Raw genomic sequence first — 43,313 nt, 5'->3', positions numbered from 1 at the left:
GCGGCTACGACGACCCGTACCCGCACGGCGTTTACATCGACAACCTGCAGAACGTGAAGTGCGACCAGACGTTCGAGGGGGGAGAGGGCACCCTGATCGGCACCGGTGGTGGAGACCTCATCGGCGACACGGAGGTGGCGCAGGGCAACTTCTGCACGGTGATCGGCGACTGATTCAGGATGCCGTGAAGAGCTGGGTCTCGTACCTCCAGTGCGAGACCCGCTCCCCGGTCCTCGCCGTGCCTTACACCCTGATCGATCTGTCTGTTCGGGGTCACGGGGCAGAGAACCAACGACTCGCGCTAGGGGAGGTCGGGATAGGAATAGCTCGACCTCCCCTTTCTGCGTAGTTGAGGCCATGACGTTTCGTAATGGCCGTGAGTCAAACATCTGGAGACATGTATGCGCAGGTTCAAGAAGGTCGTGCTGGTCACTGCCGTCGTCGGCAGCATCGGCCTGACGGGCGCCGGGACCGCACAGGCCGGCGATTCTGGCGACCAGCCCGACGTGACCGCCCAGGACGCGCAGCTTGTGGAATGTGAGCAGGCATTCCGCTCTTCCGTGGTCACAATCGCCCCGTCGGTCAGTGTCCTCGGAGACAGCATTACGAACGTCGGCAACTTCTGTACGGTGGCCGCTCCGCGCCGCTGATTGAGGCGATTCCGTACCGGATCTCCCCTCCGTGCGCGCGCGGAGTCAACCCCCCCATACAGGCAGTCAGCGGCCATCTCTCCAGGTGGCCGCTGACTCTTTTCTGTGATCGGCGGTTCAGTGAACCACCGTTCGACCCGAATATCTTCCGATCGGCGTAATTCGTATCAGTCGCCATACGGGGCCGTTCGGATGAAAATGGATGGATGCTAGTCCGTAAGGATGTCACCTGCTTGGCGGAGGAATTACCGCCGATGCAGTATCGACCCGTCATTCTCTGCACGTCGAATGCGAGTCGGATCCCGTTTCGGAGAGAATATGAGTGATACGATCATCTTGCCGCGTTGTCCGGAGAGCGGGAAAGCATCGTTCCGCACTGAATCCGAGGCGAGGGTCTGGCTGGTCAAGCAGCCGTTGCTGGAGAAAATCCCCGACCGTATCTACCGATGCTCGGACTGTCGGTACTGGCACTTCACCGGGTCCCATCGCTGGACCAGCCAGAAGATCAAGCTGAGGCGAAATTACGGGAGGCGGGAAGCCGTCTCGGGACACAGTCGAAAGAAGAGGAGGAAGCGCTGACGCGGGAGATCCAGTCCTCCCGCCACTCGTGCAGGACACGGATACATCCTGCAGGGATCGTTCTGACTGGCTTCGATGCCGCGTTGCGACTTGTCGCGCGCTCCCGCTCGATTCCGGCCTGTGGCGCGGGCCGGCCTGAGGACTGTCTCCTCGGGCCCGGGACCGGATTTTCCCCATTTCTTCGCACAGGAAGACAACGAGATTGCGAAAGAAGCTGAGCAGGGCAATGTTCGTGGCGGCTGCCGCGACAAGCATTCTGCCCATGTACGGGATCACGGCATTCGCCGATTCGCACTCCGAGGTGTCCGCCAGCGCCAGCGTCAGCGGCCAGAACGCGGGCGGATCGTCCAGCGCCCCTCAGGTTTCCGAGCCCGGCGAGGACCAGGAGACCGGCGGTTACGGCGACGACAGCGGTTACGGCGAGGAGGCCGATACCGAGGGCGACGCCAGCCATGGCGAGGAGGCTGATGCCAAGGGCGACGCCGGCCATGGTGAGCATGCCGATGCCGAGGGCGAGAACGGTTACGGCGACGACACCGGTTACGGCGAGGAGGCCGCTCCCGAGGGTGACGCCGTCCACCACGGTGAGGAGGCCGCACCCGAGGGTGACGCCGACCATGGCGAGGAGGACCATCCCGAGGGTGACGCCGACCATGGCGAGGAGGACCATCCCGAAGGTGACGCCGTCCACGGCGAGGAGCACCATCCCGAGGGCGACAGCGGCCATGGCGAGGAGGACGATGCCAAGGCTGACGCCGGCCATGGTGAGCATGCCGATGCCGAGAGCGGTTACGGCGATGACACCGGCTACGGCGAGGAGGCTGCTCCGGAGGGCGACGCCGTCCATGGTGAGGAGGCTGCTCCCGAGGGTGACGCCGACCATGGCGAGGAGGGCCATCCCGAGGGTGACACCGTCCATGGCGAGGAGGGCCATCCCGAGGGTGACACCGTCCATGGCGAGGAGGCCGATGCCGAGGACGACGCCAGCCATGGCGAGGACGCCAGCGCCGAGGGCGACAACGGCCATGGAGACGACACCGGTTACGGCGAGGACGCCCATGCCAAGCACGACGCCAGCCATGGCGAGGACGCCAGTGCCAAGGACGATGTCGACCATGGCGAAGACGCTGATGCCAAGCACGACAGCGACCATGGCGAGGATGCCAATGCCGAGGGCGAGAGCGGCTACGGCGAGGATGCCGGTGCCAAGCACGACGCTGACCATGAGGAGGAGGTCGATGCCAAGGACGATGCCGGCCGTGGCGAGGATGCCAGTGCTGAGCACGACGCCCACCGTGGTGAGCATGCCGATGCCGAGGGCGACAACGGCCATGGCGACGACACCGGTTACGGCGAGGATGCCGATGCCAAGGACGACGCCGACCATGGCAAGGATGCCAGTGACGGAGGCGACAGCGGCTACGGCGAGGATGACAGCGCCAAGGACGACGCCGGCCATGGCGACGACGCCGGCCACGGCGACGATTCGGACTCGCCGGAAGGTCATGGCGACGACAACGGCCACGACCACGAAGGTGGTTACGACGACGAGGGCGGCTACGGCGACGACTCGGACAAGCCGTCGGTGAAGCCGTCGCACGACCGGCCGTCGGAGAAGCCGTCCCTCGCCGACACGGGCGTCGGCGCGGAGGTGATCGCGGCCTCGGGTGCCGTGCTGCTGCTTGCGGGTGGCGTCATCGTGTACCGACGAGCCCGGGCCGCGTCCCGTCGGTAGTTGCAGTGCTCTGCTCCGGGTGCCGGACGTGTTACGTCCGGCACCCGAGTGCGTTTTCGGCCTCCCTATTCCGTGGTGGAACGGAGGGGGCACGGCGCATTCGCTTGATTTTCCTCGGCCATGTCTCACTCGTGCGGGTGGTCAGGGTGGGCAAAGGCGGAGAAGTGGGTTGATAGTGCGGGCATACATATGACTGATCACCGGAGTGTATTCGGATAAACGGGTGGCAGTGCGCGCGATACGGCTGCTGCCGATCAGCGGAGAAAGGGGCAGTCATGGCCACTCAGCAACGCCGCCGGAAAAGATGGCCCGTATACCTCGCGGCCGGTTTTCTCGCTTCGGCCGCCTTGGTACCGGGGCTGGGACACACCGCGGGCGCCACCGAGACCGAAGAGGTCGCCCGGCCACCTGCGCCGACGGTACCCGTGCCGACGACGCCTGCACCGTCAGCATCCTCACAGTCGGCGCCCGTCCCGCTGGCGCCCGTACCGGCAGTGCCTTCCGCGACGGCCTCCATCGCACCCCTCGCACCCCTCGCACCCCTCGCACCGCTCGTACAGCCCGCCCCCCGACCCGCCTTCGGCGCCTACCTCCACTACGGCCCCCGGGGCGTGGCCCGTATGGCCCGCTTCAGCCAGTGGCTGAACGGGGCTCAAGTGCGCGTGGGGCACACGTATTTGCCGGGCGACCGCTGGAGCAACATCGAGGGCGACCCCTCCTTCCTCGACGCCTGGGCGGCCTGGCGCCGGGGCAGTCAGGACCGGATGCTCGTGCTCAACGTGCCCATGCTGGAGCGCAACGAGGAGGGCGTGCCCGATGCCGAGGTCCGTGCTCTCCTGCAGCGGGGCGCGGCCGGTGAGTTCGACGCGCACTACCGCCGTCTGGCCGAGCGGCTGGTCGAGTTGAAGGTGCCCGACACCATTGTCGTGCTCGGCTGGGAGATGAACGGCTCGACGTACACCCATCGGTGCGGGCCGGACCCGGAGGCCTGGAAGACGTACTGGAACAGGATCGTCACGGTCATGCGGTCGGTGACGGGGCAGCAGTTCCGGTTCGACTTCACGCCTAGTCGCGGGCTCGACGCCATTCCGTGGACGGAGTGCTATCCCGGGGACAGTACGGTCGACATCATCGGTATGGACACGTACGACCAGCCGCGAGGGATGTCCTTCGACGGGCAGGTGACTGAGCCGTACGGGCTGCAGCATCACGTGGACTTCGCGAAGGCGCACGGCAAGCCCATCTCGTATCCGGAGTGGGGGCTGTTCCGCAACGGCGACAACGCGGAGTACATGCGGCGCATGCTCGCCTGGATCGACGCGCAGCAGCCGGTGTACCACACGATCACCGACTACTGCCCGCACGGTATGTGGCAGTGCCGGCGGAACCCGCGGGCCGCCCAGGTGTACCGGGCCGCGCTGTCCAACCCCGTCTGGCCCGTGCCACTGCCGACGTCCGAGCCCCCGGCGGTGCCTCTGCCCGGCCGTGAGTGTGAGTGGATGGACCTGGGTGACTGGGTGGAGTACTGGACCGGCAGAAGGCTCTGTGTCCGCTTCGACTGGTGGTCGCGTCTGTGGTGACCTGACCGGCCCGGAGGGGCAGCGGGAGGTTCACCTCCTGCCGCCCCTCCGTTCTTTCCGCTCCTTCCAGTCGCGCAGGAGGTCCCTGGCCCGGCTGCGTGCGGCGACCTCGCCGATGACCGCCGACATCAGGAGGGCGGTGCTCCGCCGGGCCAGCAGCAGCCGCTGGTTGACGACGGGCTCGGGGTGCCAGCGATGCTTGTACGGTTCGTCACCGCGCAGCAGGTTGAGGGTCCTTCGGCCACCGGCGGCGTACCCGGTACAGGCGTCCAGCAGCATCACGGCGATGTCCGCCTTCCGCTCGCGCAGCCGCGGATGGGCGCCGTACAGATAGCAGCCCGCCATACGCGGTGACAGGAGGGTCAGGTCGACGGCCACCACCTCGCCGTCCAGCAGGAACTCGGTGACTACGGCGTCGCCGGAACGCACCAACGGGCCGACCGAGCGCACGAGGTGGTCGGCGAACCGCTCGTGGAGGTGCTCCGGCGTCACCCCGCGGCCCTGCCACTGCAGCCGGTGCAGCGCGATGAGCCGCCGCATCGCCGCGTCCACCTCCTCGGAGGGCGTGACCAGGGGCTTCACACCCAGCTTGGCCAGCCTGCGGCGCTTGGCGCGCACCTGCCGGACCTTCTCCGCGGACAGCCGGCCCGTGAGCTCATCCATCGATACGCCGGGCAGTTCCAGGCAGAGCGAGTCCGGCACCCGGCGGCGCGGTCCACGCCAGTGCTCGTACACGCGCTCGGCCGCGCCGCCAGGCCGTACCTCTCTGAAGTCGATCAGCGCGGTGCGGGCGGCCCCGGACAGCGCCTCGGCGAGCGTGGCCGCCGCCCGGTCGGCATGCTCGTCGTCGAGCAGCACGTCCCCGAAGTCGGAGATCGCCCCGCCCAGCGGGACGAGCCGGGGCAGCGGACCCCCGGCCCTCATCAGCGGTGCGACCGCGCGGAGTTCGCCGTGTTCATCGCCGTCGCGCACCAGCACCAACCGCAGTCGGCCCGGTGTGCCGTACGAGGTCCACCACGAGTGCAGCCAGGCGTGGCTCTGGAACGGGGTCGCCGCACCACACCTGCGGTACAGCCGTCCCCAGGCCGGGCCGAGGGCGGTGAACTCCCGCTCCTCGGTGCCCAGTTCGACTCGCAGGGCGCCGACTCCGGCGCGTCGTACCCCGCTCACAGCTGTCCCTGTGCGTCGACGGCCGTGGCGGGGCCGGGCACGCTGGCCGTACGGGGCCCCTGGGCCGCGGGCCGTGGGCGGGCCAGCAGCGCGAGACCGCCCAGCAGGCCGCCGGCGCTCGCGCCCACCAGGCCGGTCAGTGTCGTGGACGCCGAGGACGGCTCGGTGGGCTTCACGGCCCGGGAGAACCGCAGGAGCTCGACGTTCGTGGCCTTCTTGGTGGTGTTGGCGTGCCGGGTCATCGAGCGGGAGACCGCGTTGGCCATGTCGGCGGCGAGATCGGGGCGCGCGGACGTGGCCGTCACGGCGACCATCGGTGCGTCCGGCGAGGTCGCCGACCGCACGCTCTCGCGCAGCGTCCGTACCGGCACGCCCGCCCACACCTGGGCGTCCCCGAGCACCGCGAGCTGGGTGGCGACCCGGCCGTACGCCTGGGCGAAGCCGAGCGCGGCCTGCGGGTCCGACTTCGCGGTGGGTACGGCGACGACGTAGGCCGTGGCCGAGTAGGTGGGCGGCGTGAGGACGCCGTACGCGCCGCCGGCCAGGGCGCCGGTGAGGACGCCGGCCGCGAGCAGGGACCACGGCGGCAGCGCCCGCCGACGGCGGTGCGGGGTCGCCGGGGTCGCCGAGGTGGTCGGGGATTCGGTCTTGGAGGTCATCAGGGGGTCACTCCTAGGGGTGACGGGCGTGACGGGGACGAGCAGGTGACGGTGGCCGTGTACACGTCCATGAGCCGTGCGGCAGTGCGCGTGATGCAGTAGTGGCGAGCGGCGGCGGGGGGCCGGCGGTCCGTCGGGCGCGACCGTCCGGCCCCGGTCGGGGCGCGGGTCTCGGCCAGGGCGCGGGCGAAAGCGTCCGCGCCGCCCCGCACCCGGTGCGCCCCGGCGGCGAGACGCGACGGGAGGTCCTCGACGGCCGGGCAGGAGGCGTACAGCACCGGCAGCCCCGCCGCCAGGCCCTCCACGACGGCCAGACCGAAGGACTCCTCCGAGCTCGGCGAGGCGAGCACATCCATCGCCGAGGTCAGCGAGGGCAGATCCAGGTCGCGGGGGTCGTCGGGCTCGTAGGGCCGTTCACCCGTGAACAGCACCCGGCCGGACACCCCGGCCCGCTGCGCGGCGTGCCGCAGCGCGCTCTCCTCGGGGCCACTGCCGACGAGCAACAGCCAGTAGTCGCGGGGGAGTTGGGCGAGGGCGTCGATCAGGAGGCCGAACCGCTTGCCCGCGGTCAGCCGGCCGATGCCGCCGACGACGTACGCGCCCTCCGGCAGCCCGAGCCGGCGGCGGGTGTGTTCGCGGACGGCCGGGTCGAAGCGGAATCGGGCCACGTCGATGCCGTTGGGTACGACCTCGATGCGGGGCTCGGGCACGCCCCAGCCCTTGAGCCGGGCGGCCACCGTGGGCGAGACCGCGACCGTGGCCCGGCCCAGCTGCTCGCTGGCCAGGTACAGCGCGCGCACACCGGCGGTCAGGGCGCGGCCCTCCAACTGGGTGCCGCCGAGGGAGTGTTCGGTGGCCACCACGGCCCGGACACCCGCGAGGCGTGCGGCGATCCTGCCGTACACGCAGGCCCGGTAGAGGTGGGTGTGTACGAGGTCGTAGCCGCCGTTGCGGATCAGGCGGACCAGGCGGGGGAGGGCGGACAGGTCCCGGTTGCCGGACATGCCGAGGTGGACGACGCGGACGCCGTCCGCCGTCAGCCCTTCGGCCACCGGGCCGGGGTTGGTGAGCGTCACGACGTCGCAGTCGACGGGCAGATGGCGCAGCAGCAGCCGGAGTTGCTGCTCCGCGCCGCCGACGCCGAGGCCGGTGATGATGTGCAGGGCCTTCAACCCGGGCATCGCGGTGCTCACACTCCTTCGACGGGGCGGCGCCGCAGCCGGAGCTTGAGGCGCAGCCGCCAGGCTCTGTCCTGTTCGCCGACGTGGACGCGGGGGAGGGCGTGCGAGGAGGCCAGGTCGTCGGGGTCGGTGGCGCAGGCGTAGCTGTAGCCCGCTTCGCGTACGGCGTCCACGACGCGGCGGTCGGCCTTCCCGTACGGGTAGCAGAAGCCGTGGACGTGAGCACCGGTCAGGTCGTGGAGCAGTGCTCTGCTGTCCCTCACCTCGGCCCGGAGCAGCGCGTCGTCGGCCCGGGTCAGGTCCAGGTGCGTGAGGCCGTGCGAGCCGATCTCGACGCCCTCGGCGGCGGCCTGCCGGATGCCCTCCGCCGACAGCAGCGGTTTGCGCGGGCCGCTCGGGTCCCAGGCGTTGTCGCCGCCCAGCCTGCCCGGCAGCACGAACACGGTGGCGCCGCAGCCATGGCGGAGCAGCAGCGGCAGGGCGTGCGTGACGAAGTCGGCGTACCCGTCGTCGAAGGTCAGCCCCACTAGGTCCATTCCCTCCCCCCGGGCGCGGGCGGCGAGGAGCTCACGCACACCGACGCCGCGCAGGCCCCGGCGGCGGAGCCAGCCGAGCTGCCGGTCCAGGCGGCGGGGCGAGACGGTGACGCGGTACGGGTCGTGGGAGCAGTCGTCCACGGAGTGGTACATCGCCACCCACGGGGGCGGACCGGGTCTGTGCCCGGGCATGTCGGGTCGGGGCGCGGCGGAAGGGCCGCGGTCAGCGGAAACGGGCATGCGGAAGCCTCCGGGTGACGGTGCGGAGTGCGGGTGTGAGGCCCTGCCCGCCCGGCGTCCCGGCGAGCAGGAGGAAGAGGACGGTCACGGCCGTGCCGCCGACCGTGAGCCCGAGGGCGGGGGAGTCGACGAGGCTCGCGAGGAACGCGCCGACCGCGCAGGCGGCCACCGCGGCGCGCAGTGGCCTGCCCATCGCGGCCAGCAGCGACCGGGTGCGGATCGGCACGCCGCGTGTTCCCATGCCGTGCAGCAGGATCAGGGCGGTGAGGGTGATGCCGGCCGCGTTGGCCGCGGCGATGCCGAGCACGCCCCACGAGCCGACCGTCCACGCGCCGAGGCAGGCGGTGGCGACGATACCGGCGGTCATCGCGGCCACCGGGTACCAGGTGGGCCGCCCCGCCGAGAAGTACGACCGGACGAGCGCGCCCACCAGTGCGTGGCCGAGCAGGCCAAGGGCGTACACGCGCATCACAGCAGCTGTGGCCGCGGTGTCCTGCGCGGTGAACGCGCCCCGCTGGAACAGGACGTGGACGAGTTGCGGGGCACATGCGACGACGGCGGCGGTGCCGAGCAGTACGACGCACGACACCGCCCTCAGATCGCGCTCGACACGGTCGCGGGCCCGCTCGGTGTCGCCCTCGGCCAGCGCCTGCGAGACGACGGGGAAGGTGACCGTGCACAGCATCAGGGCGAGCACCATCGGCATCTGGGCCACCTTCTGGGCGTAGTTGAGATGCGAGATGGCGCCGGCGGGGAGCGTGGAGGCGAGGCAGCGCTCGATGAGGACCTGGGACTGGCGGCACAGGGCGAAGAGCAGGACTGTGAGGAGGAGGGCGAGGTTCATCGCGCGCCGGCTGGCCGCCGGATCGCCTGGGTCCAGCGCGTCCGTCGTGTCCGTCGCGGCTTCCTCGGGGGCCGTCGTTGCCTTTCGGCGTCTCAACTCACGTACCACGGAAGGAAGTTGGGCGACAACCATGAGCGCCCCGCCCACCGCGACGCCGATCGCTGCCGCGCGTACGCCCCAGCGTCCGCCGAAGACGAACATCGCCGTGATGACAGCGGTGTTGTAGGCGACGTAGATGGCGGCGGGCGCCACGAACCGGCGGTGCGCGCGCAGGACCGCGCTGCAGTAGCCGGCGAGGCCGAAGGTCAGGACGCAGGTGCCGGTCAGCCGTGTGCAGTCGATCGCCAGCCGGGGATCCGGGAGTCCCGGCGCCAGCACCTGGACCAGGTACGGCGCCCCCCAGACGAGCAGCACCGACGCCACGGAGAACGCCAGCACCAGCTGGGGCAGCGTGCCGCGGACCAGGGCGCGCACCGGGTCGTCCGGGTCGCCCGTGTCGCCGTGGGCGCGGCGGGCCACGACCGCGCTGAACGCCGGTACCAGCGCGAAGGCCAGCCCGTCCTCGATCAGCAGCGTCGCCGCGAACTCCGGCAAGGTCCAGGCGACCAGGAAGGCGTCCGTCTCGCGTCCGGCCCCGAAGAGGTGCGCCAGCGCCTGGTCCCGGCCGAGGCCCAGCACGGCACCGGCCAGGGAGAGCACGACGGTGACGAACGCGGCCCTGGCGAGGAAGCCGCGCGAGACGAACGTGGTCTTGCCGCCGGGGTCCGGGGGGTCCGTGGGGGAGCCTGCTGGGGCATCCGCGCGGGGACCTGCCGGGATGGCCGGGGCGTGTTCGGCCCGCGGAGGGGTGATGGTCATCGTGGAGCAGCCTCCTCGGAGGACTTGGAGACGGCCGGTCCGTGCCCGGCCAGCGCCCACCACGCCGTCAACCCGAGGCAGACGGAGGTGAGGACGGACGAGGGCCCGCCGATGTCGGCGTACGCGAAGTCGACCAGGTGCCAGACCAGCAGCCCGCAGGCGACGAGCCCGCAGTCGAGGCCGGGGTCCCGCGCTCCGCGGGCGCGGACCAGCTTCCGCAGCCCCAGCACCAGCAGCGCGAGCCAGCTTCCCGCCAGCGCCAGCAACCCGGTCAGTCCCTGCTCGCTGAGCACCAGCAGGTACATGTTGTGCGGCGACAGCAGCGGCTGCTTTCGGTACTCGGCGCCCGCGCCCTCGATGTCGCTGCCCGAGGACAGCGCCAGCGAGGCATGGCTGTCGCGGTGCTCGGGGAAGCCCTTGAGACCGACGCCCGTGAGGGGCCGCTCACGCCACATGCCGGCCGCCGCCGCCCACATCGTGTACCGGTCGGTGACCGACTGGTCCGGCGCGTCGCCGACCTGGCCGATGCTGCTGACCCGCTCCTGCAACAGCGTGGAGCCGACGCCGAACCCGCCCACGAGGACCACGGTGACGGCGGCCACGACCGCGCCCGCCGTCACCGCCCGCCGCAGGCCCGCCAGCACGAGCTGAGCCCCACAGGCGACGGCCGTCGCGATCCACGCGCCCCGGCTGAAGGACAGGGCCAGCGGTACGAGGAGCAGCAGCGCGCACACCACGGCCCATACCTGCTGTCTTCCTGCGGACCGGGGCGCGAGCGCCAGGCCCACCGCGCACACCAGTCCGAACGACACCACGGTCGCCATTCCCATGACGTCCCCGGCCCCGAAGGTGCCGACCGCCCGGATCTCCTGGCCCTGGTACGAGGCGCCGGTCCCGGTCGCGTACTGGTGCACGCCGACGGCCCCCTGCCACACCGCGAGTGCCACCATCGACCAGGCCAGCAGCCGTACGTCGCGCCGGTCGCGGACGAGCAGCAGGACGGCGGCCGGGACGAGCACGAAGAGCTGCAGACCGCGCCCGAAGCCGGTGAGCGCCGTGCCCGGTTCGGAGGCTCCCACCGCCGCGACCGCGAACCCGGCCACGGGCAGGCCCAGCACCACCGCGGCGGTACGGGACAGGGGGCGCCGTCGCTGCCGCAGCAGACGGATCGCGCAGGCCAGGACGACCACACCGGAGGCGGCGTCGACGGGTGTGGCGCCGCCCTCGACGCCCGACGCGACGGGCAGCGTCAGCAGGGCGATCACCGCGACCACGGGCAGGACGGGAGTCAGCCCGCGCGCGGCGGGCGGGGCGCATGCGTGGCTCACCGCGTTCAGCTCCCCGTCGGGCGCACCAGCGCGGCGGCCGTGCGCAGGAGGATGCAGACGTCCTGCCACAGCGACCAGTCGTCGATGTACGCGTTGTCGAAGCGGGCGCGGTCCTCGATGGAGGTGTCGCCGCGCAACCCCTGGATCTGGGCGAGCCCGGTGATGCCGGTCGGCATACGGTGGCGGGCGGCGTAACCGGGGTGGGCCTGGCTGAACGTGGCGACGAAGTAGGGGCGTTCCGGACGTGGCCCGACCAGGCTCATGTCGCCCCGGAAGACGTTCCACAGCTGGGGGAGTTCGTCGAGCGAGGACCGGCGCAGGAAGCGGCAGAACCGGCTCATGTCCCGCTCGCCCGACACACTCCAGCGGGTCGCGGCCTCGTGCGCGTCGGCCGGGCGATGGCTGCGGAACTTCAGCAGCGTGAAGGGCAGGCCGTCCTTGCCGACGCGCTCCTGGCGGAAGACGACCCCGGGCCCCTCGCTGACCCGCAGCACGACCGCGCAGGCCAGCAGCACCGGGGCAGCGAGCAGAAGCAGCACCCCGGAGACCAGTACGTCGAGGATGCGCTTGGCGGGCCCCACGGCAGGGCGGCCGGTATCCAGGCGGTGGCAGGAGAAGCCGGCGATCCGCTCGCTCGCGGCACAGGGCCAGGCCGCGGGGCAGGTTGACAGGTCGTCAGCCGAGCGGTCGGCCTCCTCGTACGCGGGGCTCCCGGCCCGGTCGTACGAGGGTACGTGCGTGTCGACCTCCCACAGCGCGCAGCCCGCCTCGGCCAACTCCCGTACCAGCGGGCCGTGTTCACCTGCGGGTCCGACGAGGAGCACGGCCCGCACACCGTTCTGGACGACGGCGCGCCGCACCTCCTCGTCGGTGCTGAGCACGGGCAGCCCGGCACCGCCGGTCATGTCGTCGGCGAGGACGCCCACCGGTCTGAGGCCGCACTCCGGGCGGCGCAGGAAGGCGGCGGCCACGCGCTGGGCGGTGGCTGCCGGGCCCACGACGAGAGCCGCCGCGGGGCTGCGGACCAGGTCCCGGCGGCGGCGCCAGTGCACCACGCCGCGGCCGGCGCAGCTCGCCGCCGCCTGCAGGACGCAGCCGGCCAGCAGCGTAAGGACGGACAGGGCGTGGGCCGGGGAGAGCGCCGCGACAAGTGCCGCGACGGCGCACCAGCTCACCGCGATCCGGGCGCAGACGGCGGGGAGTTCGTCCAGGACGGCGGGCACGGCGGCAGGGCGGTACAGCGCCGCCCGCGCGTTCAGCCAGAGGACGGCGAGCAGCAGCGGTGCGGCCAGCAGGGGGTGGGGGAGGGTCGGAACGGCGGTGAGCGCGGCCGTCACGTCCATGACGAGCAGAGACAGCCCCGGGGTGCGCCGCGCCCGCTGCCTCGCGGGGAACCCGAAGCCGTCGCGAACCTCGCGCGGGGGGAGGACCGGGACGGGCAGGAATCCCTGTTCCGGCTGCTGGGCCGCGGGGGCGGAGACGGTGCGTTTGACGGTCACGAGCGGATGGACTCCCTGCACTCGATGTGTTCCTGGGTCACCGTGCGCCCGGAGTCGAGGAGTTCGCGGTAGAGGGCCGCGACCGCCTCGGCGGAATGCCGCACGTCGTGCGTGGTCAGTACATGGCGGCGCCCCTGGTCGCCGAGAGACTCGCGCAGCGGCGGATCGAGCAGCGCCCCGGTGAGCGCGTCGGCCAGCGGGCCCGGCCGGCCGGGGGGTACCAGACAGTGCGTCCGGTGACCGGGCGGCAGACTCTCGCGTGCCCCGGCCACGTCCGTGACCACCACGGGCCGCCCGCACGCCATCGCCTCCAGCGGTGCCAGCGCCATGCCCTCCCAGCGGGACGGCAGCACCACCAGGTCGGCGGCCTGGTACCAGGGCACGGTGTCGGTGACGGCACCGGCGAACAGCACGCCCTCGGGCGCGCGGTGCCGCAGCGACTCCTCCTCCGGCCCGTCCCCGACGAGCATCAGCCGGGCGCCGGGCACCCGCCGCAGCACCGAGGGCCACGCCTGGAGCAGCACGTCCTGCCCCTTCTGCCGACACAGCCGTCCTACGCAGACCACCAGCAGGGCGGCCGGGTCGAGGTCGGCGAGCGGGGCGAGGGCAGTTCGGACGGTGGCGGTGCCGGTTTGGCTGGAGGTGTCGGCTTGTGGGGCGGTGTCGGTTTGGCCGGGGATATCGGCTTGTGCGGCCGTGTCAGCTTGTGCGGCGGTATCGGCTTGCACGGCGGCGGGGCGGAAACGCTCCGGGTCGACACCGTTGGGGATCACTCGCCAGTGGGCGTGCACTCCGGCGCGTACGCCCCTCGCGCGTTCCGCTTCGCTGACGCACACCACGCGGGCGGCCCATCGCGCCGCCCACCGCTCCCACGCCGTGGCGGCCACCGCCGTGACTCCGCCGACCGCCTCGAACGACCAGGCGTGCGGCTGGAACACCGTCGGGATCCGCCCCCTGACCGCCAGCCTGGCGGCGAGCCCGGCCTTGGCGCTGTGCGCGTGCAGCACCTCGGGCCGGACCTCGTCGACGACGCGTGCGAGCCGGCGCACCTCATCGGGCAGCGACCGCCCCGGCGCGCGGGTGGCGTGCCAGGGCCGTACGTCCGCGCCGAGTTCGCGCAGCGTCCGGGTGAAGTCGCTGTCGGGACACGCGACCGTGACGTCGAAACCGTCCGCGCGCTGCGCACGCACCAGCTCGGTGACGACGCGGGTGACGCCGCCGTCCACCGGCTGGGTGACGTGGAGGACGCGCGGTGAACTACCCCGCCGCGTCGCGCTGCGCGACGATCCGATGGACCGGTTGACCATCACCGTGCGAGTCGACCCGAAGGGCGGGCGTCCAGGCCTGACGGGCCGTCGGGCAAGCCGTCGGACAGGCCGTCGGACGGGCGGAGCCCCGTGCGTGTCGCAGTGGAAAGACCCCGGGCGTGACGCATGACTGGCGTTGCCCTTTCGAGAGGAACGTCAAGTGTTCGGCTGACTTACGACGCGTCACCCTATCCCGAAATACCTCTTATTTCGGGCAAGCGTGATGAAGCGTTCAAATCCCCACCTCGTGTCGACGGTCTCGCCCGGTCGCCGTAATGTCCGGGCCGGCTCGTCTCCGCGCTCCCGCCCGGGCGCTGCGCTCCCGCTTGGGTGCTGCGCCGAACGGGGCGGAGCGGTCGGAGCGTCCGACAGGGTCGCTGACCAGCGGCGACGCCGTACCGAAAGAGGTCGGATAGTCACACTGTGCGCTCGTCCGGTTGCGGCGTGTGGTCGTCGATTCGAGGGTGGCTACAGGACCCCACGCACTCTTGCGAAAGGAACTTCCATGCGTACTTTCACGGCGCGGCGCATCGCGACCTCAGCCCTGTGCGCCACGTTTCTGATCGGTGTCACGGCACCCACCGCCCTTGCGGCCGACACGGCGCGGGACCGCACCCATGAATCGGCTCCCGTCGCCGAGGCGGAAACCCTCCAGGGCCAGGTCAATCACCTGGGCTCCATCGGCACCGTGGTCACCCCGGTCACCACTCTGATGGACAGAGTGCTCAAGGCCGAGAACCACCGGCTGTCCGAAGCGGAGGCGAAGGAACTCGGCGACGCCGTCAAGGCCGCCATCGCCAAGGTTGCGGCGACCCCCGCGAACCCGGCGACGCCCGCGAACCCGGCGACCCCGGGTGTGACGACTCCCGCCGTGCCGACCGCTCCGAATGTGTCGGCGAACCCTGCGTTCGTACCGCAGTTGGCGGAGAGCGCGGCACGTGACGAGGTAGCGGCGCCCACCGACGATCTGACGGATGTGCTCACCGAGCTGCAGAAGGCCGTGGACGAGCTGATCGCCGCCGCCACGGCCGGTGACGTGACCGGCGCCCTCGCCGCGGTCACGGGCGTCTCGACGAAGCTCGCGAACGTCGTCGTCACCCTCCTGCTCGGTGCCGTGGGCACCCTGCCCACCCTGCCCGCTCTGCCCGTGCCCCAGCCTTCCTGAGAACGGGAGTTCGCTCGCTGCCCGATGAGGTGCGCCGGCGCGCGCGTCATCGGGCAGCGCCCGCGTTCATAGGAGGATGAGAAACGCGGATAAGAAACGCTCCTCATTCATTCGGGTGACCTTCCTGCGGTGGGTAGGAATTTTCTGTGTTCGGGGTTTCCTCGACGTCGGGGGCTCGTTGGTGTCGATGAAGTAATTCCCGCTGGCGACTTTCGGGTTGCCGAAGAAAGGAAATACGATGAAGTCTCTGAAGGCTGCCGCCATCGTTGCTGGGTCCCTGGTCGTGGCCGGTTTCGCCACTCCCGCTCTCGCCCTGGACGCCCCGGCGGGCCAGTCCGGCGGCCTCGGCCGGACGGTCACCGGCATCACTGACGGTCTCCAGCTGAACGGGAAGAAGGTGCTCGACCCGAAGCAGGGTTTGACGGGTGCCCTCGGCAACGGCAATGTGGTGGGCTGAGAACTTTCGCAGAACTGAGCGGTTCGGACGCTTGTGACGTCCCTGGGCCGATTCCGCCGAATGCGGGATCGGCCCTTTGAGTATGTTGCGCACAGGGATTCTGCGTGAAGGCTCTTTGTGAGGATTCCAGATAAAGGCTCCTTGTAAGGATTCCGTGTAAGAGCGGGTCCGTTTCCACGACGAGGAGGAGACAGTACGTTGGCGACCAGCAGACCCCTTCGGTATGGGGAGACCACGGGACGACGGCGAGTGTTGCGGGGAGCGTTCGTGGCGGCGCTCGGGATGACGCCCGCGCCCTTCCTGGTGGCGTCGAGATCGGCCGGGGCGGAGGAGACGCGGTTCGACGAGACGTATCGTGGCCGCCGAATCGTCGGCGTCAGGCACGACGACGGGCCGTCCGGAGGTGGCGCCTTCGGCACGTGGCACGTCGCGGTGGACGGCCGGCCGCTGCATCTGATGCGCCGGGCGGACGGTAGCTGGATGAGCATGGTCGACCACTACCAGTCATACGAGACTCCGCTCGCCGCCGCCCGCGCGGCGGTCGACGAGCTCGGCCCCACCGCACAGCTGGGCGCGCCGGGTGACAGGAGCAGTCGTACGGAGGACAGCCGCACGCCGAGCGGGTGCGAGGGAGCCGAAAGGGATCACCGCCGTGGTGTACACGCGTAAGGACGTCAGTACGCTCACCCGGTCCGAGCGGCACCGGTTCGTCAACGCGCTGCTGGAGGTGAAACGCCGTGGCGAGTACGACGAGTTCGTGCGCACACACATCGAGTACTACCGCTCCGACGGCGAGATCGGGCTGCGTGTCGCCCACATGGCACCCACCTTCCTGCCCTGGCACCGCAAGTTCCTGCTGGACCTGGAGGAGGCGCTGCGTCGCGTGGACGACTCGGTGACCGTGCCGTACTGGGACTGGACGCGCAACCGCGGCACGACGGCCGTACCGTGGACCGCGGACCTGCTCGGCGGCACCGGGCGGCGGTCCGACCGGCAGGTGATGACCGGCCCGTTCGCCTTCCGCAACGGTCAGTGGCCCATCGAGGTGGGGATCACCGACACGGAGTTCCTCACGCGCGACCTGGGACGCTCCCGGGACCCGATCGCCCTGCCCAGGGCCGGGGATCTGGAACGGGCCCTCGACGATCCCGTTTACGACGCGGCCCCCTGGAACTCCACGTCCGCCAAGGGGTTCCGCAACAAGCTGGAAGGGTGGGGGCCGGGGCGGGGCGCCGTCTCGTGGCTCACCCACAACCGGGTCCACCGTTGGGTCGGCGGCCACATGGTCGGCGGCGCCTCCGTCAACGACCCCGTCTTCTGGATGCACCACGCCTTCGTCGACCTCCTCTGGTCCCGCTGGCAGCGACGGCACCCCAACGCCCGCTATCTCCCCGTCAAGCCACCGGCCCTGGGCAACCCGCAGCGCGGCCGGGTCGTCGCGCGGCACGAGCCGATGCCGCCGTGGGACGTGACGCCGGACTCCCTGGAGGACCTCAGCGGGATCTACCGGTACGCGTAGCCCGCAGGGGCAGGGTGCGGGGGACGGGCGAACTTATTCGCGGACGGTGACGACGAGGTCGTGAAAAGTACGCGGTCGTGAAAAGTACGAGGTCGTGAAAAGGCCCTCCACGAAGGGAGGGCTTTCCGTGGCGCCCCCGGCAGGACTCGAACCTGCGGCCAAGCGCTTAGAAGGCGCCTGCTCTATCCACTGAGCTACGGGGGCCGGGTGTGGTGGCCTCTGTCTTGGTGCCCGGGTGTGGGCTGATCCGTGACGTTGCCGGGGACAAGGATAGGGCTCCCGAGTCCTTGTCCCTGTTGCTTCGCCTCCGTGGCTCAATGTGGAGGTTCGGTGAAGCGGTCCTGATAATCGCAGGCAGGTACGAATCGTGCACCTCTTTTGGCGTCTCGAGCCTCGGGTGTTGTGCACTCGTTATGCCTGCGCCCCTCTCGTCCCCTCCGTCTCGTGTGTCCTGTCGGCGCGCAGACGTACTTATATGCTTCAGAAAGTCCACAAAATTGGGCATTCTTCGCATGTGGTGACCTTGGACGTACGGCCTCAGCTGCTCGACGCGCTCTCTGCCCTGCGCGACCGTGTCGCCGCCGCGCGCTTTCCGCTCCCCCTGGCGGGGGCCCCGCGCGCGCGTGCCAATCGCGACGAACTGCTCGCGCAACTCGACGACTATTTGGTGCCCCGGCTGTGCCAACCCGAAGCGCCCTTGCTCGTTGTTGTGGGGGGATCGACCGGAGCCGGGAAGTCCACCCTGGTCAACTCCCTGGTGGGGCGGAAGGTCAGCGAGGCCGGTGTGCTGCGGCCGACCACCCGGACCCCCGTACTCGTGTGCCACCCCGAGGACCAACACTGGTTCAGCGGCATGCGCGTACTGCCCAATCTCAGGCGCGCGTGGGTGCCTCAACAAGAGCCGGGCCAGACCGCGAATCAGCTGGGCGGGTCACTTCCGCCGGGCACGGCAGGCCGCGGGGGCAAGGACGGCGAGCGGGTACTGCGGATCGAGACCGTCGACAGCCTCCCGCCCGGTCTGTCCCTCCTCGACGCGCCCGACGTCGACTCCCTGGTCGCCGAGAACCGTGTCCTCGCCGCCGAGCTCATCTGCGCCGCCGACATCTGGGTCATGGTCACCACCGCCGCCCGGTACGCCGACGCCGTGCCCTGGCATCTGCTGCGCACCGCCAAGGAGAACCGAGTGACCCTGGTCACCGTGCTCGACCGGGTGCCCCATCAGGTGGTGTCCGAGGTCTCCCGGCAGTACGGGGCGCTGCTGACCAAGGCCGGGCTCGGCGACGTACCCCGGTTCACCGTGCCCGAGCTGCCCGAGTCGGCGTGGGGCGGGGGGCTGCTTCCGGCCACCGCCGTCGCGCCGCTTCGGACCTGGCTCACCCAGCAAGTGACCGATCCGGCGGCACGGCATCAGGCCATGGCCCGCACCGCCCACGGCCTTCTCGACTCGCTGCGGTCCCGGATGCCCGAGCTGGCCAGCGCGGCGGCCCAGCAGTACTCCGCCGCGCTCCGGCTCACCGCCGCCGTCGACACGGCGTACGACAACGAGCACGCGCGCGTGAAGGGGCGATTGCAGTCGGGTGCCGTGCTCGCGGGCGATGCCCTCAAGCGGTGGCGCAGCTATCCGCTCGACTGCACCGCCCGTGAACTGCTCGACGCCCTGGTGGAGAGCCTCGGCACGCTCCTGCTGTGCGCCGTCACCGCTGCCGACGAGCGGATCGCCGAGGCCTGGCGGCGCGAACCGGCCGCGGTGGCCGCCGGGCTGACGGAACGTGACGCGACGCGCGAGAGCGCCGAACACCGCATCGGGATGACCGTACGACGCTGGCGGCGCGTCCTGGAGGAGTACGCCGAGGAAGAGGTCCGCGGCCTCGACCGGGGTGTCGCGCCGGACGCCGAGGTCGTGGCCGCCCTGGTCGCCACGGCCCTGCTCGGTGGTCGCCGGGCCCGGTCGGCGGGGGAGGGGCTCGCCGAACGCATCGGGGCGCATGGAGCGCTCCGGCTGCGCGACCGTGGCGGGCGGCTGCTCACCGAGTACCTCGACCGGGCCCTCGACACCGAACGCGACCGCCGCCTCGCCCCCCTCGACGCACTCGACGTACACCCCGAGCCGCAGGCCGAACTCATCGCCGCGCTGTCCGTACTGCAGAAGGAGAGGTGACCGCCGTGACCGCCGTCGCTGACCACGCGGATCAGACGGAGGACGGCGTCCCCGAAGGGGACGACGATCGCGAAAACAGCCTTCCTGTAGCGGACGATTCCGCAAAGGGTGCTCCCGAGGGGGGCCACGCGCGCGTGACCGACGTCGACGGGGCCGGTGACAAGTCTCGTACGGAAGGTCCTATGGAAACCGACGACTCCTGGGACGACGGACTCATCGCTCGGCGGGTGTCCGAGACCACCGGCGACGAGCAGGCTCCGGTGCCGGTCGTGGAGACCAAGGCTTCCAGTGCACGGCCGGTCGTCCCGCTCGCGTACGACGGTGCCCTGCGGTCGCGGCTGGAGGCGTTGCGGGAGCTGGTGGGACTGTCCCGGACGCGGCTGGACAGCGGGACGCTCGCCGAGGCGGGGCGGGTGCTGGACGAGGCGGCGGCGCGCCGCAGGCTCTCGGGGCAGCACACCGTCGTCGCCATCGCGGGTGCCACCGGCAGTGGCAAGTCGATGCTGTTCAACGCGCTCGCCGGCGTGGCGATCTCGGAGACGGGCGTACGCCGCCCCACCACGGCGGCCCCCATCGCGTGCAGCTGGAGTGATGGCGCGGCGACCCTGATCGATCGGCTCGGCATTCCGGGCCGGCTGCGGAGGCGGCCGTTGCAGAGTCCGGAGGCGGAGGCGCAGTTGCGCGGGCTCGTGCTGGTGGACCTGCCCGACCACGACTCGGCGGCGGTGCAGCACCGGCAGCACGTCGACCGGATTCTGGCGCTGGTGGACGCGGTGATCTGGGTCGTCGATCCGGAGAAGTACGCCGATGCCATGCTCCACGAGCGGTATCTGCGGCCCCTGGCCGGTCACGCGGAGGTCATGTTCGTCGTCCTCAACCAGGTGGACCGGCTGCCGGGGGAGGCCGCCCACCAGGTCCTCGACGACCTGCGGCGGCTGCTCGACGAGGACGGGATCGCGCTGGGGGAGTACGGCGAACCGGGGGCCACCGTGCTCGGACTCTCCGCGCTGACCGGGGACGGCGTGGGGGAACTGCGGGACGCGCTCGGGCAGTTCGTGGCGGAGCGGGGCGCTCCGGGCCGCCGGGTCCGCGCCGATCTGGACGCGGCCGCCGCGCGGTTGTGGCCGGTGTACGCGACCAGGCGGGGCACCGGGCTCAGCGAACGGGCCCGGGAGGAGTTCGCGGCACGGCTCGCGGACGCCGTCGGCGCCACCGCGGCGGGCGAGGCCGCCGAGCGCGCCTGGCTGCGCAACGCGAACCGAGCCTGCGGTACGCCCTGGCTGCGGCTGTGGCGGTGGTTCCAGGACCGCAACGAACTCCCGACCGGGCGGCTCGCCCTGACGGCGCCCGTGGACGAGGAGGCCACCGCCCGTCAGCGCGTCGAGCACGCCGTACGCACGCTGTCGGACCGCGCCTCGGCCGGGCTGCCCGCGCCCTGGGCACAGGCGGTGCGTGAGGCCGCCGTGCGGGGGGCGCAGGGGCTGCCCGAGGCGCTGGACGAGTTGGCGGCGCGGGCCGGGGCGCCCACAGGGCGGCCGCCGCGGCCGGGCTGGTGGCCCGCCGCGGTGCTCGCACAGGCGTCCATGACCCTGCTGCAAGTCATCGGCGGGCTGTGGCTGTTGGGGCAGATCATCGGCTTCATGGCGCCGAACCTCGGGGTGCCGGTGCTGCTGATGGTGCTCGGCATCGTCGGCGGTCCGGCCGTCGAGTGGGGTTGCCGGCTGGCGGCGCGGGGGCCGGCACGGCGCTACGGGCTCGAAGCGGAGCGCCGGTTGTGGGAGGCGGCCGCCGGGTGCGGCCGGGCACGGGTGTTGGACCCGGTGGCGGCCGAACTGCTGCGCTATCGGGAGGTGCGGGAGCAGTACGGGCGGGTGCTGGGGGCGGCGCGGGTGGGGTGAGGCGTGATCGTCGTAGGAACGGTTCACCCCGACGGGTGACGGAGTTTTCCACAACCGGCGGGTAGCACACAGGGCTCAGCGGGCTCGGCTCGACGGCGGCAGTCTGAACGGACGGAGCAGCCGTACGGGACGGGCCCGTACCTGTGTGAGGCCGGTGCCCGGCGTGGCGCCGGCGCGAAGGAGGGGTTGGCGGCATGAACGAGACGTTGGTGTGTGTGGTGGGGAACGTGGCGACCCAACCGGTCTGCCGGGAGTTGTCGACGGGTTCCTCGGCCCGGTTCCGGCTCGCGGTCACCTCGCGGTACTGGGACCGGGAGAAGAGCGAGTGGACCGACGGCCACACCAACTTCTTCACGGTGTGGGCGAGGCGCACACTCGCGGCGAACGTGGCGTCGTCCGTGTCGCTGGGTGATCCGGTCGTGGTGCAGGGGCGGTTGAAGGTGCGCAGCGAACAGCGGGACGGGCAGAGCTGGGTGTCGGCGGACGTCGACGCGGTGGCGATCGGCCACGACCTTTCGCGGGGGACGTCGGCGTTCCGGCGGACGCCCAGGGGAGAAGCGGCGGTGACGGCCCCGTCCCAGCCCGAGCCGAACTGGGAGACGCCGCCCGGAAGCCGACCCGTCACAGAGGCCGAACCCCGGCTGGAGCCAGCGGGAGTGACGTGACGTCAGAGAGCGGCCAAGTCGGCGTCAATCTCGTTGATTTGTCGATAAGCCCTGTCCATGAGCTGTGCAAGCGATAACGATTCCGATTCGGATCGGTTGTCCGACGATACGACTGGGAAGAGTGGTGCGCCTCATCCCTAGGATGCCGGACATGGCCCATGGGGCTTCTGATTCTGCTGGTGGGACCACAACCCCCCACGTCAACGGGTCCTGCTCGAAGGGAAATTCAGTGCTTTCTTCGTTCTCGGGGTCGCTCTCCGGGTGGTCCGGGTGGGCCGCGCGCAGGCGAGTGTCGGCCCGTCTCGCCGTGGTGTCGCTGGCGTCCGGACTCGTCGTCGCGGGTGCGATCGTCACCGCGGGCGCGGCCGCTGCCGATGAGACGGCACAGAGCCCGGGTGGGGCGACGGCCACCATAGGCGGCCTGAAGACGTACGGGACGGCGGTGATCCGTACCGACGGCAAGGAACAGCAGCTGCCCGCAGGCCTGTTCGAGATGTTCGTCGACGGCGGCGGCACCCTGCAGACCTACTGCGTCGACGTCCAGAACCCGACGCAGAAGGACGCCAAGTACCAGGAGACGTCCTGGAGCGGCACCTCGCTGGGAGCCAACAAGGACGCGGGCAAGATCCGTTGGATCCTGCAGAACTCCTATCCGCAGGTGAACGACCTCGCGGCGCTCGCCGCCAAGGCCGGCGCCAAGGGGCTCACCGAACAGGACGCGGCGGCCGGTACACAGGTGGCGATCTGGCGGTACTCGGACGGGGCCGATGTGACGGCCCTGGACGCGGAGGCGGAGAAGCTCGCGGACTACCTGGAGAAGAGCGCGCGGAACCTGACGGAGCCGGCGGCCTCGCTGACCCTGGACCCACCGGCGGTCTCCGGCCGCGCGGGCGAGCGGCTCGGACCGGTCACGGTGCACACCAACGCGGACGGCGTGACCGTGACCCCGCCCTCGGACGCGGCTGCGGCCGGGGTCAAGGTCGTCGACGCGGACGGCGAGGCCGTGACCTCGGCCGGCGATGGCAGTGAGCTGTACTTCGAGGTGCCCGAGGACGCGGAGGACGGCTCGGCCGAGCTGACCGTGCAGGCCTCGACCACCGTGCCGGTCGGCCGCGCCTTCGCCTCCGAGACCCGCAGCCAGACCCAGATCCTCGCCGGTTCCAGCGAGTCCACGGTTTCCGCCACGGCGACCGCGAACTGGGCGGAGAAGGGCGCGATACCCGCACTGTCCGCCGAGGAGAACTGCGCCGATGGCGGCCTGGACCTCACGGCCGCCAACCCCGGGGACGAGGCCTTTACCTTCGAGCTGATGGGGATCGAGTACACCATCGAGGCGGGCGAGACCCGCACAGTGACGATCCCGCTGCAGGAGGACCAGGCCTACGACTTCACGATCAAGGGGCCGAACGGCTTCGCGAAGCAGTTCCGAGGCGTCTTCGACTGCCGGACGGAGACCGAGGCCAGTGCCGCGGGCGACTCGGTGCAGACACTGAGCGAGCCGAGCCCGGCGACGGTGGGCGGGAGCACCGTCTCCGACTCCACCACCGACCTCGCCGAGACCGGCAGCTCCGGCGCGACCCCGGTGATCGGCGGCATCGCGATCTCTCTGGTCGTGATCGGCGGTGCGGTCATGATCATCCTGTGCAAGCGGGAGCAGCGGTAGACGGAAAGAGTTCCTTGACAGCTCAACAGTGAGTGACCGCGCGGTGACCACTGCGTGCGACGTGGCCCCGGTACGTCCCCAAGGCGCCGGGGCCGTGTCGCTCGTCCGGGGGGTTCACTATCCGGTTTCCGTCGAGGGCTGGCCGTACGGCAAGATGGGTGGTACTGCCCACTGCCAGATTTCAAGCTGCCGGACGGTTTCTCTTGGCTGAGTACATTTACACCATGCGCAAGACGCGCAAGGCGCACGGCGACAAGGTCATCCTTGACGACGTGACGCTGAGCTTCCTCCCCGGCGCGAAGATCGGTGTGGTCGGTCCGAACGGTGCCGGTAAGTCCACCGTCCTCAAGATCATGGCGGGCCTTGAGCAGCCCTCCAACGGTGACGCGTTCCTGTCCCCCGGCTACTCCGTCGGCATGCTCCTGCAGGAGCCGCCGCTGGACGAGTCCAAGACGGTCCTGCAGAACGTGCAGGACGGCGCCGCCGAGATCATGGGCAAGCTCAAGCGCTTCAACGAGGTCGCGGAGCTCATGGCGACCGACTACTCGGACGCGCTCCTGGACGAGATGGGCAAGCTCCAGGAGGACCTGGACCACGCGAACGCGTGGGACCTGGACACCCAGCTGGAGCAGGCCATGGACGCACTGGGCTGCCCGCCCGGCGACTGGCCCGTCACCAACCTGTCCGGTGGTGAGCGCCGCCGTGTCGCGCTGTGCAAGCTGCTGCTCGAAGCCCCCGACCTGCTGCTGCTCGACGAGCCCACCAACCACCTGGACGCCGAGTCCGTGCAGTGGCTGGAGCAGCACCTCGCGAAGTACCCCGGCACCGTCGTCGCCGTCACCCACGACCGGTACTTCCTCGACAACGTCGCGGGCTGGATCCTGGAGCTCGACCGCGGTCGCGCGATCGGCTACGAGGGCAACTACTCCACGTACCTGGAGACCAAGCAGACCCGTCTCAAGGTCGAGGGCCAGAAGGACGCCAAGCGCGCCAAGCGGCTCAAGGAAGAGCTGGAGTGGGTCCGGTCCAACGCCAAGGGCCGCCAGGCCAAGTCCAAGGCCCGTCTCGCCCGCTACGAGGAGATGGCCGCCGAGGCCGACAAGATGCGGAAGCTGGACTTCGAGGAGATCCAGATCCCGCCGGGCCCCCGTCTGGGCAACGTGGTCGTCGAGGTCAACAACCTCAGCAAGGCCTTCGGTGAGAAGGTCCTGATCGACGACCTCTCCTTCACGCTGCCGCGCAACGGCATCGTGGGCATCATCGGCCCGAACGGCGCCGGCAAGACGACCCTCTTCAAGATGATCCAGGGTCTGGAGGAGCCCGACTCCGGTTCGATCAAGGTCGGCGAGACCGTCAAGATCTCCTACGTCGACCAGAGCCGCGAGAACATCGACCCCAAGAAGACGCTGTGGGCCGTCGTCTCCGACGAACTGGACTACATCAACGTCGGCCAGGTAGAGATGCCCTCCCGCGCCTACGTCTCCGCGTTCGGTTTCAAGGGCCCGGACCAGCAGAAGCCGGCCGGGGTGCTCTCCGGCGGTGAGCGCAACCGGCTGAACCTGGCGCTCACCCTCAAGCTGGGCGGCAACCTGCTGCTCCTCGACGAGCCGACCAACGACCTCGACGTCGAGACCCTGTCGTCGCTGGAGAACGCGCTCCTGGAGTTCCCCGGCTGCGCCGTGGTCGTCTCCCACGACCGGTGGTTCCTGGACCGTGTGGCGACGCACATCCTCGCGTACGAGGGCGAGTCGAAGTGGTTCTGGTTCGAGGGCAACTTCGAGTCGTACGAGAAGAACAAGATCGAGCGACTCGGTGCGGACGCGGCCCGTCCGCACCGCGCCACCTACAAGAAGCTGACCCGGGGCTGATCTTGCGGCACATCTACCGCTGCCCACTGCGCTGGGCGGACATGGACGCGTACGGCCACGTCAACAACGTGGTCTTCCTCCGGTACCTGGAGGAAGCCCGTATCGACTTCCTGTTCCGCCCGGAGAAGGACTTCAAGCAGGGGTCCGTGGTGGCACGCCATGAGATCGACTACAAGAGGCAGTTGGTGCACCGGCACAAGCCGGTGGACATCGAGCTGTGGGTCACCGAGATAAGAGCGGCGTCGTTCACGATCCGCTACGAGGTCAAGGACCCGGCTCAGGTCTATGTCACGGCTTCGACGGTGATAGTGCCGTTCGACTTCGCCGCACAGCGGCCCCGCCGGATCACCTCCGAGGAACGGGAGTTCCTGGAGGAGTACAGGGATGACGAGGAGGAGGCCGTCGCCGCATGACGGTGCTCCACCTCGCCGACGAGGGGGAGGCGGCGGATCTCGCGGCCTTCCTCTCCCGGCTGCTCCACTACGACCGTGGAGCCGCGGTGCGCCTCCAGGCGGCCGGCACCGCACTGGCCGTCTTTGGTCGGCCACCGTCCTTCGAGGTGCTGGCGATCCGCGCGGTGCGGCTCGCCAAGCCGTACGAGAAGGGGCTCGACGTCAGGCTCGACGTGACCGTGTCGGCGGGTGAACTCCTGGAATCCATCGACGAGTCGGCGGGTACGGCGATCGTGCCCGCAGCCGTCACCGGGCCGCCGTGGGCCGGCGTGCTGCCCCCGCGCGGCGGCTGGCGTCCCGAGCCGGGGCTGCCCGCACCGGACGCGGTGCGGACGATGGTCGCCGGGGCGGTGGCCGAATTCCGGTCCCGTACACAGGAGTTGACTCCCGAGCGACGCACCAGGGCCGAACTTGACAGGATCGGGCGGGAGATCTGGTCCCGTCCCATCGGCGACACCGCCCTGCCGGTGCGGGCCGCGCACGCGGCACAGTCGCTCGGCTTCCTCGGGCCCTCGGGCGGTCCCGCAGAGGGGCAGGTCGCCCTGTTCTCGTCGGGTGCGTGGCTCAGGCTGCGGACGGCGTACGGGTCGATCGCCGTGCGCAGGGCGGGGCTGGGGGCGTTGGACGTCAGCGTCCGCTGAGCCGCGGTGGCGGTCAGCCCGGGGTGTTCACCATCGAGGCCGCCGCGTACGTCAGGTAGTTCCACAGGGTGTGTTCGTGTTCCTCGGAGAGGCCGAGTTCGTCGACGGCGTCGCGCATGTGCTTCAGCCAGGCGTCGTGGGCGGCACGGTCGACGACGAACGGGGCGTGGCGCATACGGAGGCGGGGGTGGCCTCGGTTCTCGCTGTACGTGGTGGGGCCGCCCCAGTACTGGATCAGGAACAGGACGAAGCGCTCCTCGGCCGGGCCCAAGTCCTCCTCCGGATACATGGGCCGCAATATCGGGTCCTCGGCGACACCCTCGTAGAAACGGCGCACGAGGCGCCGGAAGGTCTCCTCGCCACCGACCTGCTCGTAGAAGGTCTGCTCCTGAAGCGTGCCCCGCCGAATCTCATTCACGTACCCCATGGTCTCAGACGCGGGGACGGAGGACTCAAGGCTTAGGACCACGCTGCTGGAGAGCGCGAACAGGGAGGGACGGATTCCGCTGGGTGCGCCGTGACGCTCGCCTCTTGGGACGTACCGCAGCACAGTGGAGACATGGGCACACATGCTGTGGACCACGATCTGGAGCGCATCGCCGCCGAGGCCCGCTCGGCGCTGGTGCGTGAGATCGAGGCGAGCGGGGCGTGGGACGCCGATCCGGTGTGGCGGGAGGCGTTCGAGGCGGTGCCGCGTCATCTCTTCGTCCCGTACTACTACGTGGGGGCCGTGGGCGGCTTCGAGCGGCTGTGGGGCGAGGAGCGCGACCCCGGGCGGCGTGCGCGCTGGGTGCGGGGAGCGTACGCCGACGCGCCGCTGGCGACCCGGGTGCGGGACGGGGCGTTGATCTCCTCCAGCAGTCAGCCCTCTCTGATGGCGAAGATGCTGGCCGAGTTGGAGGTGGAGGACGGCGACCGGGTGCTGGAGATCGGCGCCGGGACCGGTTACAACGCGGCGCTGCTCGCGCACCGGCTGGGCGACGACCTGGTCACGACGGTCGACCTGGACGTGGACATCACGGAGGCGGCGCGCAGGCATCTGGACGCCGCCGGGTACCACCCGACCGTCGTCACCGGGGACGGGGCGCGAGGGGTGCCGGAACGCGCCCCCTACGACCGGATCATCGCGACCTGCACGCTGCATTCGATCCCGCGCCCCTGGCTCGAGCAGTGCGCCCCCGGTGGTCGCATCCTGACGCCGATGGCCACGGGGCTGGTCCGGCTGCGGGTCGAGGACGCCGAGCATGCCGAGGGGCGCTTCCTGCACACGTCCGCGTACTTCGTTCCGTTGCGCGGCGGCAGTGAGCCGGAGGCGGTGCATCCGCACCTGGGCGGGCTGCCGCGCCGGGCCAGGGAGCACGAGCTGTTCCGGTTCCTGCTGGCCCTGACGGCGGGCAGCCTGGACCCGCACGAGGCGCTCGCGCTCTGGCAGCGGGAGGGCATGCCGTCGCGCGAGCGCTACGGGATCACGGTCAGCGGCGACCGTGCCTGGGCGTGGCTGGACGACCCGGAAGGGGCGTACTCCTGGCCCCTTCCGTGATCGTCCGCCGCGTGCGGGTTCCCGCGGGTGCCTCGGTCAGCCTCGGCGGATCGTGATCGTCGTCCACGCGCCCACGTGCACCCGGTCCCCGTCCTGGAGCGGGACCGGAACGAAGGGCTGGATGGGCTCCTCGGAGCCGTTGACCGTGGTTCCGTTCGTGGAGTTCTGGTCGACGACCGCCCAGCTGCCGTCGGGCTGCTGTACCAGTACCGCGTGCTGGTGCGAGACACCCGGGTCCTCCGGCGGTACCGAGAGATCGATGTCGGGGGTGTCGCCGGTGGAGTGCCGGCGGCGGCCGATGGTGATCTGGTTGCCGGTGAGGGTGCGCTGCTGCTCGGGGGAGTACGCGGGCAGGTTCAGGCCCGCGGCCTCGGGGCCCGAGCGCTGCATCATCGCCATGAAGTAGTCGCGGTCAGGGCCGATGGTCGCGCTCCAGGTCGCCGGTGCCTGCGGGTAGCCAGGACCGGGCGGGGCCTGGGTTGCGCCGGGCTGCGGATAGCCGTAACCGCCGGGGCGTGCCGCCGCACCGCTGGGACCGCCCGGGCCACCGGGCCCACCAGGGCCACCGGGACCGGTCGACGACGGCGGTGAGATCACCCAGTCGTCGTCGCCCCCGAAGGAGGGGCCACCCGACTGCGGACCACCGGGACCACCGGGGCCGCCACGACCACCGGGTCCTCCGGGTCCGCCAGGGCCGCCGGGCTGGGGTCGCCCGGTCTCCTGCGGGAAGGCAGGCGGCGCCGGGGGGCCGGCCTGGTGGAATGCCTGGGGCGCCCCACCAGGACCAGGACCGCCGGGGCCACCCGGCGTCGGGCCGGGCGGTGGCGGAACCGGCCGTGACGGATCGCCGCCGAAGCCCGGGGGGCCGGGCCGCGACGGGTCGCCACCGAAGGCGGACGGACCGGGCTGGCCGGGCTGGCCGGACGGACCACCCGGGCCCGAGGGCCCGCCACCGAAGACGGACGGACCGCCGGGACCGCCGGGACCACCTGGTCCCGAAGAACCGCCAGGACCGGACGGGCCGCCGGGGCGACCAGGACCACCAGGACCGCCGGGGCCACCCGGCCCCGGGAAACCGTCACGTCCACCGGGCCCACCGGGACCCGGGAAGCCGTCGCGGCCACCCGGTCCACCGGGGCCGCCCGGACCCGACGGCTCGCCGCCGAACGGCGGGCCGGGCGGGATCGGCTCGGCGGGGCGGTTCATCTGCGAGGGCCGCGAGCTCTGGTAGTCGTATCCGTCACCGCCGCCGAAGGACGGCGGGGGCGGCTGCTGGAAGCGCAGCGCGGGGTTCCCGCCAGGACCAGAACCAGGGCCGGGACCGGGGCCCGGGCCGGGACCCTGACCGCCCGGGCCGGGGCCGGGGCCGGGGGCCGGTGCCACAGGCCGGGGCGCGGCCGGCGTGTACGTCGTCGCCGTGTTGGTCAGGAAGTTCCACCGGCACTCCTCGCAGAAGGGCGCGCCGCCCTCGCGGGGCGTGCGGCACTGCGGGCAGAGCTCGGCGGCGTGGTGCGGGCGTCCGGCGGGGCCGCCCGCGCCCGGAGGCGGCGGAGGCGAGCCGGGCGGCGGGTATCCGTAACCGGCGCCGGGGGGCGGCGGCGGTGGAGGCGGCGGGGGTACGGCACCGGCCATACGGTGACCGCAGACCTCGCACCAGTCGTCGGAACCCGACTGGTGTCCGTTCGGGCAGGTCGGCATGTCGGCGCTTCCCCCTCTCCTTTCCGGCCCTTCGGCCGGGTTCTGTGGCCGCGACGGGCACTGAGTACTACTGACTACTGCTCGTTACTTCTTTACACGAACAGTCTTTGTCGACCGAGTCTCGAGAGTCATCTCGTCGGCCTCCGTGACCTTCGCCTTCAGTCGCACAGTACCTGTCGCCGCGTCGACCACGTCCACCACCTTCGCAAGCAGTTTCGCAGTATCCGCGTTCCCGGACGCGCCGGCGAGCTGAACGGCCCGTCCCAGCTTGGCCGTTGCTCCGTCGATATCGCCCGCTTTGCGGGCGTCCAGCCCCTGTTGGATGACTTGTGCTAGTTCGGCCTGGCCTGTGTAGTGCGCGACCTGGGGGTTGATCGACGTGGAGGCGGCCATGTCGTCGGTCCAGACGGCCTTCACCAGGCCCTGCGCGCGGCCCTGCGCGCCGAGGTTCTGCGCGGTGCCGTCGGGCTGCGGGATGACCAGGGAGACACGGGCGGCGAGCATCTCCTGGCCGAGGGTCGCGGGCGGGACCTCGACGCACACGTGGTAGTCACGGGACTCGTCTCCCCACGAACCGGTCGGGTAGTCCCCGGCGCGCGGGCCGGCCTCGGTGCGGCGGTCGGTCAACTCCTCGACCGTGGGGGCCACTTGCTTCACGAACTTGATTTGCGTGCCGACCGGCGTCCACAGCCGCAGGGCGACATCCGCGACCTCCTTGCCCATGGTCGCCTCCATCATCTGCGTGAAGTCGGCGGACAGGGCGGCCGGGTCGGCGATGATGTCGGCGGTGCCGAGCAGCGCGGAGGCGATCCCGGTGACCTCCTTGACCTCCCAGTCGGTGCCGACCCCACGCGCGTCACAGGTGAACCGCCCGGCACAGGCGTCCAGCGCGGCCTTCAGGTCCTCCGGGGACTCGTGTTCGTTGCGGCCGTCGGTGAGCAGGATCCCGTGCCGTATCGCGACGTCGGCCGAGGCGAGCAGGCGGTCGGCGAGCTTCAGCCAGGTGCCGATCGCGGTGCCGCCGCCCGCGCTGAGCTTGCGCAGCGCCTGCTTGGCCTGGTCCCGGGTGGTGGAGTCGGCGACCGCGAGCCGGCCGCCGCCGGGGTAGACCTCCCGGGCCACATGGGTGCCGTCGATCACCGCGAAGTGAACCCCGTCCCGCAGGGTGTCGATCGCGGCGGCCGTGGCGTCCCGGGCGTTGCGCATCTTGGTCGGCGGGTAGTCCATCGACCCCGAGCAGTCGACCATGATCGCCACGGCGGCGGACGGGCCCTGGCCGGGCGAGTAGAGGTGCGGCGCGGTGACGGCGCTGCCCACGGTGCCCCCGCCCGTCGCGCTCACCGTCACGATCGCGTTGACCTCGCGGCCGCCCTCGGGCAGGTACTCGTTCTGGTAGACGTCCACCGAGAACTGCGGCACGTTCGACTTCGAGAAATTGGCCATGCCTACTCTGATCCCCCTAGCAGCCCCACAGAACGTGGGGTCATGACTGTGCGTGGCTGTGCCCGGACCGGTCCCCTCCGGTCCGTCGGCCGTTCCCGTCCTCGGCCGCCGGGGCACCCGAAAGCGCCCTCAGGCCGATCCTGCCCCCTGAGGCGGGGCGGGGAACGGCAGGACGGCCACTGTTACGTTGTCGTGGCCACCGCCGTCGAGCGCGTGGCCGACCAGAACCTGGGCGCAGTGCAGTGGGCGCTCGGCCGCGTCGAGGGGCACGGCCTCGGCCATCTCCTCGGCGGCCTCCGCGTAGTTCCACAGTCCGTCGGTGCACACCACCACTACACCCGGCCGGTCCGGTTTGAAGGAAGCGGTGTGCGGCTCCAGTTCGTACGCGTCCGCACCGAGCCAGCCGGTGATCGCGTGGGCGCGTTCGTCGGCGTACGCCTCGGCCTCGCTCATCAGTCCCGCGGACACCATCTGTGCCGCCCACGAGTCGTCCTCGGTGAGCCGGGCCGGGGGAGCGCTGCGGTCCACGGGGACCCAGTAGGCGCGGCTGTCGCCGACCCAGCCGACGACGAGCAGGCTGGGGGTGACGACGGAGCCGACGATGGTGCACGCCGGCGCGTTCTGGTGCGGGGCGTGCTCCTGGCCCGTCTCCGGTTCCTCCGCGAGGGCGTTGACGGCGGCCGAGGCGGCGACGATCGCGTCGTGCATCGCCTGCTGCGGGTGCGTGCCGCGCGGCAGGGAATCGAGCAGCGTCTCGTTGGCCGCCCGGGCGGCGGCGAGCGAGGCGTCGTCGGGCCGGGTCGCGGACGACACACCGTCGCAGACGATCGCGACGACCGAGGGGGAGCCGTCGGGCAGCGCGGTCGAGGAGACGGCGAACGCGTCCTCGTTGCGGTGATGGCGCAGCCCCCGGTCGCTGACCGCGGCGACCGCGCCCAACTCCTGCTCCACGTGGTCGCGTTCACGCGGCTGGGCGTGCCCGCAGTTCTCGCAGTAGCCGTCCCGGTCGACATACCCCGCGCGGCAGGCCACGCACAGCTTCATGCCGGCCGGCGGGGTGGCCGGTTCGGCGGTGCGTGGGTCCGGCGGCAGGGGCGCCGCCAGCGGGTACTCGTCGGGCTCGCGGGGCCGGTCGAACCGTACGCCCCGCCCGGGGCCGGGCAGTTCACCGCCGCCCGACTCGGTGCCCTGGAGGTCGGTGGGCAGGACGACCGGCGCGGACGGGCCCGCACCGGCCGACGGGGGCGCGACGGGCCAGGCCACGGACGCCGCCTCGTCGGGCGTGTCACCCGCTGTCCCGTTCATGGTGAGGGTCGGGTGGTCCGCCGGCGGCGCGGGCACCGCCGAGAGATCATGGCCGCACGCGCCACAGAAGCGGTCGTCCGAGGCGAGCGGCCACTCGCAGATCGGGCACTTCGTCAGCGCGGTCGGCTGGGGCATCTGCGACATCAACTACACCCACGTCCGGGGGCGGTAACGGTTGGCACGTTCCACCAGGTCGATCCTCTCCTCGCCGCCTTGCGCGAGCCGGGCCAGCGTGCGGTACGCGCGCTCCAGTCCGAGGCGGAGGCCGCGCTCGTCCAGCGCGCTGCCGAGCAGCGTCCGCCCACCGCCGGCCGGGGGCGCGGCGCCCTGGCCTCCGGAGAGTACCCAGTCCAGGGCGCAGCCAAGGACCTCTGTGGACAACTGCTCACGGCGCACCGCGTCCAGACCGTACCCGCCGAGCGCCTCGACCTGGCCCGCGGCGGCGGTCAGATCGTCCAGGAACGGCGTGTCCGGCGCGGCTGCGGACGCGAGCGTGGCCTCCGTACGGTGTCTCAACCGCGCCCGTACGGCGGCGACCCGGGCGGCGGTGTAGTGGATGGACGCCTCCGGTACGGACTCCAGGGTGTGTACGGCGTTCTGCCGGTCCCCGGCGGTCAGCCGCACCCGGGCGAGCCCGAACGCGGCGCTGACGAAGCTGGGGTCGGTCGTCCACACCAGGCGGTAGTACTCGGCGGCGTTGTCCAACTGCCCGAGGACCTCGGCGCACAGACCGAGGGCCAGCTTGGGGGCCGGCTCGCCCGGGAAGGCGTCGTAGATCGCGTCGAAGGACAGCGCGGCGTTCTCGTGGTCGCCGGTCGCGAGCGCGGTCACGCCCCGGTACCAGACGACCCGCCAGTCGTCGGGGTGGTCCCGGTCCAGGGCGTCCAGGGTGCTCTGCGCGATGGGGAACTCGCCCATCTCCAGGCGGGCCCGCAGCTCCCGCAGCCGCAGCTCCAGCGAGCCGGTGGGCGCCGCGTGCAGCGCGGTGATCAGTTCGGCGGGCGCGGAGGCGATGAGACCTGCCAGGAACCCGGCGTTCGGGTCCCCCGGGTCCACGCGCGGGACGGGCAACGCGAGCGCCGCGGCGGCGGTGTCGAGCTGCTTGGTGAGTCGCGCGGGGGAGGGCAGGGCCGCGCTGCCGGTCAACAGGGCGGGCGTACCGGAAGGAGGAGCACCGTTCTTGGATTTCGTCTTCTCGCGGCGCATTCCCAGCCGGGACACATCCCCGGCCGGCTCGCCGAACAACTCCGTGTCCGTGACCTTCAGTTCAGGGCCGAAGATCGTCGAAAGGGAGGGGCGGGCCCGGCCCGTCTGGAGGGAGACGACCTCCCGCAGGACACCCGTCAGCTGCTCCGACATCTCCTGCGCGGAGGCGAACCGGCGGGCCGGGTCGGGGTCGGTGGCACGTACCAGCAGGCGGTAGAAGGACTCGTACTGGCGGAAGACCTCGATGTTGTCGGGGTCGGGCAGGGAGTCGACGAAGACGCTCGTGTAGCCCTGGAAGTCGAAGGTCAGGACCGCGAGGGTACGGGCGACCGTGTACAGGTCGGACGCCACCGACGGGCCCGCGTCCGCGACTTCGGGCGCCTGGTAGCCGACCGTGCCGTAGATGGCCGACTCGTCGTCGTCCATCCTGCGCACCGCGCCCATGTCGATCAGCTTGAGCTGGTCCTCGGTCTGGATCGCGTTGTCGACCTTGAAGTCGCAGTACAGCAGGTTGCGGCTGTGGAGGTGGCCGAGCGCTTCGAGCGCCTCGATGCCGTACGCGCACGCCTGCTCGACCGGCAGCGGATCGCGGCGCCCGTCCGGTGTACGGCGGCCGTTGGCGATCTCCTTGAGGGACTTGCCGCCGACGTACTCCATGACGATGTACCCGTCCAGCGAGCCGGTGCGCTGGTCGAGGTGCTCGACGAAGTTGTAGATACGGACGATGTTGTTGTGCTCGATCTCGGCGAGGAAGCGGCGCTCGGAGATCGCGGCGGCCATCGCGTCCTGGTCACCGGTGTCGAGAAGGCCCTTCAGCACCACCCAGCGGTCGGACACGGCCCGGTCTATGGCGAGGTAGATCCAGCCCAGACCGCCGTGCGCGAGGCAGCCCACGACCTCGTACTGCCCGCGCACGATGTCGCCCGAGTGCAGCTTCGGCACGAACGAGTACGGGTGGCCGCACTTGGTGCAGAAGCCCTCCGTGCGCCCCGGCCGGTCGCCGCGCGCCCGCCCGACCGGCGCCCCGCAGTCGGAGCGCGAGCAGAACCGCTTCCGCTCGGGCACCTCGGCGGTCTCCAGGACCATCGAACGCGGGTCCGGGCGCGGCACGTCCGGCACCTGGACCAGACCGACGCCGAGCCGGGCCCGGCCGGAGGAGGCCGCGGTCTTGCCGGAGCTGCGGACCGACACCGAGCGGCCCGTCGACTTGCCCGACAGGGCGCGCGAGAGGCGGCCGGAGACCGAGCGCCGGGACTGCGAGGAGCGCGCGGACGCCCGCGAGGAGCGCGAGCTGCTGGAACCGGAGCCGCGCGAGCCCTTGCCGCCGCCGGTGATGCCGGTGGGCGGGGAGGCGACCATGCCGTCGGGCGAGACGACCGGTGCCAGACCGCAGGTGTCGCAGTACAGCTCGCCGCCGCCCACGTCCTCGTACGAGCCCTCGCAACCGGGTCGCTGACAGGATTGCTGCTGACCCTGCTCGCTCGTCTGTTCCCCTGCCCGGCCTTCGCCTGTCTGACTCACGATTCCTCCCCTCTCCGGTCCTGGGGCTCACGCGGGGCCGGCACGGACTGGCCCAGCATTTCGGCCGCCGCCTGCTGGTAGCGCAGCACGGCCTGCTCGGCGACGCGCAGGTCGCAGGGGGCGCTCCACAGCATGCGGCGCGCCGCGTCGTACCGCTCGATGAGCAGCGAGTCCTCCGCGAAGCCGTGCCGCGCGACCTTCGCCTTGTAGGCGTCGAGGCGGCCGCGCAGCTCGGCGCGGACCGCCAGGGGGGCGGTGACCGCCGTCAACGACTCGCGGGCGCGCAGCAGTTCGTCGTCCGCCTTCTGCTCCAGGGACTCAAGAAGCGGGGACAGCCGGTGCCACTGCGCGTGTCTGCGGTACTCGGCGGCCATCGCCAACTGCTCCTGCAACACCGTCGGCGGACCGGAGACCACGGGCACCTCGGTCGCGGCGATCTTCGCCAGCACCTCGCCGCGGGCACTGCGCGCCTCCGCGAGCGTACGGTCCGCGCGGCTGAGTACGTCCCGCAGCTTCACCAGCCGCGCCTCCGCGTCCTGCCGGACCGTCAACACGGCCTCGATCTCCCGGCGTACGTCCTCCAGGGCACGCGCCTCACGGTCGTACGCCGAGGTGTCCGGGCGGCCGCCGCCGGGCGCCGAACTGCCCTGTGTGGGCGTCCAGAAGGCCAGGGGGTCGGAGACGACCTGCTCGCGGAGTCTGGTCAGGGTGCGGGTGATCCGCTCCAGGTCGTCGCCCGCCGGGTGCTCGCCGGGGCGTACGCCGACGGAGTGCGCGAGCTGGCGCGTGCGCTGGAGCTCGGCGGCCAGTAGATCGATCCGGGCGGGCAGCGCGGACCACACCGCGTCGGCGGCCACGACCATGTCCAGCGAGGACGCGTACAGGTCGTTCATCCGGTCCACCAGTGTGGACAGCGAGAACTGCTCGCTGAGGCGGCTCGCGCCCTGCAGCGTCGGCGCGTTCGCCATGGCTGTGGCGGAGCCGGCGACCGTGACGGCCTCGCCGCGCAGCAGCTCGGTCAGCTCCACCAGGTCCTCACGGCTGGACCAGCGGCGGCGCGAACGGATCTCCCGGGCGCTGTGCAGCGCGTCCGTGTACGCGTCGAAGTACGCCCACAGCAGCGTGATCGACGCCTCCGCGGAGGCCCAGCGCTCTTGGGTGACGCCGGTCAGCGCGGCGCCTTCGAGGAGTCTGCGGCCCGCGTGGTCCTGCAGGGCGAGGAGCGAGGTCTCGATGGCCTCGTGCTCCGCGCCGAGCCGCGCAAGCGCACGGTCCACCTCGTCCCGGTCCATCACCGGCCCGGTGGATCCCGCGACGCCCATCGATCACCTCTCGCTGCTGTCGGGGTCGGTCTGTCGGTCTGTGCGTGGTCGTTCTGTGCCTGGTCGGTCCCTGTACTTCAGGCCCTGTACTTCAGTCCCGGTACTTCAGTCCCGGTACTGCTGGCCCGCCGGCGGGCGGGAGTTGGCCGAATCCGGGCCGAGGGTCGCGGACAGCCAGTTGGTGTACGAGTCCTGCCAGCCGTCCTTCAGGTAGTCCACCAGCACCTGATTGACCCGGCGTACCAGATCCTCGGCCTTCAGATTCATCGCCACGCCGTAGTACTCGGTGGTGAAGGGCGCGCCCTTCAACTCGACCGTCGGGTCCTGCGCCGCCTGGCTCGCGGCGAGCGCGCCGTCGGTGATCACGGCGTCGGCCTCGCCGAGTTGGAGCCTTACCAGGCAGTCGAGCTGGTTGGGCACCTTGATGATCTCGGCGTCGGCGGCCGGCCTGCCCGGTTTCTGGTCCGCCTCAAGGGCGGACAGAGCGGTGGAACCGGTGGCCGCGCAGACCTTCATGCCCGCCAGCGATTCGTCGTAGCCCTTGATCGTCGAGGAATTGGGGACCAGTACCTGCTGACCGGTCTTGAAGTAGGGCTGGGAGAAGGCGACTTCCTGCATCCGCTTGCAGCTGATCGTCATGGTGCGGACCACCATGTCGACCTGCCCCTTTTCGATCGCGGGGATGCGCTGGTTCGTGGGAATCGCCTTGAAACGCACCTTGTCGCGGTCGCCGAGGACCTCCTCGGCTATGCGGTGCGCCAGGTCGATGTCGAAACCCTCCAACTCCGCGCCCGTCTCCGTGTTGTTCGGGTCGCGGTAGCCCCAGCGGTAGCTGTTCTGGTCGACGCCGACCGTGATGAAGTCGTTCTCCTTGATCCTCGCGATCGTGGCGCCGGAATCGTCGGAGGAGGGCCTGAGGCTCTGGTTCTCCGGATCTTTCATGGTGTCGCACTCGTCCGCCCGCACCTGTGTGCCCCGGGTGACGCCCGGGCCGCCGGTGCCCGTGGAGCCGTCGCCGCGTGTCCCGCTCAGCGGCAGTACCAGAGCGAAGACCACGGTCAGGGCGCAGAGGACGGCCATCGCGCCCACGCCGCCCCAGCCCCTGAGGCCTGCCTTCAGACGTCGTACCGCACTCATCGTTCCTCCTCCTTCCACCGTGTCTCCTCCGGTCGTCCTCATCGGTACTCCGAGAGCCTGCGCCCGATGCCGAGCACCGAGCCCGCCGCGCCCAGCACGGCCAGGACGGCGGCGCCCACCGGGAGTCCGAGCATCGCGTTCCGGCCGCCCTCGGCGGCCAGCCGGAACTCCTCCTCCTCGTGCCCGCGCGCGTTGTCCAGATTCTGGTCGACCTGGTCGAAGCACTCGCCCGTCGGCTTGTCGCCCTGCGGGCAGTTGGTGGACACCTTGCCGTCCTTGGCGCCGATCACCTGGTCGAGGGCGCACTGGAAGTCGCCCTCGTCGTCGGCCTCGCGGGCGCTCTCGTGCCGCTCCAGCCAGACCTCCATGCTGGCGGTGGCGGCCTGCACGGGCTTCTCACCGCTGGCGTCGTCGGCGATCTTCTGGGCATCGGCCAGCGCCGAATTGAGCTCTCTCATGTCGCCCGTGAACTCGTGGTCGAACTTGTCCACGGTCGTGTCCTTGCCGTCGACCTTGATCGTCGCGGTCTCGGCGCCCCGGCTGATCAGCGTCAGGTTCTCGTTGCCGCGGGCCTTGAGGGAGGCGATGCTCGCGTCGTTCAGCACGGTCAGGGACCGTACGCCGTTGTCGTACGAGTCGTTCAGCCCCGAGCGGGCGACGGTGTGGCCGACGGTCAGCCACAGCAGGACGACCGTGGAGGCGGCTGTCGCCGCGACCAGGCCGTGGTTCAACACCCGGTTCGTACGCCGGTAGTTGCGGCGCTGGGCCCAGGCCAGGCCGCCGAGGGCGACGACGCCGAGGCCGATCGCGGCCCACGGGTACGACGTGGCGTCGGCGTAGTCGTCGCGGAGGCGCTTGTTCTCGTTGTCGTAGATCTTCTGCGCCTTCGGGAGCATGTCGTCCTGCATCTTGGAGTTCGCGTAGCGCAGATACGCGCCGCCCAGCGGGTAGCCCAGGCGGTTGTTGGCGCGGGCCCGCTCGACCAGGCCCTTGTACTCCGGCAGCAGTTCGTTCAGTTCGGCGACGAGTTTCTCGGATTCGGAGCCGCTCTCGGAGGCCGCGGCCGCGGCGGCCAGCTTGTCGGCGGCATCCGCGATCTCCCGTTCGTATCTTTCGCGCGATGCCTTCGTTTCCTGGCCGCCGGCGAGGAAGCCGCTGGAGGCCGCCGTGTTGGCGTCGGCGAGGGAGCGGTAGATGTCGGCCGCGGCGGAGCTGAGGGGCTGACTGCTGTGGAGTACGTCGTCGGCGGCGCTCGAACGGTCGTTCATCTGCCAGGCGGTGACGGAGCCGAACGCGACGACGAGGAAGGCGAGGACGGCGCCGATGATGCGTAGGCGGCCGGGCTCGGTGACCGCGGCGGCCTTCAGTTGGTCCAGGCCCTCCGCGAACGCCGTGCGGCGGGGTGGGGCGCCGTCGGGGTCCGGGGGCGGCGGTCCGGGGGGCCGGGATGCGTACGTGCCCTGCGGTGGCACGGGCGGGGCCGCCGTGCCCGGGGCCGACGCGCCCGGGGCCGCGCTCGGGTGCGGGCCGGCGGGCGGTGCCGGTGGTGCCGCGTTGCCCTTCGGCGTGTATGTCACTTGACCTCCCCCATGGTCATTTCTCGGTCACCTCCGCCCGTGCCGCACCGTCTCGTTCGGGGTGTGCGGGTAGAGGTGCACGGCCGCAAGTATCGCCGCCGGGACTGACATCCGCACAGGCCTTGACTCGATCTTGTGCCCCGATCGTGTCGTTGCGCGGTGCGTGTGTCGAATTCCGGCGCAGCACAAGGCTTCCCGCACCGCCCCCTGCCCATGAATACGCGGTTCGATCGGGTTCGGTTCCCTGGGGATTCGTATGTGTTCGGGGGAGGGGGTGTGGGGGTGATGTGGGGTTTTTCGCCCCCGCCGCCCCTACCCGTTCCCATCCCCAGGGGCGGCTGCCCCCTCGACCCCACTGCGCCTTCTGGCTCGGGGGGTTCGGGTTTGTTCGCGGGTGCGGGTTGTCAGTGGTTGCTCGCGCCCACGCGGCGGAGCCGCAAATCGACACAGCCCCGCGCCCCTTTACAGCTCGGCGGCTTCGAAATGTGTGCGTACGCGCGCGTGGGCCTCTCTTTCTGCGCCCACCTGGTCCAGGGCCAGTAGGGCTGCGCCCAGGACGGGGGGTGCTGTGACCACCTTGGGGGTGGCTTTTGGGGCGGTGGTGGCCAGTAGGGCGCGTACTCGGGTGTCGAGGTGGGGGTGGCGGGCCGCCAGGACGCTGCCGCCCAGGAGGACGGGGGCTTCCTCCTCCAACAGGTCCAGGCGGGTGAGGGCCACTGTGGCCATGGTGACGACCTCCTCGGCCAGGCGGTCGATCAGGGAGCGGGCCAGGGGGTCGCCGGTGGCCGCCGTGGCGAAGAGCACCGGGGTCAGTTCGTGGCGGCGGGTGGGTGGGATGTGCTCCAGGTGGAGGGCTTCGATGAGGGTGTACATGGAGTTCAGGCCGAAGTGTGCGGGCAGGGTCCGGGCCAGGGCGGTCGGGCCGCCCCGGCCGTCCTCCGCTCGGGCCGCGTGCCACAGTGCTTCCTCGGCCAAGCCCCAACCACCGCCCCAGTCACCGGAGATGCGCCCCAGCGCGGGGAAGCGCGTGGTGCGGCCGTCGGGGCGCATGCCTACGCAGTTGATGCCGGCGCCGCACACCACGGCCACCCCGCGTGGCTCGGCCACGCCCGCCCGCAGGATCGCGAACGTGTCGTTGCGGACCTCGACCGAAGCGCCCCACGCGCGCGTGTGCAGCGCGGCGGCCAGCCGTTCCTCCTCGACGGGGAAGTCGGCGTTGGCGAGACAGGCCGACACATGGTCGACGGACGTGACACCCGCCGAGGCGAACGCCTCCCGCACCACCTCCGCCAAGGCGTCCACGGCCGCCGGTACCCCCACCGTCGGCGGCCGGAACCCGCCCCCGCGCGCCGTGCCCAGCACCTCCCCGTCGGCCGCGATCACCGCCACGTCGGTCTTGCTGTTGCCCGCGTCGATCGCGAGGACACTTTCGGTCACGCCCGCGCTCACACCAACGTTCACGCCCACGCGAGGTGCTCCCGGTTGTGCGCGATCAGCTTGTCGGTGAGGGCGTCGGCGTACTCGTACTGGCCGATCAGGGGGTGGGCCAGCAGCGCCCGGAACACGCGGTCCCGGCCGCCGCGCAGCGCCGCGTCGAGCGCGAGGTCCTCGTACGCGGTCACGTTCGCCATGAGGCCGGCGTACAGCGGGTCCACGGACGGCACCGGCAGCGGGGCGGCGCCCAGGCCGCTCACGGACGCCTGCACCTCGATCACCGCGTCGGCGGGGAGGAAGGGCAGCGTGCCGTGGTTGTACGTGTTCACCACCTGGTACGTGCTGCCGCCGCTGCCCAGGAGCGAAGCGGCCAGGTCGACGGCGGCCTCCGAGTAGTACGCGCCGCCGCGCTTCGCGAGCAGCGCGGGCTTCTCGTCGAGCGCCGGGTCGGCGTACATCTGAAGCAACTCGCGTTCCATACTGGCCACTTCGGCGGCCCGCGACGGCTTGGTGCGCAGCTCCCGTACGACCTCGTCGTGGGCGTAGAAGTAGCGCAGGTAGTAGGAGGGGACCACGCCCAGGCAGTCAAGGAGGGGGCGGGGCAGCCGCAGGTCGGCGGCGATCGTCCCGCTGTGGTCGGTCAGCAGCTTCGCGAGGACGTTTTCGCCCGCGGGCCCGCCGAGGCGGACTCCGGTCTCCCAGGTGAGGTGGTTGAGGCCCACATGGTCCAGGTGCACCTCGGCCGGGGTCACGCCGAGCAGGTTGGCGAACTTCCGTTGCAGTCCGATCGCCACGTTGCACAGTCCGATCGCCTTGTGACCGGCCTTGAGCAGGGCGCGGGTCACGATCCCCACCGGGTTGGTGAAGTCGATGATCCAGGCGTCGGGGTTCGTACGGCGGACCCGTTCGGCGATGTCCAGGACGACCGGGACCGTGCGCAGCGCCTTCGCCAGGCCGCCCGCGCCCGTCGTCTCCTGCCCGACGCAGCCGCACTCCAGCGGCCAGGTCTCGTCCCGCTCCCTGGCCGCCTGGCCGCCGACCCGGAGTTGCAGCAGTACGGCGTCGGCGTCCGCCACGCCCGCGTCCAGGTCGGCCGTCGTCACGATCCGCCCGGGGTGCCCCTGACGGGCGAAGATACGCCGGGCCAGACCGCCGACCAGCTCCAGCCGCTCGGCGGCCGGATCGACTAGCACCAGCTCCTCGATGGGCAGGGTGTCCCGGAGCCGGGCGAACCCGTCCACGAGTTCGGAAGTGTAGGTCGAGCCTCCGCCGACCACAGTGAGCTTCATGGGAATAGGACTAGACCAACAGGGTTGTGTGTGCAAGGCAAGTAAAACCGCTCAGGCGGGCAACGGAGTCGTTGCCCGCCTGAGCGGCGGGTACTGGAGGAGGGGTGGCTACCTCACGTCGGCTACTTGACGTCGACGTAGTCCGCGGCCGACGTCTTCGCTGCGGTCGTGGACGTACCGGCGAACTTGTAGCGGTACGAGCCGTCCTTCGTCGCCTTCACGGTGGTGGACAGGGCCCCGCCCGTGCCGGAGGTGATCGTCTTGACGTCGGTGTAGGAGGCGGCGCCCTTGGCCTTGAACTGGAGGATGACCTTCTGGTCCTTGTAACCGGTGAAGGTGCCCTTGGCCCAGTCGGCGCGGGTGAGCTTGCCCTTGACGGTCAGGGTCTTGCCCTTGACGACCGGCTCCGGCGTCGCGTTGGTGCCGAGCCCGGCCTTGCGCTGGAGCTTGGCCGTGCCGAGGTTGACCCAGGCGTCGACGCCGGTCTCGAAGCTGATGTGGCCGTCGGAGTCGTCCATGTCCATGTACGAGCGGACGTAGACGGCGGCGGCCTTCCAGGCGGTGGCGTCCGCGGCGCTGTGGAGCTGCTCGCGCGGGTCGACGGTGAGTGTCGTCCTGCACGACTCGGTGACCGTGGTCTCCGTCGTCGCGGTGGTGGTGCAGGTCGGCGCGTTCGAGGAGCTCTCCAGGGCGTTCGCGGGGTCGGCGAGCGAGCCGCGGTACAGGATGACGCCCAGGAAGTTGTTCTTGTAGTCGATGACGAGGTCCGACGGGCGGGTGAAGCTGTAGGTGACCGGCACGGTCACCGTCGCGTTGGTGCCGACCACGATCGACTTGTCGTTGTTCACAGTGACGGCACCGAAGGCCAGGTCCGGCGAGTCGGCCAGCGCGGCGGGCGCGGCCAGACCGGTGAGAGCCAGGGCGCCGGACACGGCGGCGCCTATGGCGAGCTTTCGCATGGGTCCCCACATTCGAAGCGAGCCCCTGGGCGTTGCGCTCCAGAACAAGGGCTCGCTGTTGGGGGTGACACTAGGCGATCACGGGTGTGGGGGGAACGCGAGGCACCTGTGAAGGCGGCAAATTCCTGACGCGGTTCGGACACATGCGATCTGCGGGGGGGGGGCACTAGGGCCTGTATCTGGTTTCGATCAAGGGGTGGCCCGCGCGAGCTCCTTGATCCAGATCATCG

At 71.1% G+C, this 43,313-nt stretch carries 34 protein-coding genes and 1 tRNA gene; 15 read left to right on the top strand and 20 right to left on the bottom strand.

Annotated elements, in window-relative coordinates; genetic code table 11:
• Positions 1-401: 401 nt before the first annotated feature.
• From F3T56_RS38800 to F3T56_RS38790, 3 genes are all read left to right on the top strand, one after another.
• A complete protein-coding gene (locus F3T56_RS38800; RefSeq protein ID WP_149830173.1) occupies positions 402-650 on the top strand; it encodes a hypothetical protein in 249 nt (82 codons plus the stop codon).
• An 841-nt stretch (positions 651-1,491) separates the two neighbouring features.
• On the top strand, positions 1,492-2,964 hold the full coding sequence (locus tag F3T56_RS38795; protein ID WP_149830172.1) for a putative sodium/potassium/calcium exchanger: 1,473 nt from the start codon (positions 1,492-1,494) through the stop codon (positions 2,962-2,964).
• Between the two features lie 275 nt (positions 2,965-3,239).
• Positions 3,240-4,544: a glycoside hydrolase family 26 protein gene (locus tag F3T56_RS38790; protein WP_172639349.1), complete on the top strand. Its 1,305-nt coding sequence runs from the start codon at positions 3,240-3,242 to the stop codon at positions 4,542-4,544.
• A 30-nt stretch (positions 4,545-4,574) separates the two neighbouring features.
• On the opposite strand, the gene F3T56_RS38785 is transcribed toward F3T56_RS38790, so the two are convergent.
• Genes F3T56_RS38785 through F3T56_RS38750 form a run of 8 tightly spaced genes read right to left on the bottom strand, consistent with a single transcriptional unit; the run spans position 4,575 to position 14,166 of the window.
• The gene (locus F3T56_RS38785; protein WP_149830171.1) at positions 4,575-5,714 is read right to left on the bottom strand and encodes a GNAT family N-acetyltransferase; all 1,140 of its coding nucleotides are present in this window, start codon (positions 5,712-5,714) and stop codon (positions 4,575-4,577) included.
• Positions 5,711-6,373, bottom strand: a complete 663-nt coding sequence (locus tag F3T56_RS38780; protein WP_149830170.1) for a YveK family protein — start codon at positions 6,371-6,373, stop codon at positions 5,711-5,713. Before F3T56_RS38780 ends, F3T56_RS38785 begins: the two co-directional genes overlap by 4 nt.
• Positions 6,373-7,554, bottom strand: a complete 1,182-nt coding sequence (locus F3T56_RS38775) for a glycosyltransferase (protein WP_149830169.1) — start codon at positions 7,552-7,554, stop codon at positions 6,373-6,375. Before F3T56_RS38775 ends, F3T56_RS38780 begins: the two co-directional genes overlap by 1 nt.
• An 8-nt stretch (positions 7,555-7,562) precedes the next feature.
• Positions 7,563-8,330: a polysaccharide deacetylase family protein gene (locus F3T56_RS38770; protein ID WP_149830168.1), complete on the bottom strand. Its 768-nt coding sequence runs from the start codon at positions 8,328-8,330 to the stop codon at positions 7,563-7,565.
• A complete protein-coding gene (gene murJ / locus F3T56_RS38765) occupies positions 8,314-10,032 on the bottom strand; it encodes a murein biosynthesis integral membrane protein MurJ (RefSeq protein ID WP_149830167.1) in 1,719 nt (572 codons plus the stop codon). The genes F3T56_RS38770 and murJ overlap by 17 nt, the downstream gene beginning before the upstream one ends.
• On the bottom strand, positions 10,029-11,360 hold the full coding sequence (locus F3T56_RS38760; RefSeq protein WP_149830166.1) for an O-antigen ligase family protein: 1,332 nt from the start codon (positions 11,358-11,360) through the stop codon (positions 10,029-10,031). The genes murJ and F3T56_RS38760 overlap by 4 nt, the downstream gene beginning before the upstream one ends.
• A 5-nt stretch (positions 11,361-11,365) precedes the next feature.
• Positions 11,366-12,859, bottom strand: a complete 1,494-nt coding sequence (locus F3T56_RS38755; protein WP_172639348.1) for a sugar transferase — start codon at positions 12,857-12,859, stop codon at positions 11,366-11,368.
• Entirely contained in the window at positions 12,856-14,166 is a 1,311-nt protein-coding gene (locus F3T56_RS38750; RefSeq protein WP_172639350.1) for a glycosyltransferase family 4 protein, read from the bottom strand. The genes F3T56_RS38755 and F3T56_RS38750 overlap by 4 nt, the downstream gene beginning before the upstream one ends.
• Positions 14,167-14,671: 505 nt before the next feature.
• On the opposite strand from F3T56_RS38750, the gene F3T56_RS38745 reads away from it, so the two are divergent.
• The 4 genes from F3T56_RS38745 (at position 14,672) to F3T56_RS38730 (ending at position 17,307) form a co-directional block, all read left to right on the top strand.
• Positions 14,672-15,331, top strand: coding sequence for a hypothetical protein (locus F3T56_RS38745; RefSeq protein WP_149830164.1), 660 nt, complete (start codon positions 14,672-14,674; stop codon positions 15,329-15,331).
• 238 nt (positions 15,332-15,569) lie between these two features.
• A complete protein-coding gene (locus F3T56_RS38740) occupies positions 15,570-15,788 on the top strand; it encodes a hypothetical protein (RefSeq protein WP_149830163.1) in 219 nt (72 codons plus the stop codon).
• Between the two features lie 282 nt (positions 15,789-16,070).
• Positions 16,071-16,457 carry a tyrosinase family oxidase copper chaperone gene (locus F3T56_RS38735; RefSeq protein ID WP_149830177.1) on the top strand — a complete coding sequence of 129 codons (387 nt, stop codon included), beginning with the start codon at positions 16,071-16,073 and terminating at the stop codon, positions 16,455-16,457.
• The gene (locus F3T56_RS38730) at positions 16,441-17,307 is read left to right on the top strand and encodes a tyrosinase family protein (protein ID WP_149830162.1); all 867 of its coding nucleotides are present in this window, start codon (positions 16,441-16,443) and stop codon (positions 17,305-17,307) included. Before F3T56_RS38735 ends, F3T56_RS38730 begins: the two co-directional genes overlap by 17 nt.
• Before the next feature lie 128 nt (positions 17,308-17,435).
• Here the strand turns inward: F3T56_RS38730 and F3T56_RS38725 are convergent.
• Positions 17,436-17,511: transfer RNA gene (locus F3T56_RS38725), tRNA-Arg, on the bottom strand.
• 271 nt (positions 17,512-17,782) lie between these two features.
• Between F3T56_RS38725 and F3T56_RS38720 the strand changes: the two genes are divergently transcribed.
• From F3T56_RS38720 to F3T56_RS38690, 7 genes are all read left to right on the top strand, one after another.
• Positions 17,783-19,465 (top strand): dynamin family protein, encoded by a 1,683-nt coding sequence (locus tag F3T56_RS38720; protein ID WP_149830161.1) that lies wholly within the window; start codon positions 17,783-17,785, stop codon positions 19,463-19,465.
• Positions 19,466-19,647: 182 nt separating this feature from the next.
• A complete protein-coding gene (locus F3T56_RS38715) occupies positions 19,648-21,363 on the top strand; it encodes a YfjP family GTPase (protein ID WP_425473723.1) in 1,716 nt (571 codons plus the stop codon).
• Between the two features lie 194 nt (positions 21,364-21,557).
• Entirely contained in the window at positions 21,558-22,028 is a 471-nt protein-coding gene (locus tag F3T56_RS38710) for a single-stranded DNA-binding protein (RefSeq protein ID WP_149830159.1), read from the top strand.
• 229 nt (positions 22,029-22,257) lie between these two features.
• Positions 22,258-23,691, top strand: a complete 1,434-nt coding sequence (locus tag F3T56_RS38705) for a TQXA domain-containing protein (RefSeq protein ID WP_246204296.1) — start codon at positions 22,258-22,260, stop codon at positions 23,689-23,691.
• A gap of 203 nt (positions 23,692-23,894) precedes the next feature.
• The gene (gene ettA, locus F3T56_RS38700) at positions 23,895-25,559 is read left to right on the top strand and encodes an energy-dependent translational throttle protein EttA (RefSeq protein WP_149830158.1); all 1,665 of its coding nucleotides are present in this window, start codon (positions 23,895-23,897) and stop codon (positions 25,557-25,559) included.
• A gap of 2 nt (positions 25,560-25,561) precedes the next feature.
• Entirely contained in the window at positions 25,562-25,972 is a 411-nt protein-coding gene (locus tag F3T56_RS38695) for an acyl-CoA thioesterase (protein WP_149830157.1), read from the top strand.
• A complete protein-coding gene (locus F3T56_RS38690) occupies positions 25,969-26,652 on the top strand; it encodes a DUF8185 domain-containing protein (protein WP_149830156.1) in 684 nt (227 codons plus the stop codon). Before F3T56_RS38695 ends, F3T56_RS38690 begins: the two co-directional genes overlap by 4 nt.
• A gap of 13 nt (positions 26,653-26,665) precedes the next feature.
• On the opposite strand, the gene F3T56_RS38685 is transcribed toward F3T56_RS38690, so the two are convergent.
• A complete protein-coding gene (locus F3T56_RS38685) occupies positions 26,666-27,079 on the bottom strand; it encodes a globin (protein WP_149830155.1) in 414 nt (137 codons plus the stop codon).
• Between the two features lie 132 nt (positions 27,080-27,211).
• On the opposite strand from F3T56_RS38685, the gene F3T56_RS38680 reads away from it, so the two are divergent.
• Entirely contained in the window at positions 27,212-28,192 is a 981-nt protein-coding gene (locus F3T56_RS38680) for a methyltransferase domain-containing protein (RefSeq protein WP_149830154.1), read from the top strand.
• A 36-nt stretch (positions 28,193-28,228) separates the two neighbouring features.
• Here F3T56_RS38680 and F3T56_RS38675 read toward each other — a convergent pair whose 3' ends face one another.
• From F3T56_RS38675 to F3T56_RS38630, 10 genes are all read right to left on the bottom strand, one after another.
• Entirely contained in the window at positions 28,229-29,890 is a 1,662-nt protein-coding gene (locus tag F3T56_RS38675) for an FHA domain-containing protein (RefSeq protein WP_149830153.1), read from the bottom strand.
• 84 nt (positions 29,891-29,974) lie between these two features.
• On the bottom strand, positions 29,975-31,333 hold the full coding sequence (locus F3T56_RS38670; protein WP_149830152.1) for a vWA domain-containing protein: 1,359 nt from the start codon (positions 31,331-31,333) through the stop codon (positions 29,975-29,977).
• Positions 31,334-31,462: 129 nt separating this feature from the next.
• Positions 31,463-32,785, bottom strand: coding sequence for a PP2C family protein-serine/threonine phosphatase (locus F3T56_RS38665; RefSeq protein WP_172639346.1), 1,323 nt, complete (start codon positions 32,783-32,785; stop codon positions 31,463-31,465).
• A complete protein-coding gene (locus F3T56_RS38660; protein WP_149830150.1) occupies positions 32,786-35,365 on the bottom strand; it encodes a serine/threonine-protein kinase in 2,580 nt (859 codons plus the stop codon). It lies immediately after the preceding gene.
• Entirely contained in the window at positions 35,362-36,687 is a 1,326-nt protein-coding gene (locus tag F3T56_RS38655; protein WP_149830149.1) for a hypothetical protein, read from the bottom strand. Before F3T56_RS38655 ends, F3T56_RS38660 begins: the two co-directional genes overlap by 4 nt.
• 105 nt (positions 36,688-36,792) lie before the next feature.
• Entirely contained in the window at positions 36,793-37,824 is a 1,032-nt protein-coding gene (locus F3T56_RS38650; protein ID WP_149830148.1) for a glutamate ABC transporter substrate-binding protein, read from the bottom strand.
• A gap of 38 nt (positions 37,825-37,862) precedes the next feature.
• Positions 37,863-39,401 carry a hypothetical protein gene (locus F3T56_RS38645; protein WP_172639344.1) on the bottom strand — a complete coding sequence of 513 codons (1,539 nt, stop codon included), beginning with the start codon at positions 39,399-39,401 and terminating at the stop codon, positions 37,863-37,865.
• Positions 39,402-39,863: 462 nt separating this feature from the next.
• On the bottom strand, positions 39,864-40,838 hold the full coding sequence (locus F3T56_RS38640) for an N-acetylglucosamine kinase (RefSeq protein ID WP_246204295.1): 975 nt from the start codon (positions 40,836-40,838) through the stop codon (positions 39,864-39,866).
• Between the two features lie 20 nt (positions 40,839-40,858).
• On the bottom strand, positions 40,859-42,124 hold the full coding sequence (locus F3T56_RS38635; RefSeq protein WP_149830147.1) for a 6-phospho-beta-glucosidase: 1,266 nt from the start codon (positions 42,122-42,124) through the stop codon (positions 40,859-40,861).
• Positions 42,125-42,246: 122 nt separating this feature from the next.
• Positions 42,247-43,083, bottom strand: coding sequence for a hypothetical protein (locus F3T56_RS38630; protein WP_149830146.1), 837 nt, complete (start codon positions 43,081-43,083; stop codon positions 42,247-42,249).
• Positions 43,084-43,313 lie beyond the last annotated feature (230 nt).

Source organism: Streptomyces tailanensis (assembly GCF_008386495.1).
GTDB classification, from domain to species: domain Bacteria; phylum Actinomycetota; class Actinomycetes; order Streptomycetales; family Streptomycetaceae; genus Streptomyces; species Streptomyces tailanensis.
The sequence above is the reverse complement of the archived record's forward strand: the minus strand, read 5'-3'. Positions and strand labels throughout refer to the sequence as shown.

What these genes read in the sequence shown, in the direction of transcription:
- F3T56_RS38800 (WP_149830173.1), top strand. Translation starts at nt 402, where the DNA reads ATGCGCAGGTTCAAGAAGGTCGTGCTGGTCACTGCCGTCGTCGGCAGC.
- F3T56_RS38795 (WP_149830172.1), top strand. Translation starts at nt 1,492, where the DNA reads ATGTACGGGATCACGGCATTCGCCGATTCGCACTCCGAGGTGTCCGCC.
- F3T56_RS38790 (WP_172639349.1), top strand. Translation starts at nt 3,240, where the DNA reads ATGGCCACTCAGCAACGCCGCCGGAAAAGATGGCCCGTATACCTCGCG.
- F3T56_RS38780 (WP_149830170.1), bottom strand. Translation starts at nt 6,373, where the DNA reads ATGACCTCCAAGACCGAATCCCCGACCACCTCGGCGACCCCGGCGACC.
- F3T56_RS38775 (WP_149830169.1), bottom strand. Translation starts at nt 7,554, where the DNA reads ATGCCCGGGTTGAAGGCCCTGCACATCATCACCGGCCTCGGCGTCGGC.
- F3T56_RS38770 (WP_149830168.1), bottom strand. Translation starts at nt 8,330, where the DNA reads ATGCCCGTTTCCGCTGACCGCGGCCCTTCCGCCGCGCCCCGACCCGAC.
- murJ (WP_149830167.1), bottom strand. Translation starts at nt 10,032, where the DNA reads ATGACCATCACCCCTCCGCGGGCCGAACACGCCCCGGCCATCCCGGCA.
- F3T56_RS38750 (WP_172639350.1), bottom strand. Translation starts at nt 14,166, where the DNA reads ATGGTCAACCGGTCCATCGGATCGTCGCGCAGCGCGACGCGGCGGGGT.
- F3T56_RS38745 (WP_149830164.1), top strand. Translation starts at nt 14,672, where the DNA reads ATGCGTACTTTCACGGCGCGGCGCATCGCGACCTCAGCCCTGTGCGCC.
- F3T56_RS38740 (WP_149830163.1), top strand. Translation starts at nt 15,570, where the DNA reads ATGAAGTCTCTGAAGGCTGCCGCCATCGTTGCTGGGTCCCTGGTCGTG.
- F3T56_RS38735 (WP_149830177.1), top strand. Translation starts at nt 16,071, where the DNA reads ATGACGCCCGCGCCCTTCCTGGTGGCGTCGAGATCGGCCGGGGCGGAG.
- F3T56_RS38720 (WP_149830161.1), top strand. Translation starts at nt 17,783, where the DNA reads ATGCTTCAGAAAGTCCACAAAATTGGGCATTCTTCGCATGTGGTGACC.
- F3T56_RS38715 (WP_425473723.1), top strand. Translation starts at nt 19,648, where the DNA reads ATGGAAACCGACGACTCCTGGGACGACGGACTCATCGCTCGGCGGGTG.
- F3T56_RS38710 (WP_149830159.1), top strand. Translation starts at nt 21,558, where the DNA reads ATGAACGAGACGTTGGTGTGTGTGGTGGGGAACGTGGCGACCCAACCG.
- F3T56_RS38690 (WP_149830156.1), top strand. Translation starts at nt 25,969, where the DNA reads ATGACGGTGCTCCACCTCGCCGACGAGGGGGAGGCGGCGGATCTCGCG.
- F3T56_RS38685 (WP_149830155.1), bottom strand. Translation starts at nt 27,079, where the DNA reads ATGGGGTACGTGAATGAGATTCGGCGGGGCACGCTTCAGGAGCAGACC.
- F3T56_RS38680 (WP_149830154.1), top strand. Translation starts at nt 27,212, where the DNA reads ATGGGCACACATGCTGTGGACCACGATCTGGAGCGCATCGCCGCCGAG.
- F3T56_RS38675 (WP_149830153.1), bottom strand. Translation starts at nt 29,890, where the DNA reads ATGCCGACCTGCCCGAACGGACACCAGTCGGGTTCCGACGACTGGTGC.
- F3T56_RS38670 (WP_149830152.1), bottom strand. Translation starts at nt 31,333, where the DNA reads ATGGCCAATTTCTCGAAGTCGAACGTGCCGCAGTTCTCGGTGGACGTC.
- F3T56_RS38655 (WP_149830149.1), bottom strand. Translation starts at nt 36,687, where the DNA reads ATGGGCGTCGCGGGATCCACCGGGCCGGTGATGGACCGGGACGAGGTG.
- F3T56_RS38650 (WP_149830148.1), bottom strand. Translation starts at nt 37,824, where the DNA reads ATGAGTGCGGTACGACGTCTGAAGGCAGGCCTCAGGGGCTGGGGCGGC.
- F3T56_RS38635 (WP_149830147.1), bottom strand. Translation starts at nt 42,124, where the DNA reads ATGAAGCTCACTGTGGTCGGCGGAGGCTCGACCTACACTTCCGAACTC.
- F3T56_RS38630 (WP_149830146.1), bottom strand. Translation starts at nt 43,083, where the DNA reads ATGCGAAAGCTCGCCATAGGCGCCGCCGTGTCCGGCGCCCTGGCTCTC.